Source organism: Gordonia sp. OPL2 (genome assembly GCF_003797825.1).
GTDB lineage: Bacteria > Actinomycetota > Actinomycetes > Mycobacteriales > Mycobacteriaceae > Gordonia.
Genome location: NZ_RKME01000029.1, coordinates 1 through 57,671, shown reverse-complemented (window position 1 = coordinate 57,671; position 57,671 = coordinate 1). Strand labels below are relative to the sequence as shown.

The 57,671-nt window shown below is 66.7% G+C and carries 50 protein-coding genes (1 of these 50 running past the window's edge); 32 read left to right on the top strand and 18 right to left on the bottom strand.

The genetic code is table 11. From position 1 onward, the window contains the following. Positions 1-2,609, top strand: partial view of a DNA-directed RNA polymerase subunit beta gene (locus EEB19_RS21795; protein WP_187589411.1) — the 3' portion only. It extends 880 nt beyond the left edge of the window; only the last 2,609 of its 3,489 coding nucleotides appear in the window; the start codon falls outside the window, past its left edge; its stop codon occupies positions 2,607-2,609. A 45-nt stretch (positions 2,610-2,654) separates the two neighbouring features. Beyond that, the gene (locus EEB19_RS21790; protein WP_187589410.1) at positions 2,655-6,611 is read left to right on the top strand and encodes a DNA-directed RNA polymerase subunit beta'; all 3,957 of its coding nucleotides are present in this window, start codon (positions 2,655-2,657) and stop codon (positions 6,609-6,611) included. Positions 6,612-6,737: 126 nt separating this feature from the next. Here the strand turns inward: EEB19_RS21790 and EEB19_RS21785 are convergent, their stop codons facing one another. Genes EEB19_RS21785 through EEB19_RS21770 form a run of 4 tightly spaced genes read right to left on the bottom strand, consistent with a single transcriptional unit; the run spans position 6,738 to position 11,519 of the window. Continuing rightward, complete coding sequence (locus EEB19_RS21785) at positions 6,738-8,288, bottom strand: acyl-CoA synthetase (RefSeq protein WP_187589409.1); 1,551 nt, start codon at positions 8,286-8,288, stop codon at positions 6,738-6,740. Positions 8,289-8,323: 35 nt separating this feature from the next. After that, on the bottom strand, positions 8,324-9,160 hold the full coding sequence (locus EEB19_RS21780) for an SDR family oxidoreductase (RefSeq protein ID WP_187589408.1): 837 nt from the start codon (positions 9,158-9,160) through the stop codon (positions 8,324-8,326). A gap of 52 nt (positions 9,161-9,212) precedes the next feature. Then, positions 9,213-10,010 (bottom strand): maleylpyruvate isomerase N-terminal domain-containing protein, encoded by a 798-nt coding sequence (locus tag EEB19_RS21775; protein ID WP_187589407.1) that lies wholly within the window; start codon positions 10,008-10,010, stop codon positions 9,213-9,215. Positions 10,011-10,064: 54 nt separating this feature from the next. Continuing rightward, positions 10,065-11,519: an aldehyde dehydrogenase gene (locus tag EEB19_RS21770; protein ID WP_187589406.1), complete on the bottom strand. Its 1,455-nt coding sequence runs from the start codon at positions 11,517-11,519 to the stop codon at positions 10,065-10,067. 117 nt (positions 11,520-11,636) lie between these two features. Between EEB19_RS21770 and EEB19_RS21765 the strand changes: the two genes are divergently transcribed. Continuing rightward, entirely contained in the window at positions 11,637-12,641 is a 1,005-nt protein-coding gene (locus tag EEB19_RS21765) for an AraC family transcriptional regulator (protein ID WP_187589405.1), read from the top strand. A gap of 190 nt (positions 12,642-12,831) precedes the next feature. Here EEB19_RS21765 and EEB19_RS21760 read toward each other — a convergent pair whose 3' ends face one another. The 4 genes from EEB19_RS21760 to EEB19_RS21745 all read right to left on the bottom strand — a co-directional run bounded on the left by EEB19_RS21760 (position 12,832) and on the right by EEB19_RS21745 (position 16,874). Continuing rightward, positions 12,832-13,857, bottom strand: a complete 1,026-nt coding sequence (locus EEB19_RS21760) for a methionine synthase (RefSeq protein WP_187589404.1) — start codon at positions 13,855-13,857, stop codon at positions 12,832-12,834. A 26-nt stretch (positions 13,858-13,883) separates the two neighbouring features. Further along, entirely contained in the window at positions 13,884-14,855 is a 972-nt protein-coding gene (locus EEB19_RS21755) for a putative oxygenase MesX (RefSeq protein WP_187589403.1), read from the bottom strand. A gap of 230 nt (positions 14,856-15,085) precedes the next feature. Then, on the bottom strand, positions 15,086-16,039 hold the full coding sequence (locus tag EEB19_RS21750; protein ID WP_187589402.1) for a LysR family transcriptional regulator: 954 nt from the start codon (positions 16,037-16,039) through the stop codon (positions 15,086-15,088). Positions 16,040-16,160: 121 nt separating this feature from the next. Further along, a complete protein-coding gene (locus EEB19_RS21745; protein ID WP_187589401.1) occupies positions 16,161-16,874 on the bottom strand; it encodes a TetR/AcrR family transcriptional regulator in 714 nt (237 codons plus the stop codon). A gap of 112 nt (positions 16,875-16,986) precedes the next feature. Here EEB19_RS21745 and EEB19_RS21740 point away from each other — a divergent pair, with 112 nt between their 5' ends. Then, the gene (locus tag EEB19_RS21740) at positions 16,987-18,432 is read left to right on the top strand and encodes an MFS transporter (protein WP_187589400.1); all 1,446 of its coding nucleotides are present in this window, start codon (positions 16,987-16,989) and stop codon (positions 18,430-18,432) included. Positions 18,433-18,493: 61 nt separating this feature from the next. On the opposite strand, the gene EEB19_RS21735 is transcribed toward EEB19_RS21740, so the two are convergent. Then, the gene (locus EEB19_RS21735) at positions 18,494-19,393 is read right to left on the bottom strand and encodes an ATP-binding protein (protein ID WP_187589399.1); all 900 of its coding nucleotides are present in this window, start codon (positions 19,391-19,393) and stop codon (positions 18,494-18,496) included. Between the two features lie 165 nt (positions 19,394-19,558). Next, a complete protein-coding gene (locus EEB19_RS21730) occupies positions 19,559-19,933 on the bottom strand; it encodes a VOC family protein (protein ID WP_187589398.1) in 375 nt (124 codons plus the stop codon). Positions 19,934-20,091: 158 nt separating this feature from the next. Between EEB19_RS21730 and EEB19_RS21725 the strand changes: the two genes are divergently transcribed. The 5 genes from EEB19_RS21725 (at position 20,092) to EEB19_RS21705 (ending at position 26,084) form a co-directional block, all read left to right on the top strand. Then, positions 20,092-21,753 (top strand): NAD(P)/FAD-dependent oxidoreductase, encoded by a 1,662-nt coding sequence (locus tag EEB19_RS21725; RefSeq protein WP_187589397.1) that lies wholly within the window; start codon positions 20,092-20,094, stop codon positions 21,751-21,753. Between the two features lie 6 nt (positions 21,754-21,759). After that, positions 21,760-22,566: a carbon-nitrogen hydrolase family protein gene (locus EEB19_RS21720; RefSeq protein ID WP_187589396.1), complete on the top strand. Its 807-nt coding sequence runs from the start codon at positions 21,760-21,762 to the stop codon at positions 22,564-22,566. 315 nt (positions 22,567-22,881) lie between these two features. Further along, positions 22,882-23,613: a hypothetical protein gene (locus EEB19_RS21715; RefSeq protein WP_187589395.1), complete on the top strand. Its 732-nt coding sequence runs from the start codon at positions 22,882-22,884 to the stop codon at positions 23,611-23,613. A 345-nt stretch (positions 23,614-23,958) separates the two neighbouring features. Next, on the top strand, positions 23,959-25,119 hold the full coding sequence (locus EEB19_RS21710; RefSeq protein ID WP_187589394.1) for a DNA polymerase IV: 1,161 nt from the start codon (positions 23,959-23,961) through the stop codon (positions 25,117-25,119). Beyond that, positions 25,119-26,084, top strand: coding sequence for a triacylglycerol lipase (locus tag EEB19_RS21705; protein ID WP_187589393.1), 966 nt, complete (start codon positions 25,119-25,121; stop codon positions 26,082-26,084). The genes EEB19_RS21710 and EEB19_RS21705 overlap by 1 nt, the downstream gene beginning before the upstream one ends. A 45-nt stretch (positions 26,085-26,129) precedes the next feature. Here the strand turns inward: EEB19_RS21705 and EEB19_RS21700 are convergent, their stop codons facing one another. Both EEB19_RS21700 and EEB19_RS21695 read right to left on the bottom strand, forming a co-directional pair. Continuing rightward, entirely contained in the window at positions 26,130-26,594 is a 465-nt protein-coding gene (locus EEB19_RS21700) for a histidine phosphatase family protein (RefSeq protein WP_187589415.1), read from the bottom strand. Between the two features lie 17 nt (positions 26,595-26,611). Further along, on the bottom strand, positions 26,612-26,917 hold the full coding sequence (locus EEB19_RS21695; protein ID WP_187589392.1) for a hypothetical protein: 306 nt from the start codon (positions 26,915-26,917) through the stop codon (positions 26,612-26,614). A 119-nt stretch (positions 26,918-27,036) separates the two neighbouring features. On the opposite strand from EEB19_RS21695, the gene EEB19_RS21690 reads away from it, so the two are divergent. After that, positions 27,037-27,903 (top strand): DMT family transporter, encoded by an 867-nt coding sequence (locus EEB19_RS21690; protein ID WP_187589391.1) that lies wholly within the window; start codon positions 27,037-27,039, stop codon positions 27,901-27,903. Between the two features lie 38 nt (positions 27,904-27,941). Here the strand turns inward: EEB19_RS21690 and EEB19_RS21685 are convergent, their stop codons facing one another. Beyond that, a complete protein-coding gene (locus tag EEB19_RS21685) occupies positions 27,942-28,403 on the bottom strand; it encodes a flavodoxin family protein (protein ID WP_187589390.1) in 462 nt (153 codons plus the stop codon). Positions 28,404-28,612: 209 nt separating this feature from the next. Between EEB19_RS21685 and EEB19_RS21680 the strand changes: the two genes are divergently transcribed. The 3 genes from EEB19_RS21680 to mmsB all read left to right on the top strand — a co-directional run bounded on the left by EEB19_RS21680 (position 28,613) and on the right by mmsB (position 32,312). Continuing rightward, positions 28,613-30,148: a CoA-acylating methylmalonate-semialdehyde dehydrogenase gene (locus EEB19_RS21680; RefSeq protein WP_187589389.1), complete on the top strand. Its 1,536-nt coding sequence runs from the start codon at positions 28,613-28,615 to the stop codon at positions 30,146-30,148. Between the two features lie 49 nt (positions 30,149-30,197). Then, positions 30,198-31,364 carry an acyl-CoA dehydrogenase family protein gene (locus tag EEB19_RS21675; RefSeq protein ID WP_187589388.1) on the top strand — a complete coding sequence of 389 codons (1,167 nt, stop codon included), beginning with the start codon at positions 30,198-30,200 and terminating at the stop codon, positions 31,362-31,364. 78 nt (positions 31,365-31,442) lie between these two features. Further along, entirely contained in the window at positions 31,443-32,312 is an 870-nt protein-coding gene (gene mmsB, locus EEB19_RS21670) for a 3-hydroxyisobutyrate dehydrogenase (protein WP_187589387.1), read from the top strand. Here mmsB and EEB19_RS21665 read toward each other — a convergent pair. Together EEB19_RS21665 and EEB19_RS21660 are read right to left on the bottom strand one after the other, a co-directional pair. Then, positions 32,296-32,841 carry a MarR family transcriptional regulator gene (locus tag EEB19_RS21665; protein WP_187589386.1) on the bottom strand — a complete coding sequence of 182 codons (546 nt, stop codon included), beginning with the start codon at positions 32,839-32,841 and terminating at the stop codon, positions 32,296-32,298. The genes mmsB and EEB19_RS21665 overlap by 17 nt on opposite strands. A gap of 13 nt (positions 32,842-32,854) precedes the next feature. After that, positions 32,855-33,436 carry a TetR/AcrR family transcriptional regulator gene (locus tag EEB19_RS21660; RefSeq protein WP_316245481.1) on the bottom strand — a complete coding sequence of 194 codons (582 nt, stop codon included), beginning with the start codon at positions 33,434-33,436 and terminating at the stop codon, positions 32,855-32,857. Positions 33,437-33,503: 67 nt separating this feature from the next. On the opposite strand from EEB19_RS21660, the gene EEB19_RS21655 reads away from it, so the two are divergent. Then, positions 33,504-34,007: a DUF4188 domain-containing protein gene (locus EEB19_RS21655; protein ID WP_187589385.1), complete on the top strand. Its 504-nt coding sequence runs from the start codon at positions 33,504-33,506 to the stop codon at positions 34,005-34,007. 233 nt (positions 34,008-34,240) lie between these two features. Further along, on the top strand, positions 34,241-34,933 hold the full coding sequence (locus EEB19_RS21650; protein ID WP_187589384.1) for a hypothetical protein: 693 nt from the start codon (positions 34,241-34,243) through the stop codon (positions 34,931-34,933). A gap of 40 nt (positions 34,934-34,973) precedes the next feature. On the opposite strand, the gene EEB19_RS21645 is transcribed toward EEB19_RS21650, so the two are convergent. Beyond that, positions 34,974-35,681 carry a TetR/AcrR family transcriptional regulator gene (locus EEB19_RS21645; RefSeq protein WP_187589383.1) on the bottom strand — a complete coding sequence of 236 codons (708 nt, stop codon included), beginning with the start codon at positions 35,679-35,681 and terminating at the stop codon, positions 34,974-34,976. Between the two features lie 286 nt (positions 35,682-35,967). Between EEB19_RS21645 and EEB19_RS21640 the strand changes: the two genes are divergently transcribed. The 9 genes from EEB19_RS21640 to EEB19_RS21600 all read left to right on the top strand — a co-directional run bounded on the left by EEB19_RS21640 (position 35,968) and on the right by EEB19_RS21600 (position 46,833). Next, positions 35,968-37,524, top strand: a complete 1,557-nt coding sequence (locus tag EEB19_RS21640) for an amino acid permease (RefSeq protein WP_187589382.1) — start codon at positions 35,968-35,970, stop codon at positions 37,522-37,524. 199 nt (positions 37,525-37,723) lie between these two features. Further along, positions 37,724-38,560, top strand: a complete 837-nt coding sequence (locus EEB19_RS21635) for an urea amidolyase associated protein UAAP1 (protein WP_187589381.1) — start codon at positions 37,724-37,726, stop codon at positions 38,558-38,560. Between the two features lie 24 nt (positions 38,561-38,584). Continuing rightward, positions 38,585-39,277 carry an urea amidolyase associated protein UAAP2 gene (locus EEB19_RS21630; RefSeq protein WP_187589380.1) on the top strand — a complete coding sequence of 231 codons (693 nt, stop codon included), beginning with the start codon at positions 38,585-38,587 and terminating at the stop codon, positions 39,275-39,277. A gap of 52 nt (positions 39,278-39,329) precedes the next feature. Next, on the top strand, positions 39,330-41,378 hold the full coding sequence (locus EEB19_RS21625; RefSeq protein ID WP_187589379.1) for a 5-oxoprolinase/urea amidolyase family protein: 2,049 nt from the start codon (positions 39,330-39,332) through the stop codon (positions 41,376-41,378). Further along, positions 41,375-43,036, top strand: a complete 1,662-nt coding sequence (gene atzF / locus EEB19_RS21620) for an allophanate hydrolase (protein WP_187589378.1) — start codon at positions 41,375-41,377, stop codon at positions 43,034-43,036. Before EEB19_RS21625 ends, atzF begins: the two co-directional genes overlap by 4 nt. Positions 43,037-43,165: 129 nt before the next feature. Next, on the top strand, positions 43,166-44,893 hold the full coding sequence (locus EEB19_RS21615; RefSeq protein ID WP_262365843.1) for a hypothetical protein: 1,728 nt from the start codon (positions 43,166-43,168) through the stop codon (positions 44,891-44,893). Positions 44,894-45,095: 202 nt separating this feature from the next. Beyond that, on the top strand, positions 45,096-45,290 hold the full coding sequence (locus EEB19_RS21610) for a hypothetical protein (RefSeq protein WP_187589377.1): 195 nt from the start codon (positions 45,096-45,098) through the stop codon (positions 45,288-45,290). A 101-nt stretch (positions 45,291-45,391) separates the two neighbouring features. Continuing rightward, positions 45,392-46,288, top strand: a complete 897-nt coding sequence (locus tag EEB19_RS21605) for a DUF3558 family protein (protein ID WP_187589376.1) — start codon at positions 45,392-45,394, stop codon at positions 46,286-46,288. Next, positions 46,285-46,833, top strand: coding sequence for a DUF3558 domain-containing protein (locus EEB19_RS21600; RefSeq protein ID WP_187589375.1), 549 nt, complete (start codon positions 46,285-46,287; stop codon positions 46,831-46,833). Before EEB19_RS21605 ends, EEB19_RS21600 begins: the two co-directional genes overlap by 4 nt. Before the next feature lie 79 nt (positions 46,834-46,912). Here EEB19_RS21600 and EEB19_RS21595 read toward each other — a convergent pair whose 3' ends face one another. Beyond that, a complete protein-coding gene (locus tag EEB19_RS21595) occupies positions 46,913-47,740 on the bottom strand; it encodes an acyl-[acyl-carrier-protein] thioesterase (RefSeq protein ID WP_262365842.1) in 828 nt (275 codons plus the stop codon). A 99-nt stretch (positions 47,741-47,839) separates the two neighbouring features. On the opposite strand from EEB19_RS21595, the gene EEB19_RS21590 reads away from it, so the two are divergent. From EEB19_RS21590 to EEB19_RS21570, 5 genes are all read left to right on the top strand, one after another. Then, entirely contained in the window at positions 47,840-49,519 is a 1,680-nt protein-coding gene (locus tag EEB19_RS21590; RefSeq protein WP_187589373.1) for an FAD-dependent oxidoreductase, read from the top strand. A gap of 2 nt (positions 49,520-49,521) precedes the next feature. Further along, a complete protein-coding gene (locus EEB19_RS21585; RefSeq protein WP_187589372.1) occupies positions 49,522-50,796 on the top strand; it encodes a glycosyltransferase family 4 protein in 1,275 nt (424 codons plus the stop codon). A gap of 35 nt (positions 50,797-50,831) precedes the next feature. Further along, a complete protein-coding gene (locus EEB19_RS21580) occupies positions 50,832-51,590 on the top strand; it encodes a class I SAM-dependent methyltransferase (RefSeq protein ID WP_187589371.1) in 759 nt (252 codons plus the stop codon). After that, positions 51,587-52,624 carry a prenyltransferase gene (locus EEB19_RS21575; protein WP_187589370.1) on the top strand — a complete coding sequence of 346 codons (1,038 nt, stop codon included), beginning with the start codon at positions 51,587-51,589 and terminating at the stop codon, positions 52,622-52,624. The genes EEB19_RS21580 and EEB19_RS21575 overlap by 4 nt, the downstream gene beginning before the upstream one ends. A gap of 76 nt (positions 52,625-52,700) precedes the next feature. Further along, positions 52,701-53,558, top strand: coding sequence for an LLM class F420-dependent oxidoreductase (locus tag EEB19_RS21570; RefSeq protein WP_187589369.1), 858 nt, complete (start codon positions 52,701-52,703; stop codon positions 53,556-53,558). A 280-nt stretch (positions 53,559-53,838) separates the two neighbouring features. On the opposite strand, the gene EEB19_RS21565 is transcribed toward EEB19_RS21570, so the two are convergent. Beyond that, positions 53,839-54,450 carry a TetR/AcrR family transcriptional regulator gene (locus tag EEB19_RS21565; RefSeq protein ID WP_187589368.1) on the bottom strand — a complete coding sequence of 204 codons (612 nt, stop codon included), beginning with the start codon at positions 54,448-54,450 and terminating at the stop codon, positions 53,839-53,841. A gap of 123 nt (positions 54,451-54,573) precedes the next feature. On the opposite strand from EEB19_RS21565, the gene EEB19_RS21560 reads away from it, so the two are divergent. Genes EEB19_RS21560 through EEB19_RS21550 form a run of 3 tightly spaced genes read left to right on the top strand, consistent with a single transcriptional unit; the run spans position 54,574 to position 57,664 of the window. Then, positions 54,574-55,962 carry an NAD(P)/FAD-dependent oxidoreductase gene (locus EEB19_RS21560; protein ID WP_187589367.1) on the top strand — a complete coding sequence of 463 codons (1,389 nt, stop codon included), beginning with the start codon at positions 54,574-54,576 and terminating at the stop codon, positions 55,960-55,962. Then, entirely contained in the window at positions 55,959-56,909 is a 951-nt protein-coding gene (locus EEB19_RS21555) for an alpha/beta hydrolase (RefSeq protein WP_187589366.1), read from the top strand. The genes EEB19_RS21560 and EEB19_RS21555 overlap by 4 nt, the downstream gene beginning before the upstream one ends. Continuing rightward, the gene (locus tag EEB19_RS21550) at positions 56,906-57,664 is read left to right on the top strand and encodes an SDR family NAD(P)-dependent oxidoreductase (RefSeq protein ID WP_187589365.1); all 759 of its coding nucleotides are present in this window, start codon (positions 56,906-56,908) and stop codon (positions 57,662-57,664) included. Before EEB19_RS21555 ends, EEB19_RS21550 begins: the two co-directional genes overlap by 4 nt. Positions 57,665-57,671: the final 7 nt, after the last annotated feature.

Here is a 57,671-nt window from a genome sequence, read left to right as displayed (position 1 = left end):
AGGTCAACAAGAAGCTCGGCCTGACCGACAACCCGATGGTCGGCGAGGGCGTCCTCACGCGTGAGGACATCGTCGCGACCGTCGAGTACCTGGTCCGCCTGCACGAGGCCGATCCGCACACCACCACCTACATGACCGTCCCCGGCGGCGTGGAGGTCCCGGTCGAGGTCGACGACATCGACCACTTCGGCAACCGTCGCCTGCGTACCGTCGGCGAGCTGATCCAGAACCAGATCCGCGTGGGCCTCTCGCGCATGGAGCGTGTCGTGCGTGAGCGCATGACCACCCAGGACGTCGAGGCGATCACCCCGCAGACCCTGATCAACATCCGTCCCGTCGTGGCGGCGATCAAGGAGTTCTTCGGCACCAGCCAGCTGTCGCAGTTCATGGATCAGAACAACCCGCTGTCGGGTCTGACCCACAAGCGTCGTCTGTCGGCGCTGGGCCCCGGTGGTCTGTCGCGTGAGCGCGCCGGCCTCGAGGTCCGCGACGTCCACCCGTCGCACTACGGCCGCATGTGCCCGATCGAGACCCCCGAGGGTCCGAACATCGGTCTGATCGGTTCACTCTCGGTGTACGCGCGGGTCAACCCGTTCGGCTTCATCGAGACCCCGTACCGCAAGGTCGAGAACGGTGTCGTCACCGACGACGTCAAGTACCTGACCGCAGACGAGGAGGACCGCTACCTCGTCGGCCAGGCCAACACGAACTACGCCCTCGACGGCCGCATCACCGATGAGCGCGTCCTGGTCCGCAAGAAGGGCTCGGAGGTCGAGTTCGTCGGCGCGAACGAGGTCGACTACCTCGACGTCTCGCCGCGACAGATGGTGTCGGTCGCGACCGCGATGATCCCGTTCCTCGAGCACGACGACGCGAACCGCGCCCTGATGGGTGCGAACATGCAGCGTCAGGCCGTGCCGCTGGTCCGCAACGAGTCGCCGCTGGTCGGTACCGGCATGGAGCTGCGTGCCGCGGTCGACGCGGGCGACGTGGTCGTCTCCACCAAGACCGGTGTGGTCGAGGAGGTCTCCGCCGACTACATCACCGTCATGGCCGACGACGGCAGCCGCGACACCTACCGGATGCGCAAGTTCGCACGCTCGAACCACGGCACCTGCGCCAACCAGCGTCCGATCGTGGACGAGGGTCAGCGCGTCGAGACCGGTCAGGTCCTCGCCGACGGTCCGTGCACCGAGAACGGTGAGATGGCGCTGGGCAAGAACCTGCTCGTCGCGATCATGCCGTGGGAGGGCCACAACTACGAGGACGCCATCATCCTGAGCCAGCGGCTCGTGGAGGAGGACGTGCTCACCTCGATCCACATCGAGGAGCACGAGATCGACGCCCGCGACACCAAGCTCGGTGCCGAGGAGATCACCCGGGACATCCCGAACGTCTCCGACGAGGTCCTCGCGGATCTCGACGAGCGCGGCATCGTGCGCATCGGTGCGGAGGTCCGCGACGGCGACATCCTGGTCGGCAAGGTCACCCCGAAGGGTGAGACCGAGCTGACCCCGGAGGAGCGTCTGCTCCGCGCGATCTTCGGTGAGAAGGCGCGCGAGGTCCGCGACACGTCGCTCAAGGTGCCTCACGGCGAGACCGGCAAGGTCATCGGCGTCCGCGTCTTCAGCCGCGACGACGACGACGATCTGGCCCCCGGCGTGAACGAGCTCGTGCGTGTGTACGTCGCTCAGAAGCGCAAGATCCAGGACGGCGACAAGCTGGCCGGCCGCCACGGCAACAAGGGCGTCATCGGCAAGATCCTCCCGCAGGAGGACATGCCGTTCCTGCCCGACGGCACCCCAGTCGACATCATCCTGAACACCCACGGTGTGCCCCGTCGTATGAACATCGGCCAGATCCTGGAGACCCACCTCGGATGGGTCGCCAAGGCCGGCTGGAACATCGACGTGGCGAGCGGCGTGCCCGACTGGGCATCGAAGCTGCCCGAGGAGATGTACTCGGCGGAGCCCGACACCAACACTGCCACCCCAGTGTTCGACGGTGCTCGCGAGGAGGAGCTGACCGGACTGCTGTCCTCGACGCTGCCGAACCGCGACGGCGAGGTCATGGTCAACGGCGACGGCAAGGCGACGCTGTTCGACGGTCGCTCCGGCGAGCCGTTCCCGTACCCGGTGTCGGTCGGCTACATGTACATCATCAAGCTGCACCACCTGGTCGACGACAAGATCCACGCGCGTTCGACCGGTCCGTACTCGATGATCACGCAGCAGCCGCTCGGTGGTAAGGCGCAGTTCGGTGGTCAGCGCTTCGGTGAGATGGAGTGCTGGGCCATGCAGGCCTACGGCGCCGCCTACACCCTGCAGGAGCTGCTCACCATCAAGTCGGACGACGTCGTCGGCCGCGTGAAGGTGTACGAGGCGATCGTCAAGGGCGAGAACATCCCTGAGCCGGGCATCCCCGAGTCGTTCAAGGTGCTCCTCAAGGAGCTCCAGTCGCTGTGCCTCAACGTCGAGGTGCTCAGCAGCGACGGTGCGGCCATCGAGATGCGCGACACCGACGACGAGGATCTCGAGCGCGCTGCGGCGAACCTGGGAATCAACCTGTCGCGCAACGAGTCCGCGACGGTCGACGACCTGGCGAACTGACCATCACCGACCAGCAACATCTGACAGAGCCACGAAAGGTAAATAGTGCTCGACGTCAATTACTTCGATGAACTGAAGATCGGTCTCGCCACGGCCGACGACATCCACAACTGGTCCTACGGTGAGGTCAAGAAGCCGGAGACGATCAACTACCGCACGCTCAAGCCCGAGAAGGACGGCCTGTTCTGCGAGAAGATCTTCGGACCGACTCGCGACTGGGAGTGCTACTGCGGCAAGTACAAGCGCGTGCGCTTCAAGGGCATCATCTGTGAGCGCTGCGGCGTCGAGGTGACCCGTGCCAAGGTGCGTCGTGAGCGGATGGGCCACATCGAGCTGGCCGCCCCGGTCACCCACATCTGGTACTTCAAGGGTGTGCCCAGCCGTCTGGGCTACCTGCTGGACCTGGCGCCGAAGGATCTCGAGAAGATCATCTACTTCGCCGCCTACGTGATCACCTCCGTCGACGACGAGCTGCGCCACGCGGAGCTCTCGACCCGTGAGGCCGAGATCGAGGTCGAGAAGAAGGCCCTCACCGATCAGCGTGACGTAGACCTGAACGAGCGTCAGCAGAAGCTCGAGCAGGACCTCGCCGAGCTCGAGGCCGAAGGTGCCAAGGCCGATGTGCGCCGCAAGGTGCGCGACGGTGCCGAGCGCGAGATGCGTCGTATGCGTGATCAGGCGCAGCGTCAGCTCGACGAGCTCGAGGAGATCTGGGATCGCTTCGTGAAGCTGAGCCCGGGCGAGCTGATCATCGACGAGAAGCTCTACCGTCAGCTCGACGAGCGCTTCGGCGAGTACTTCGCCGGTGCGATGGGTGCCGAGGCGATCAAGAAGCTCCTGGAGAACTTCGACATCGACGCCGAGGCCGATTCGCTGCGCGAGACCATCCGCAGCGGCAAGGGTCAGAAGAAGCTGCGTGCGCTGAAGCGACTGAAGGTCGTCGCGGCGTTCCAGCAGTCCGGCAACTCGCCGCTGGGCATGGTGCTCGACGCCGTGCCGGTGATCCCGCCGGAGCTCCGCCCGATGGTGCAGCTCGACGGTGGCCGCTTCGCGACCTCCGACCTCAACGACCTGTACCGCCGTGTCATCAACCGCAACAACCGCCTCAAGCGACTGATCGATCTCGGTGCACCCGAGATCATCGTCAACAACGAGAAGCGGATGCTGCAGGAGTCGGTCGACGCACTGTTCGACAACGGTCGTCGCGGCCGTCCGGTCACCGGACCGGGTAACCGCCCGCTGAAGTCGCTGAGCGATCTGCTCAAGGGCAAGCAGGGACGTTTCCGTCAGAACCTGCTCGGCAAGCGCGTCGACTACTCGGGCCGTTCGGTCATCGTCGTCGGCCCGCAGCTGAAGCTGCACCAGTGCGGTCTGCCGAAGCTGATGGCCCTCGAGCTGTTCAAGCCGTTCGTGATGAAGCGTCTCGTCGATCTGAACCAGGCGCAGAACATCAAGTCGGCCAAGCGCATGGTCGAGCGTCAGCGTCCCGCGGTGTGGGATGTCCTCGAAGAGGTCATCGCCGAGCACCCCGTGCTGCTGAACCGTGCTCCGACGCTGCACCGCCTCGGCATCCAGGCCTTCGAGCCGCAGCTGGTGGAGGGCAAGGCCATCCAGCTGCACCCGCTGGTCTGTGAGGCGTTCAACGCCGACTTCGACGGTGACCAGATGGCCGTGCACCTCCCGCTGTCCGCGGAGGCGCAGGCCGAGGCACGCATCCTGATGCTGTCGTCGAACAACATCCTGTCGCCGGCGTCGGGCCGCCCGCTCGCCATGCCGCGTCTGGACATGGTCACCGGCCTGTACTACCTGACCACCCTCAAAGAGGGTGCGGCAGGCGAGTACGCGCCGGCGAGCTCCGACGACGTCGAGCGCGGTGTCTACTCGACCCCGGCCGAGGCCATCATGGCCGTCGACCGTGGTGCGCTCACCGTGCAGTCGCGCATCAAGGTGCGGCTGACCGATCAGCGTCCGCCTGCCGACATCGAGGCCGAGCAGTTCCCGGACGGCTGGACCTACGGTCAGCCGTGGGACATCGAGTCGACGCTGGGTCGCGTGCTGTTCAACGAGCTCCTGCCGGTCGAGTACCCGTTCGTCAACGAGCAGATGCCGAAGAAGCGTCAGGCCGTCATCATCAACGACCTGGCCGAGCGGTATCCGATGATCGTGGTCGCGCAGACCGTCGACAAGCTCAAGGATGTCGGCTTCTACTGGGCCACCCGTTCGGGTGTCACCGTGTCGATGGCCGACGTGCTCGTGCCGCCGGCGAAGAAGGAGATCCTCGACAAGTACGAGGAGCGGGCCGACGGTCTGGAGCGCAAGTTCCAGCGCGGTGCCCTCACCCCGGAAGAGCGTCGTGACGCCCTCGTGGAGATCTGGAAGCAGGCCACCGAAGAGGTCGGTACGGCGATGGAAGCCCACTACCCGGACGACAACCCGATCCCGATGATCGTGAAGTCGGGTGCGGCGGGCAACATGACCCAGATCCGCTCGCTCGCGGGCATGAAGGGTCTGGTGACCAACCCGAAGGGTGAGTTCATCCCGCGTCCGATCAAGTCCTCGTTCCGCGAGGGCCTGACCGTGGCCGAGTACTTCATCAACACGCACGGTGCACGTAAGGGTCTGGCCGACACCGCTCTTCGTACCGCCGACTCGGGTTACCTGACCCGTCGTCTGGTGGACGTGAGCCAGGACGTCATCGTTCGCGAGACCGACTGCAACACCGAGCGCGGCATCATGACCACCATCGCCGAGAAGCAGGCCGACGGCACGCTGATCCGCGATGCACACGTGGAGACCTCCACCTACGCCCGCACGCTGGCCGCCGACGCGGTCGACGAGAACGGCACGGTGATCGTCGAGCGTGGTCATGATCTGGGCGATCCGGCGATCGAGGCTCTCCTCGGCGCGGGCATCACCGAGGTCAAGGTGCGGTCGGTGCTCACCTGTGCGACCGGCACCGGCGTCTGCGCCATGTGCTACGGCCGTTCGATGGCCACCGGCAAGCTCGTCGACATCGGCGAGGCCGTCGGTATCATCGCGGCCCAGTCGATCGGTGAGCCCGGTACCCAGCTGACGATGCGTACGTTCCACCAGGGTGGTGTCGGTGACGACATCACCGGTGGTCTGCCGCGTGTCCAGGAGCTGTTCGAGGCCCGTGTGCCGAAGGGCAAGGCGCCCATCGCCGAGGTGTCCGGTCGGGTGCGACTCGAGGACGACGATCGTTTCTACAAGATCACCATCGTCCCCGACGACGGTTCCGAAGAGGTGGTCTACGACAAGATCTCCAAGCGCCAGCGTCTGCGTGTCTTCAAGCACGACGACGGCAGCGAGCGTCTGCTCGCCGACGGCGACCACGTGGATGTCGGTCAGCAGCTCATGGAAGGTGCTGCCGATCCCCACGAGGTGCTGCGCGTGATGGGTCCCCGTCAGGTGCAGGTGCATCTGGTCAACGAGGTCCAGGAGGTCTACCGCAGCCAGGGTGTGTCGATCCACGACAAGCACATCGAGACGATCGTCCGTCAGATGCTGCGTCGCGTGACGATCATCGACTCCGGTGCCACCGAGTTCCTGCCCGGTTCGCTCACCGAGCGTTCCGAGTTCGAGTCGGAGAACCGTCGCGTCGTGCAGGAAGGTGGCGAGCCCGCCGCCGGCCGTCCGGTGCTCATGGGTATCACCAAGGCATCGCTGGCCACCGAGTCGTGGCTGTCGGCGGCGTCGTTCCAGGAGACCACGCGTGTCCTGACCGATGCGGCCATCAACAGCCGCAGCGACAAGCTGATCGGTCTCAAGGAGAACGTGATCATCGGTAAGCTGATCCCGGCCGGTACCGGCATCAACCGGTACCGCAACATCCAGGTCCAGCCGACCGAGGAGGCGCGTGCCGCGGCCTACGCGGTGCCGTCCTACGACGACACCTACTACAGCCCGGACGGCACCTTCGGTGCTCCCGCCGGTGCTGCGGTGCCGCTGGACGACTACGGGTTCTCCAACGACTACCGCTGACCCGATTCCGTAGTACGAACACGCGTGCAGCGCGGGTATCTACTACGAAATCGACAGCAACACAACGGCCCCCGCACTCTCAGAGTGCGGGGGCCGTTGTGTTGCGGAGGGCGCGTCACGAAGGGGTCAGAGATTGCGCTTGACCAGCTTGCCGGTCGGCGTGCGCGGCAACGTGTCCCGGAAGATCACCTCGCGCGGCACCTTGAACTTCGCGATCCGCGGACGCAGGTGCTCCAGCAATGCGTCGGCGAGAACGTCGTCGCCCGTCTGCCCCTCGACGGGTTGCACGACTGCGGTCACCCGCTCGCCGAGATCGGGATCGGGCAGACCCACGACCGCGGCGTCGAGAACCGACGGGTGGGCGAGGAGCGCGTCTTCGATCTCCCGCGGGTAGATGTTCACCCCGCCCGAGATGATCAGGAACGACTCCCGGTCAGTGAGGAAGAGGTGTCCCTCGTCGTCGACGTAGCCGACGTCGCCCGTGGTCGTCCAGGTCGGGTGGTCGGGATGCTGTGCCGCCCGGGTCTTCTCGGGATCGTTGTGATACTCGAAGGGCAACGAGTCCCGCTCGAAGTAGATCGTGCCGATGGTGCCGGTCGGAACCTCGGCCCCCGACGAGTCGCAGACCCGGATCGTGCCCAGCACTGCACGCCCCACAGTCCCCGGATGTTCCAGCCATTCCGGCGTGTCAACGATGGTCAGGCCATTGAGCTCGGTGGACGAGTAGTACTCGGAGAGGATGGGGCCCCACCAGTCGATCATGGCCCGTTTGACGTCGATGGGACACGGCGCCGCGGCGTGCACCGCGACTTTCATACTCGAGGTGTCGTACCCGGCGCGCACCTCCTCGGGAAGACGCAGCATGCGCACGAACATCGTCGGCACCCACTGGCTGTAGGTGACGCGGTGCTCTTCGATGAGGGCAAGCGCGCCTTCGGCGTCGAATCGGTCCATCACCACCACCGTGCCGCCGAGCGCCTGCACGGAAGCGCACGTCCGAAGCGGCGCAGCGTGATACAGCGGAGCAGGCGACAGGTACACCGTGTCGGGACCGACGCCCCACACCGACGAGTTCATCGCCGTCATGGTGTCGCCGGGCTCGTCGATCTGCCGGTTCGGCAATTCCGGTTTGATGCCCTTGGGCCGTCCGGTGGTGCCGGAGGAGTAGAGCATGTCCGCACCGCGCGGCTGATCCGCGGGTGGGTCGACCGGTTGCACCGACGCGGCGGCGTCGAGGTCGTCGTGACCGTCGATCGCTCCGGAGTAGGCGAAGCGGGTCTCGACGCCGGCGGTGAGTGGGATCAGCTCGGCACCGACGTCGGCGAGAGCGGCGTCGACGATCAGTGCCTTTGCGCCGCAATCGGTCACGATGTAGGCGCTCTCCGCGGCGGTGAGGTGCCAGTTCACCATGGTCAGGTAGAGCCCTGAACGCATTGCCGCCCAGTAGATGTCGAAGACCCGCGCGGTGTTGGTGGCGAGCACCGCGAGGTGGTCACCCGGGCGCAGGCCGCGGTCGGCCAGGGCCCGGGCGACCTGGACGGACCTGGTTTCCAGCTGCGTGAACGTGACCGTTTCGCTCCCGTCGGCGCCGGGAGCGGAGCGAGCGGGCCGATCGGACACGGCCATGATGACCGCGGGATCGTGCGGACGGGTGGAGAGGTGGGCTCCGGGGTACATCAGGACACTCCTGGTCGATCGGTGGGCGAGTCGGTCTAGTACAGGTAGTCCTCGCCGCTGGCGCGCACCGTGACGTCGGAAAGGCTGATGCCCCAGGGCTGGTCGATGACGTGGACGACGGCGTCGGCGAGGTCGTCGGGCTTGATCAGCCAGTACTTGATCGAGTCGACGTCGGTGAGCTCGGCGGGCAGGTCGTCGTTCATGAGGGCGGTGACGTGCTCGCCGTAGGAGGCGGCGCGCTGCCCGACGAGGCCCATGATCGCGGTGTCGTTGACGATCCAGCTGGCGAGATTGGTGCCGGTGATGCCGGTCGGCTTGACGGTCGTGACCTTGATCTTGCCCTTGGCCTCGATGCGCAGGGAGTCCGAGATCGTGGTGACGGCAGCCTTGGTGGCGCTGTACACACCTGATCCCTCGATGCCCGCGTTGCCGTAGATCGACGAGATGTTGACGACCTGGCCGCGCCCCTGGGCGATCATCTGGTCGTAGACCGCCGAGATGCCGTTGACGACACCCTTGATGTTGATGTCGATGGCGGCGTGCCACTTCTGCCAGGCCCGGGCGTGATCGGCGAAGTACGCCAGCGGCATGACGCCCGCGTTGTTGACGAGGACGTCGATGGCGCCGAACTGCTCGACCGTGGCCGTCGCGGCGGCGGCGACCTGCTCCATGTCGGTGACGTCGGCGACCTGGGCGAGGGCCGAACCGCCGGCCGAGCGGATGCCGTCGACAACGGCGTTGACGTTCTCGGCGTTGACATCGACTCCGACGACATGCGCGCCGGCGGCCGCGGTCTTCTCCGCGATGAGCTTGCCGAAGCCGCTGCCGGCGCCGGTGATGATGATGACCTTGTCCTTCAGGTACTCGGACATGGGTGTACTCCGTTCTCGTTGTGGTGGAAGCGATTCGACGATGGGTCGGCGGTCAGACGATGTCGACGGAGTCGAGGACGGCGGCGACGTGCCCGCGGTCGCCGCTGACGGTGACCGCCGACCGCCAGGCGCTGCGGGTGGTGCCCCAGCGGAGGAAGTCGGTGGCCGATGAGGTGGCGACATCGGCCGGTAGGTCGGCCGTCTCGCGCACGGTGACGATCGTGCCCGCGGTGTCCCGGTCGAGGACGAACGCGCGGTCCGTAGCGCCGGTGAGGTGCAGGCCGACGGGCTGTTCGAGTGCGGGGTACAGTGCGGCGCCGTTCATCTGCGGCAGACCGGCGATCATCCAGTCGATGGCCGGGTCGATGGCCGCGCTCACCGACACCTCGGCGGAATCCAACGGCCCGAACGGCTGCAGGAGATCGCTGGTCAGGTGCACCAGGTGGTCGAAGGCGACGGCGTCACTGAGTTGACTCAGCCGGTAGGTGCCCAGGTCGAGCATGTCCAGCGGCTGGTCCCGCAGGTCCTCGCCCTGCAGCGCCGCCAGGGTGGCGAGACCGGCCTCGGACTGCGCGCGGTAGTACTCGATCGCCTGTTCCGACGTCCAGTCGGCGCGCTCGCGCACCGCGGCGTCGTTGAGCCGCTCGGACTTTCCGCTCGGATTGTCGGGGAAGATGAGGTCGGGGTCGGCGATGAAGTTGAAGAAGAACCCCATGTGGGTGACGACGTCGTGGACGCGCCATCCGTGGCACGCGCTGTCGGCCGCCCAGTCGGCGGGTGTGAGCCGGTCGAGCAGGGCGAGGGTGTCGTTCACCAGTGCCTTGGCAGCGGTGACTCCGGCATCGGACATGGCCGATCGCCTCCTAGAGATGTGTTGTGAGCGGGTGTGTGGGAAGGGGAGTGCTCAGGCGGGCAAGAAGATCGACTTGAGGTTCTGGTACGCGGCGAGGCCCTCGGGTCCGAGTTCGCGGCCGATGCCGCTGGCCTTGACGCCACCGAACGGCGATCCCCAGTCGAGGTTGAAGTAGTTGACGCCGAACGATCCGGTCTCGACGCGGCGGGCGACCTCGACGCCGCGATCGGGGTCCGACGTCCACACCGTCCCGCCGAGCCCGTACGACGAATCGTTGGCGAGTGCGATGGCGTCGTCGACATCGTCGTAGCGCAGGACGGTCAGGACGGGGCCGAAGACCTCTTCGCGGGCGATGGTCGCCGAGTTGTCGACCCCAGCGAAAACGGTCGGCTCGACAAAGAACCCGCGGTCGACACCCGACGGCGTCCCGCCGCCGGTGGTGATCATGCCGCCCTCGCTGCGACCGCGGTCGATCAGGGACAGGACCCGATCCCGGTGCCGCCCGCTGGCAAGCGGGCCGACCGCCACGTTCTCGTCCATCGGGTCGCCGACGGGCAGCGACGAGCACATCGCGCTGATGGCGTCGAGATACTCGTCATAGCGGCTGCCCGGAACCAGGATTCGGGTCGACATGTAGCAGGTCTGACCGGTGTTGAGCAGGGAGGCGGTGGCGAGTCCGCCGACGGTCTGCTCGAGGTCGGCGTCGTCGAGGACCAGCGCTGCGGACTTGCCGCCGAGTTCGAGGGTCACCGGACGGATGAGTTCGCCGCAGACCCGGCCGATCTCGCGACCTGCGGCGGTCGAGCCGGTGAAGGCGACCTTGTCGACGTGCGGGTGTGACACGAGATGGCGCCCGATCTCGCTGCCGCCGTTGACGATGTTGAGGACGCCGGCGGGCAGTTCGGCGGCGATGGCAGCCTCGGCCAGGACGTAGGCGTCGAGACTCGTCTCCGGCGACGGTTTGAGGACGACGGTGCAACCGGCCGCCAGCGCGGGTGCGATCTTGAACATGGAGAGCACCGCCGGGAAGTTCCACGGTGCGATGGCCCCGACGACACCGATGGCCTCGCGGCGCACGATCGTCGATCCCGGCAGCGGCTGGCTGGTCCGGGTCTCTTCAACCGGGGTGGACTCGACGAGATCGGCGTAGTACCGCAGCAGCTGGACCGGCGCGGAGCCCTCGGCGAAGCGTGCCAGCGCGATGGGCATGCCGTTCTCGGAGGTCACCGCCGATGCGCGGTCCTCAGCACGCTTGTCGAGCTCGTCGGCGAACCGGCGCAGGTACGCGGCGCGGTCGGCGGGCGTGAGGTCACGCCAGCCCGCCGACCGGAAAGCGTTGCGCGCGGCCGTGACTGCCGCGTCGACGTCGTCGGTGGTCGCCTCCGGTACCGAACCGAACTGCTCCTCGGTCAGCGGCGAGATGACCGGGATCGTCGCCGAGCCGGACGGAGCGCGCCAACCGCCGTCGATGAAGAAACTCGTGCGAACGGTGTCGATGGTGGTCATCGAGGTACTCCTTGCTGCTGTGTCGGCCGTCGAGCGTCGGGCCGTGTGTGTCCATCATCACTCCGACAGCCAGGCCATTTCTTGACATCTGATGACGACTATTTGACAGTTGATGCCATGGCTGACCTGATCTGCGCGTCGTCACTCAGTCAGCTACCCGAGCTGATCGAAGAGCACGACGGCGACGCCCGCGCGATGCTGGCCCGTGTCGGCGTCGACCCGGCCGTGGTCGGTGCCTACGACCGGTTCGTCCCGTTCACCGCACTGTCCACGATCATCGGCCTGTGCGCGATCGAGTTCGGCGTGCCCGACTTCGGGCTTCGTCTGGCCGCCCGGCAGGACCCGGACATCCTCGGCCCGGTCGCGATCGCGGCCCGCAACGCCGAGACCATCGGCGACTCCTTTCGGCAGGTCACCGAGTTCGCGCATGTGTACAGCCCGGCCATCACCGCGCAGTTGCACTACGGCGAACGCGAGGTGGCCTACGAGTTCGACACGGTGCTGAAGCGGGTGCCCTACCGTCCGCACGTCGTCGAACTCGCGATGGGCGTCACCCGGTCGACCTTCCAGATGACGCTGGGACGGGACTTTCGGGCCAACCGGATCACGCTGGCGCACACCGCGATGTCTGATCCGCGCGTCTACACCGAGTACTTCGGTTGCCCCGTGGAATTCGAGGCCCCGGCCAACTTGGTGGTGTTCCCGCGCGGGGTCATGCAGCAGACGCTACGGCGGGTCGATGCGCTGGCCTACGACATGGCCATCCGGTTCATGACCGGGCACGACCGGGAGACGGCGTTCGTCGACGCGGTCTGGGCGCTGATCGTGCGGTCTCTCCCCGCAGGCGCCGCGACGCTCGACGCGGTGTCGACGCTGCTCATGATGCATCCGCGCGCGGTGCAACGGAGTCTGGCCGAGGACGGCGCGACCTTCGAGCAACTCGTCGACGACGCGCGCCGCGACCTCGCGGTCTCCCTGCTCGCGAATCGGGGTGTCCCGCTGTCCGCGGTGGCGCGACAGATCGGGTACTCCGAGCAGAGCACGCTGACCCGCAGTTGCCGACGATGGTTCGGGATGCCGCCGCTGGCGAAGCGACGCGAGCTCGCCGCGGCGAGAGGATAAGTCGTGCGTGCGGTGCCGGCGACGGGATCTCGATCGACGTGATCGTCGCGGTTCCCCGGGGCGTTGGTGGCGCCGAGTTCAATGGGACCGTCCGGCCTCGAGGCGGAATCCATCGGGGAGCAACTCGAGTCCGGCACGGAACCGGTCGATGTCCTCATGACCGTCGAACTCGTCGACGTGCAACCTCGGTCTAGGAGAGCTCTGCGCGAAGAAGCTCAGCTCCGGCAGCGAGCGCGACCATCTTCTCCCGTGCCACGCTGCGAGCGAGTGGCGCCATCCCACAGTTCCCGCTGGCGTAGAGCTTGTCGTCGTCGACGAAGGGGAGTGCGTTGCGCAGCGTCGCGGCAACTTCTTCGGGCGTCTCGATGGTCTCGCTGGCCACGTCGATCGCTCCGAGCATGACCGTCTTGCCGCGTAGCAGTTCGATCACCTCGACGGGTACTCGCGAATTGTGACTCTCCAGCGACACGATGTCGATCGATGACTGTTGCAGCAGTGGGAATGACTCCTCGTACTGGCGCCACTCGGCGCCCAGCGTCGCCTTCCAGTCGGTGTTCGCCTTGATGCCGTAGCCGTAACAGATGTGGACGGCGGTCGTGCACTTCAGTCCCTGGGTCGCACGCTCAAGCGCCGCGACACCCCAGTCCTTCAGTTCGTCGAAGAACACGTTGAACGCGGGTTCGTCGATCTGGATGATGTCGACACCGGCCGCTTCCAGGTCCTTCGCTTCTTGGTTCAGGATTGTCGCGAACTCCCATGCCAGCTTCTCGCGACTCCGGTAATGGGCGTCGTAGAGCGTGTCGATCATCGTCATGGGGCCGGGCAGCGCCCATTTGATCGGCTGGTCGGTAGCTGCGCGGAGATGCGCTGCGTCCGTTGCGAACACCGGCTTCTCGCGACTCACCGCGCCGACGACGGTCGGGACGCTCGCGTCGTAGCGATCACGGATGCGTACGGTTTCGCGTCGCTCGAAGTCGACGCCACTGAGGTGCTCGATGAACGTGGTCACGAAATGTTGGCGCGTCTGTTCCCCGTCGCTGATGATGTCGAGCCCGGCACGGGACTGCTCGTGTGCCGCTAGCGTCTGGGCGTCGAGTTTCCCTTCGCGCAGTTCGTCATCGTGCAGCTTCCACGGTGACCAGAGCTTCTCCGGCTCCGAGAGCCACGAGGGCTTGGGCAGGCTGCCGACGATCGTGGTGGGCAGGAGTGTGTGCATCTCGTATACCTCTCGATCTCGCACGGTCAGGCGGATTGCTTGGTAGCCCACTTTTCGAGAACGGCGCCATACGGTTTCATGAGATTCACCTCCGTGAACCTTCCCTGCGTGGTCGCGAGCTGGGTGCGCTCGACGCGGTCGTAGCTGACCTGCGGAAGTGAGTAGTTGCCGTTGTCGAGGCTCGGTCGGTAGACCTCCGACGCCGAGGTGTTCGCGTTGTAGATCTCGGGACGATAGATCTTCTGGAACGTCTCCATCGTCGCGATCGTTCCGGCGAGTGCGAGAAACGAATAGTCGTTGAGCAAGTCACCGCGGTGGTAGAAAGCCAACGGGGCGACCGATCCCTGAGGCATGAAGTAGCGAACGCTCAGGCCCATCTTCCCGAAATACTGGTCGGTGAGCGACTTCTCGTCGACCACATACTCGACCCCGAGTATCGGGTGGAAGTTCGTGAGCCGGCGGTATGTCCGCGACGTCGACACGCTGATGCAGATGACGGGCGGCTGCGAGAACCGTCGGCGATACTCGTCTGATTCCACGAATCGCTGAAAGACCTGCCCGTGGAGATCGCCGAAGTCGTTGGGAATTCCCGTCTCCTGGTGCCCCGGGAGCCGAACACTGAAATCGTAGTCGCGTATGTACGACGAGAAATTGTTTCCGACGATGCCCTCGGTGCGGGTGCCCGTGGTGGTGTCGAGGATGTCGACGTCGAGAACTTCGATCACGGGGAACGCGGCGTCATCCCCGACCGACGCGAGATGCAGATCGACGGAGACGATGTCGAGTTCGAGTTCGTAACGGTCGCCACGCGGATTGTCCCAATGCACCAACTCGTTGGTCCGGGTGTTCATCATTGTCACCGCATTGCGCAGATTCTGTCGACGATCCTCGCCGCGGGCGAGATTCGCAAAGTTTGTCGTGCTGCGCGAGTTAGTCGCCGGGGTGTAGTCCTCGTCGAAGCGTGTCGTGCCGATGCTGAAGACACATTCGTTCGTCATTCTGATCGTTGCCCCAATCACTTGTGCTGCGTGAAGCGACGAGCGCGCCACCGCACAGCTTCTCCGCCTGAGTTTCGCCGGCGCTTCGATCCGGACTCCCCCGGTCGAGGACCGATTTCGGGCCCACGACACCCGACGAGCCAGCGGCGCGAGGCGGCGTGGGTGTCAGTGTATTGAGGCGTGTTGCCATAGCCTAATTACTTCAGGCGATGGCTGGACATAGGAATTTACTATGTCAGTAGATCGACGCCGAATTCCGAGACGACGTCGCGCATCTCGGCCACGAAGCGCTGCGCCTGGGCGGTCAGGGAGACCGCGGTATGTCCGATCCAACCGATCTCGATGCGCTCGTCGACGTCGAGCGGAACAGCGACGATCGACGGATCCAGATCATCGGAGATGATGCCGGTCGAGATGGTGTACCCGCCGAGCCCGATCATGAGGTTGAAGATGGTGGCGCGATCGCTCACGCGGATGTCCTGCTTGGATGAACGTGTGGAGAGGATCTCTTCGGCCAGATAGAACGAGTTGTTCACGCCCTGGTCGAACGTGAGCCGGGGCACGTCCTCGAGATCGGTCAGCGTCACACGCTGTTTCAAGGCGAGGGGGTTCGTGCGAGCGATGAAGATGTGCGGCGACGCCAGGAACAGAGGCGTGAAGACCAGCCCGGCTTCGCGGATCAGCTTGTTGATCACGTTGGCGTTGAACTCGTTGCGGAAGAGCACGCCGAGTTCACTCCGCAGTGTGCGAACGTCCTCGATGATGTCCCAGGTGCGGGTCTCGCGAAGACTGAACGCATATTCGGCGGCCTCGGACGCTTTCACCATGCGGGCGAAGGCGTCGACGACGAACGAGTAGTGCTGAGTCGAGACGGCCAGGAGTCGGCGCGAGGGACCGCGTCCGAGATAGCGCTGTTCCAGGAGTTCTGATTGCTCGACCACCTGGCGCGCGTAGCCGAGGAACTCCGCCCCGTCGTCGGTGAGGGTTACTCCCCGAGTCGACCGAACGAGGAGCGTACGCCCCACGCGACTTTCGAGGTCCTTCAGCGCGGCGGACAGCGTCGGTTGCGCCACATAGAGAAGGTCGGCCGCGGCACTGATCGACCCCTCCGCCGCTACCTCCACGAAGTAGCGCAACTGCTGCAAGGTGATTCCTCGCACCGTTCCGCCGACCTGCCGTGCCATGGGCAGAGCCTATCGTGATCTGACCCTGGGTCGGCCCCTCGATCCGCGGCAAGGTCTCACCGGCCGATCGACTCCGGCAGTACCGACGATCGGCGCAGCATCCTGCTCACAGCAGGGCGTCTCAGGACGAACCTCGGCACCCGTTGGCCTCGAGCCGAATCCCCTCCAGCAATAGTTCCAGTCCGGCACGGAACTGGTCGATGTCCTCATGACCGTCGAACTCGTCGACGATGAAATGCATGAACGGGTACTCATCCCGGTCGAGCGCGCGCCACTCGTCGGCGATGCCGTGTAGATAGTCCTCTGCGGCGACCTCGCCGTCGACGACCTCTTTCGGGGGTTCCTGACCGAGGTCCGCGGCGACCCCGATGACGTATCCGAGAACGGCCGACACTGCGTGAAAGGTCTTGCGCGGGGACAGTTTCAACCGCATCATCTGTTCCCCGAGGCGCTCGTAGAAGACGAGCCCGTTGGCCTGGATGGTCGTGTTCCGCATGAAATATGCGGCGAGCCAGGGTCGTTCGGCGACTGTCGTGAACAGAGACAGCGCCAGGGTGCGGACGTTGTCGAGTGGATCGGCATCGGCGTCGGCGGCGAGATCGGCGGTGTCCTCCAGGACCGCGGCGATGACCCGGTCCGTCGCGAGGTTGAGCAGTTCGTCTTTGTTCGACACGTACCAGTAGATGCTACCGACGCCGCCGCCGAGCCGGGCCGCCAGGGCGCGGAAGGTCAGTGCCGGCTCGCCCGCCTCGTCGAGCAACTCGACCGCTGCCTCGACGACGGCCTCGAGGGAATGCGAGACGCGCCGTCGGGTGCCGCGTCGTTCAGGTGCCATGCCGTCTATCCCATCACATCGCGATCAGCGGCCTTGCGCCCTACCGAACGGCGTTCTATTCTCGAACCATGTTCGATAGATCGAACAACGTTCGATGAAAGGAGATGCTGCGATGACCTCGATGACTCAACCGATCCCGGGCCGGACCTACGGGTCCCTGCGCGCCGCGTGGATCCCGCTCGCCGCACTGTGCTTGGCCTTCTTCGTGGAGATGGTCGACAACACGCTGCTCACGATCGCCCTGCCGACGATCGGCCGTGACCTCGGCAGCGGCACGACCGGCCTGCAGTGGGTGACCGGCGCCTACTCGCTGACCTTCGGCGGACTGCTGCTCACCGCGGGTTCAGCCGCCGACCGGCTGGGCCGACGCCGGGTCCTGCTCGTCGGTCTCGCGGTCTTCGGCCTGATCAGCTTGCTGGTGGTGTTCGTCCAGTCCGCAGGCGAACTGATCGCCCTGCGCGCGGCCCTCGGTGTCGCCGCCGCGGCGATGGCGCCGATCACGAACTCGCTGGTGTTCCGCCTTTTCGATGCGGAGGACCTACGCATGCGCGCGATGACCCTGATGATCGTCGTCGGTATGAGCGGATTCATCCTCGGTCCCCTGCTCGGTGGTACCGCGCTGGCCCACGTCCGGTGGGAGTGGTTGTTGGTCGTCAACGCGCCGATCGCGCTCATCGCGTGGATCGGGGTGCGGAAGGGGGTGGCGGCCGACCGTCCAGAGGATCTGACGGGCGACCGGCTCGACCTACCGGGCGCGGTCCTCAGCATCGCGACGATCGGTTTGGCGTGCTACACGCTGACCAGCGGTGTCGAGCACGGCTGGGCCTCGATCGTCACGGTGGGCTGTGCGCTCGGTGCCGTCCTCGCGCTCGCCGCGTTCGTCTGGCACGAACGTCGTACCGCGCAACCGATGCTCGACCTGACCGTCTTCACCTCCGGTACGGTGCGTGGCGCGGCGATCGCCCAGATCGGGACCTCGATCGCGATGGCCGGGGTGATGTTCGGCCTGATCCTGCACTTCCAGTACGCCTACGGGTGGAGTCCGGTGAAGGCCGGACTCGCGAACCTGCCGATGATCATCACGATGATCGCCGCGACGCCGATCTCCGAAGGCCTGGCAAAGAAGTTCGGTCATCGGATCGCGTGCCTCGTCGGCGCGCTGCTCCTGGCCGGCTCGTTGGCGGGCCTGGCCTGGGGTGTCGATCACGGCTACCTGGCCATCGCACTGTTCATGGTCACGCTGACCATCGGCCTGCGGACGGTCATGACGATCTGTGCGGTCGCACTCGTCGATGCGATGCCCGAGAACCGGACGTCGATCGGCACCGCGCTCAACGACACCGCGCAGGAGGTCGGGACGAGCGTCGGCACAGCCGTCGTCGGAACCCTCATCGCCGCGCTGGTGACCGTCAGTCTGCCGACCGGTGTCTGGAGCAGCGACCTCGTCACGTCGTTCTTCCACGGCGAGCGGATCACGTATGCCGCACTCGCGGTGGTCGTCGGGCTGATCGCCGGCTGGGGCGCGCTGACCCTGACCGATTCGCACTCGGCGGAGTAAACCCCGATTCGGTAGTACGAACCCGCCTCGGGCGCGTGTTCGTACTACCGAATACCGGGCCTCAGCGTTCGACCGAGAACCGCACGGCCGCACGGAATTGCGCTGCCGCCGCCGCGCCCGCCCCGAGCGGCCAGCGATTCATCACATAGTCGGCGGCCTGGTCGACGGTGAGTTGTCGCGTCGAGTTCCCGCTCCGCACCCAGAACTCGGGCGCCGAGCTCTTGCCCGTACGGAGATAGACCGGTCGCGGAGACGGCGCGCAGGTGAGCCGACAGACCGGTCGTGCCGGGCCGTCGTCGACCTCGACGTCCTCGATCGCGACGCCGACGGCGGCAGCCGCGTTCGCTCCGAGCGACGTGGTCAGCAGATCTCGCAGCCACAATTCGAACCGGTCTGCGTCCGGCACCTTGAGCGTCGCGTAGTCGCGGTCGAGGCCCAACGGGGTGCCGTCGTCGTCGACGCCGACGATCAGCGTCCCGCCGCTCGCATTGAGGAACGCCGACACGGTCTTGGCGATCACCTGCTCCATCCGCGAATCCTTCTCGCCCGTACGCATGTTCACGCGCGCCGTCGATTTGAACTCGACCCGGTCGGACTCGCCGGCGGCGAGCAGCGCGGACACCGGCACGTGTTGTTGTCGCTGGAAGCGTGCCGCGACAGCGCCGTAGATCGCGATGGTGATGATCGAACTCACCAGTGTCACCGCGACGGTGAGGACACTCCAGAGCCGCAGTTCGCGGTCGATCGCGCCGGCGACGAACAGTCCGACGGCCGACCCCAGGATCGAGAGCACGATGCACGTGGTGATGTCGAGCCGGGCGTATCGGCGCAGCAGCCACCGCGACACCGCGCCGAAGAGCAACGCGATGAGCAGTATCACGACCAGCGCAGCGGCCGTGGCCCAGACCGGGACTCCGAACTCGTAGTTGCCGACGTCGACATGTGATCCGTCTTCTCGCACCCGGATAGTATGGCGGCCTGCGGTCGGCGGTTGTCCTCGAGTCGCCACCAGCACCACCACCCGATCCCTCGGCAGCACCAGAGAGCGGCCGCGACAACAGTTGTCGCGGCCGCCCTCTCGGACTGCTCTCGTGCTCGCCGTCCCGCGAGCCCGGGTCAGCTGCCGTCAGCTCTGATACCGATACGGCAGATACTGCACGTTCCAGTGGTTGCCGTCGGGATCGTCGAAGTAGACGAAGTGCCCCCACGCCTGCTCGTCGACCTCACTGGCCTCGACGCCGGCGTCGAGGAGATGCTTGCGCGCGACGTTGATGTCGGAGACACAGAGCATGAGCGTGCCCGGATTCGGCGGGCCGCCGTCGACGATGCCCTTGCCGAAGGCGATCGAGCAGTTCGATCCCGGGGGAGTCATCTGCACGAACCGGATGTCGTCGGTGGGCGACTGATCGTGATCGGGGTTGAAGCCGATCCGCGTGTAGAACTCCTTTGCCCGATCGACGTCGCTGACGGGGAGAAACGCGACCTCGAGTGTCCAGTCCATGATGCTGCCTCTCTGCGATGGGTGGTGTTTCGATCTCTCGACAGAACACAGTGTGCCCGATAATGCGGACGATTTCGGTCCTCAATGAACGGCCGACGACAATTCGCCACGCTGCCCAAGTCCGGGCGGCGCCGATCGATCGGCAATACGCTGAACGCGTGCACCCTGACCGGCCGGTGACCATCTTCGGTCCCGACTTCCCGTTTCCCTACGACGACTGGATCACGCACCCGGCCGGGATCGGTTCGGTTCCATCGGATGCGCTGGGCACCGAGGTCGCCGTGATCGGCGCGGGTATGGCCGGGATGGTCGCCGCGTACGAGTTGATGAAGATCGGGTTGCGGCCGGTCGTCTACGAACCCGAGCGCATCGGCGGCCGACTGCGTTCCGAGCATTTCGTCCCCGGTGAACCGGAGGTCGCCGAACTCGGCGGGATGCGCTTCCCGGCGTCGTCGTCGACGTTCTTCCACTACGTCGACAGCTTCGGGCTCCGCACCAGACCGTTCCCGAATCCGCTCACCGAGGCAGCCGGCAGCACGGTCATCGATCTGGGCGGTGAGACGCTCTACGCCCGGACGCTCGACGACCTGCCCCCCATCTACACCGAGATCGAAACTGCCTGGGACAGTGCGCTCGAGCGGGTCGCGGGGTTCTCGGCTCTGCAGGACGCGATCCGTGAGCGCGACACCGCGACGCTCAAGGCGCTGTGGAACCGGCTGGTGGTCGACTGGGACGACCGCAGCTTCTACGACTTCCTGGCCACCTCCGACGAGTTCGGATCATTGTCGTTCCGGCATCGAGAACTGTTCGGGCAGGTCGGATTCGGTACCGGGGGATGGGATTCGGACTTCGCCAACTCGATGCTGGAGATCCTGCGCGTGGTCGTCACCAACTGCGACACCGATCAGCACCTCGTCGTCGGCGGCGCCGAGCAGGTGCCGCGCAGACTGTGGTCCGATTCGCCGGCCACCATCCGGCACTGGCCGGTCGGGACCAGCCTGTCATCGCTGCACAGCGGGGTGCCCCGTGCCGGAGTGGCGTCGCTGCGGCGCCTCGGACCGGACCGCATCGAGGTCGTGGATCGATGGGGCGACTCCCGTGTGTTCCCCGCGGTCGTCGCGACATGCCAGGCCTGGCTGCTGTCGACCGAGATCGAGTGCGACGAGAGCCTTTTCAGTCAGGATCTGTGGATGGCCCTCGACCGCACCCGCTACATGCAGTCGTCGAAGACCTTCATCATGGTCGACCGCCCGTTCTGGACCGACCGTGATCCCGTCACCGGCCGCGACGTCCTCAGCATGACGCTGACCGACCGGCTCACCCGCGGGACGTATCTGTTCGACAACGGTCCCGACCGTCCCGGGGTGATCTGCCTCAGCTACACCTGGATGAGCGACGCGCTCAAGGTGTTGCCGCACCCCGTCGAGAAGCGGGTGTCGTTGGCGCTGGACGCCTTACGCAAGATCTATCCCGGCGTCGACATCGCCGAGCACATCGTGGGGCGCCCACTGACCGTGTCCTGGGAGGCCGAACCCCACTTCCTCGGCGCGTTCAAGGGTGCACTGCCGGGGCATTACCGCTACAACACGCGGATGTACGGGCACTTCCACGGCCAGGGGCGGCTGCCCCCGGAGGAGCAGGGGATCTTCATCGCGGGCGACGATGTCTCGTTCATGCCCGCCTGGGTCGAGGGAGCGGTACAGACCGCACTCAACGCGGTGTGGGGCGTCATGCATCACGTCGGGGGTGCATCGCATCCCGACAACCCCGGACCCGGCGACCGGTACGCCGAACTCGGCCCCATCGACATCGGTCTGTGAGACACGATGACGACGGAACGCGGAGAACTACGGATCGCCCTCTGGCAGTGTGAACCTCGCCCAGCCGTTCCCGAGACGAACCTCGACCGGCTCGATGCGGCGGCCGCCGACGCCGCCCGACGCGGAGCCGACCTGATCGTCACGCCGGAGATGGTGATCCCCGGTTACGACATCGGCGCCGGCCGGGCGCGAGAACTGGCCGACCCACCCGATGGGCCGATCGCGCGGCGCGTCGGGGTGATCGCCGGCCGGCATCGCATTGCCATCCTCTACGGCTGCGCCGAGCTCGCCTCCGACGGCTCGGTCTACAACGCCATCCGCCTCGTCGACGCGGCGGGCACCGCGACGGCAACCCACCACAAGACGCATCTCTTCGGCCAACTCGACCGCCGGATGTTCGCTCCCGGATCTGCGAGGCCGCCGGTGGTCGACTGTGCCGGATGGCGATTGGGCCTTCTCACGTGCTACGAGGTCGAGTTCCCGGAACTCGTCCGGTCTCTCTCGGTGCGGGGAGCCGACGTCGTCTGCGTTCCCACCGCCAACATGATCGAGTACGACATCGTCCAGGACGTACTCGTCCGTGCACGCGCCGTCGAAAGCCAGGTCTTCGTGGCGTATGCGAACCACTGCGGGTCCGAGAACGACCTGGTCTACGGTGGACGCAGCGAAATCGTCTCTCCCGGTGGAGCTGTCGTTGCGTCCGCGGGTCGTTCACCGGATCTCGTCATCGCCGACCTGAGCCGTGCCGCCCTCGACGACTCGCGACGCCGGTTCCCCTATCTCGACGACCGGCGACCTGACCTTTACACGTGAGTCAACCTGCGCCGCAAACGATCCTTCGCCGACATTAGTCATCGCGAGCCGAGCGGATCTCTGGACAGCGACGACAAGTTACTCTACGGTAGCGATACGCATCACAACTTACTCGCGAGTAGGGGGGATGCCGGGGGTCGGCGATGGCGCCGACAGCGGAAACGCCTGTTGTCAGATCACGTGTCCGGCAACAGGTTCGGTTCCGGTTACGGTTTGGCCGCCGACGGCGGTCGACCGGATCGTCAATCGTCATGCGCACGTGTCGGGGGCGCTGGTCATGACGTCACATCTTCAGACGTCGAACGAGGGGGACTCATGCCCGACACACTCACGCGCCGTCCACGCGCCCGCGTCGACGACGGGCTCCGCCGCCCGATGGCCCTGCTCGAGGCCATCGAGGTGGAGGAGCTGGTCGTCATCCCGGGCCTCGATGCATTGCTCGACGCGCCGCACGAATTCGCGCTGACCTTCGATGCCTCGATCTCACTGTCCGGGATGTTGCGCAAACACAGCCAGCGCATCGGCATCCTCTCGCAGATGCTCGTCGAGGATCTGCACGAGAGACGCTGCGGTCCAGCCATTCTCCAGCGCGTGCCGGCGGCGCTGCCGGTGCGGGCCGTTCGGTTCATCGCCGGTCAGGCGCGATGGTCGAGCGACCCACGCGGTCTGGATCTGGTCCGGATCGCCTTTGCGTTCGTCGCCGTCCACGCGCTCACCGACCCGACCAATTGTGGAACTGCTTCGCGTGCACTGCATCTGCGCCCAAGACCGTTGCACGACGACCGGGCGTTGCTCCGGCGTGTCCTCGCCGATGCGCGCTCGGCACTCGACCCGGGGATGCGCGACCTGCTCTCGATCTACATCAGCAAGGCGAGCGCCTTCTTCGCCGATCCCGATGCCCTGCGGTGGTCACGATTGTTCGGCGCCGACGCGCATGACGCCGGAATGACCTCGTCATTGCTCGCCTACAACCCGGACGCACTGCGCGAGGCATGTCGCGCGATCGGTCTCGACAGCGCCACGCTGCGGATCGCCGCGCGGCACTGACCTGCCTGGCGGGGCTCATCGGTAGTGCCGCAGGCCACTGACGATAACGAATATGACCTGCACCACTGGACAGCTCGCAGTTTCTACTCTAGCGTAGCTTACGCGCCGGTAACCTACCGTATGGTAACCAGCGAATCGGGAGTTATCGGGGCACGTCAGAGGGGGTTTCGGCGGTGTCTGACGGCAGTGGCTCGCAGCACTTCCACGTCGACGCAGGGGAGGGCGTCGCTCGCGGGGTCGGGTCGGGCCGGTCGGCTGTTTCGGCAGTGCGATCGGTCCGACCCGAATATTCGGCCGGCGCTCGCGTCGCCGCAGCGCACAGGGTCGACGCAGTACGCTTGACCGGTGGCCGACACACCACGACGCTACCGATGGCTGATCCACGTCGACCTGGATCAGTTCCAGGTCTCCGTGGAGAGACTGCGCAGTCCGGAACTCGTGGGCGTCCCGGTGATCGTCGGGGGCAACGGCGATCCCACCGAGGCGCGCAAGGTCGTCACCTGTGCGTCGTACGAGGCGCGGGATGTCGGCGTCCGCGCCGGTATGCCGTTGCGGGCCGCGTACCGCAAGATGCCCGAGGCCGTCTACCTGCCGCTCGACGTCCCCGCCTACGATGTGGCCTCGGCCGATGTGATGAATGCGTTGCGGCAGTTCGGACATCCGGTCGAGGTGTGGGGGTGGGATGAGGCGTACGTGGGTGTGCAACCGCTCGACGACGTAGGCACCGACGAGGGGGACGACACGCAGTCTGCGTCCGCCGAGACCTACGATCGCGTCACGATCGGCTCTCTCGCCGAACGGATTCGGGCCGAGGTGTTCGACCGCACCGGATTGCACTGCTCGATCGGCATCTCGGACAACAAACAACGCGCCAAGATGGCGACCGGCTTCGCGAAGAAGCCCGACCCGGAATCGGTGACCCTGGCTCCGTTCCGGATCGAGAAGGTCTTCGAACTCGACGAGCAGAACTGGTTGCCGCTCATGGGCGATCGCCCCTGCCGCGACCTATGGAGCGTCGGACCGAAAACCGCGGCCAAACTCACAGCTCGTGGTGTCGACACCGTCCACCAGCTGATCGCGACCCCGCGCGAGGACCTGATCGAGGTCTTCGGTCCGCACCAGGGCAACTGGCTGTACGTGTTGTGTCGCGGGGGCGGCGATTCGACGATCACACCGGAGCCGTGGCTCGCCCGGTCGCACTCGAAGTCGCGCACCTACCCGGTCGACATGACCGATCTCGATGAGATGCTCTCTGCTGCGCGGGAACTCACCGCGGAACTCGTCGATCAGGTCCTCGCAGAGAATCGCGAGGTGTTCCGGGTGGCCGTGACCGTTCGCACCACGACGTTCTACACGCGAACGAAGTCCAGGAAGCTGGCAGCACCGACGACGCGTTCTGACGACATCGTCCCGGTCATCGCCGACCTGCTCGGAGACTTCGAGATCGACCGTCCGGTGCGGCTTCTCGGGGTCCGATGTGATCTCGTGACACCGGAGGACGAGTGATGCGGCTGCGCGGCACCCTGACCATCGTGACGACGCTCCTCACCGTCGCCATCGTCGTCGTGTTCGGCCATGGCGCCGCCGGCGCGACGCCGACACGTCCGCTGCCCGTGCCCTATGACTTCACCGCGGGCATCCGCGCCGAACTCGAGCACCCGGGCGGATCGCTGCCGGGCACCAACGACTGGCGTTGTCGGCCGTCGGCGCAGCATCCGCGTCCGGTGATCCTCGTGCACGGCAGCGGTGGTGGACGACAGACGAACTGGGCCACCCTCGCGCCGGTGCTCGCCAACGCGGGCTACTGCGTCTTCACGCCGACCTACGGTGCACTGTCGACGGTGTGGCCGGCGTCCGCGCTCGGCGGCCTCGGCCCGAAGCTCGACAGCGCGTGGCAGATCGCGGCATTCGCCGATCGCGTGAGGACGACCACACGCGCACGGCAGGTCGACATCGTCGGTCACTCGCTGGGCACCGAGATCCCCACCTACTGGATGAAGTACCTCGGCGGACGCGGCAAGGTCGCCCACTATGTATCACTGGCGCCGTACTGGCGGCAGGGTCCCGATTCCGACGACGACCGGGGTGAGGCCATCGAGAACGTCCGGCACGCCCTCGGGATCGAGGACACGCCACGACCACCGTGCCCGGACTGCGTCGCGCCTCCACGTGACATCTCGTTCAATCAGGCGGTCCGACAACCCTCTCCGTACCTTCCCGGGGTCGCGTACACGAACATCGTCACCCGCGACGACGAGATCGTCACGCCGTATTCCAGCGGAATCCTCGCCGGTCCGCCCGGCACCGATGTGCGCAACATCGTGGTGCAGGACGGCTGCCCGGTCGACAGGTCCGACCACGCCTCGATCACATCCAATCGACGGAGTGCGGCGTTGGTGCTCGGTGCACTCGATCCCGCACACGCGCCGCCGGTACCGTGCGTTGCGGTGCCACCCTTTACAGGTGCCTGACCGAATTCGGAGTCTGTTCGCCGACAGGTCAACCGCGCGTAGCGGTCACTCGCGCGGAATCCGCGTCCCGACCAACCGGGCGTCCGGATCGACGTCGAGGCCGAGTCGATTCCACGGGGCGCCGACGGTCACGACGGCATAGGCCGACGTCGGGAAGCGCTCGATGTATCCGTCGGAATCGAGGGTCAGCGCGGTCGTCGGCATACCCGGCGAGTGACCGACGACCAAGAGGGTGTCGGCTTCGGCGGGAGCGTGGAGACGGATCGCCTCGAGGATCTCATGGGGCGCGCCGCCGTAGATGTCGCCGACATAGGTGGTCGGGGCGGCGACACCGGTTCGCTCCAGGGTCTGGCGGGTGCGGGTCGCGGTGGAGCAGAGCACGGCGTCGATCGCCAGGCCCTCGTCTACCATCCACTGCCCGGCGAGGGCGGCCTCGCGGCGGCCGCGATCGGCCAGCGGGCGGTCGTGGTCGTCGGTGCCGGGCGGATAGCCGGACTTGCCGTGCCGCATCAGCACCAGGGTGCGACTCACGCGACGCCTCGCCCACGGAGCGGGTCGGCATCGTCGTCGAGGCGCGTGCCCGGATTCTCCTCGCGGGCCAGCATCCGCAGCACCGCGGCGGTGGCCCGCCAGGCGGCCGCCTCCTGGCGGCAGTATGCGGCGTGGTCGTCGGACCCGGACACGAGATGCTCGTCGGCGAGCTCGTCGAACTCGATGCATTCGTCCACGGCCTGATCGATCAGCTCGACGACGGCACCCGGCGACGAGCACACCCGCACGATCGTCTCGGCGTCGAGGGTCGTGAGTCGTTCGAGTTCGGACTGGTACCGCATGAACCCAACCTACGACGACGAACCGACAGGGTGGGGGATCCACACCGTGCCCGGGTCGATCGGATCACCGGGGTTGCGATCGGCTTGAAGCGTGACGGGCAACAGATAGCCTGGGGCGTGTGCATTCCTGGGTACCCGCGCTGCTGTCGGTGCTGGCCGCGATCTTGATCGCCGCCGGCACGGTGATGCGGCAGCGCGCATCCCACGCCAGCGGGGCGATAGCCCGGGGATGGTGGATCGGCGCGGTGATCGCCCTGTGTGGTTTCGCCTCGCAGGTGGCGGCGCTGGGACTGGGGTCGATCCTGCTGGTCCAGCCGCTGGTGGTCCTCGCGATCCTGTTCGCGCTGCCGATGGAGGCGTGGGCCGATCATCGCCGGCCGCTACGCAAGGAATGGGCGTGGGGTGCGGTGCTGGTCGCGTGCGTGACGATCTTCCTGGCCGTGTCCCGGCCGGAACCGTCGCCCCGCCGACCGGAGGATCTGCTGATGGTGGCGACCATCGGAGGGGTCATCATCGCGTTGCTGATCTGCGTCATCGCCGCCGAGAGATCCAACCGGCATTACAAGGCGCTTCTCTACGGCGTGACCGGCGGCGCGTTGTTCGGCATGTCGGCCTTGCTGGTCAAGACGGTCGCCTATCAGCTCCTGCACGACTTCGCGGGGACATTCCTCCAGCCCGAGCTGTATCTGTTCCTCGTCGTGGCCAGCGGCGCGATCGTCGCGCAACAGCGCGCCTTCGGTGCCGGTGAGCTGCAGACATCGTTCCCGGCGCTCACCGTCGTCGAGCTGGCGGTGTCGATGGCGCTCGGCGTCGTCGTGCTGGGGGAGAACCTCAACGTCTCCGTGCCGACAGCGGTGTTCCTGGGAATCGTGCTGGCGCTGATGGTGCGTGCCGTGCTCGAACTGGCGAAGCTGGCCGCGATCCGGGCCGAGGAGATCTCCCGACACGCCCGACAGCCGCATCCGGGTCAGGTCGCCGCCCGCTGATCGAGTTCGCGGCCTGGCAGCGCGCCCGGCGACGGACGTCAGTGTGCGTTGACGGGGTCGATGACCCCGACGATGCCCTCGGCCCACTCGGTGGCGAACTTCGCCGGCTTGATCGGTGAGGAGTTGTCGTGGCGTGCGTGCTCGCCGACCTGGGTCGCTCCGCGCTTGGTCAACATCTCGGCCATGATCTCGCCGCCGCGGTTGAAGGTCTCGCCGTAGACGGTGTCGCCCAGACCGAAGACGGCGAACCGCAGGCCCGTCAGGTCGGGATCGACGGCGTCGAGTTCCTCGGCGAACGGCTCCGCGCCAGTCGGGAGCTCGCCCTCGCCGTAGGTCGAGCAGATCACCACGAGGAAGTCGGCCGGGTCGAGATCCTCGACGGCGAACTCGCTCATGTCGTAGATCGAGGGATCGTGATCGACAGCGAGGACATCCGAGATCGCGTCCGCGACCAACTCGCTGTTCCCGGTTTCCGTGCCGTAGAGGATGACGACGGACATGGAGGTACCCCTTTCGACGTCGTGCTCCGCGTCCGGGCACGACAACGCCTGACATTGTGCTACGAGAAAGGGTAACCTAACCAGCCGTTTCGAGCGAAATTCGCTGCTGGGAGGTGGTGGCGCCAATTACTTGGATGTCCTACTATATGGAGACGGAAGCCACAGTCACACAGCGTCTGTCCCGACTCACGAATCCAGGTGATCTCCTCGTGTCCACAACCGATTCTGTCCGCACCATCCCGCATTTCCTGAACGGATCCGCGGTGACCGCCACCGAGGGTCGGTTCGCCGACGTGTTCAATCCGAGCACCGGTGCCGTCGCCGCCAAGGTCCCCCTGGCCTCGACCACCGAGGTCGACGCCGCGGTCGCCACCGCCGTCGAGGCGCAGCGCGAATGGGCCGCATGGAATCCGCAACGCCGGGCCCGGGTGCTCATGCGCTTCGTCGATCTGGTCAACCAGAACGCCGACGAGCTCGCGACCCTGCTGTCGCTGGAGCACGGCAAGACCCACGCCGACGCGAAGGGTGACATCCAGCGCGGCATCGAGGTCATCGAGTTCGCCATCGGTATCCCGCACCTGTTGAAGGGTGAGTTCACCGAGGGCGCCGGCGGCGGCATCGATGTGCACTCCGTCCGTCAGCCGCTCGGTGTCGTCGCCGGCATCACCCCGTTCAACTTCCCCGCGATGATCCCGCTGTGGAAGGCGGGGCCGGCGCTCGCGTGCGGCAACGCATTCATCCTCAAGCCCAGCGAACGCGATCCCTCGGTGCCGGTCCGGCTCGCCGAACTGTTCAGCCAGGCCGGTCTGCCCGACGGCGTCTTCCAGGTCGTGCACGGGGACAAGGAGTCGGTCGATGCTCTGCTGAACAACCCCGACGTGCAGGCGTTCGGCTTCGTCGGCAGCTCCGACATCGCGCAGTACATCTACTCGACCGCGGCCGCCAACGGCAAGCGTTCACAGTGCTTCGGCGGCGCCAAGAACCACATGATCATCATGCCCGACGCCAACCTCGATCAGGCCGCTGACGCGCTCATCGGCGCGGGCTACGGGAGCGCCGGCGAGCGATGCATGGCGATCAGCGTCGCCGTCCCGGTGGGGGAGCAGACCGCAGAACGCCTGCGCGCCAAGCTCGTCGACAAGGTCAACGCGCTGCGCGTCGGCCACAGCCTCGACCCGAAGGCCGACTACGGACCACTGGTGACCGCAGCGGCGCTCGAGCGGGTGAAGGGCTACATCGCCAAGGGTGTCGAGGAAGGTGCCGAACTGGTCATCGACGGTCGCGAGCGCACCAGCGACGAGCAGTCCTATGGCGACGAGGACATCTCCGGCGGATTCTTCATCGGGCCGACGCTGTTCGATCACGTCACCAAGGGCATGACCTCCTACACGGACGAGATCTTCGGCCCGGTGCTGCAGATCGTGCGCGCCGCCGACTACGAGGAGGCACTCGCACTGGCGTCGGATCACCAGTACGGCAACGGTGTGGCGATCTTCACCCAGGACGGCGACGCCGCTCGCGACTTCACCTCCCGGGTCAACGTCGGCATGGTCGGCGTGAACGTCCCGATCCCGGTTCCGGTGGCCTACTACACCTTTGGCGGCTGGAAGCGCTCCGGCTTCGGCGATCTCAATCAGCACGGGCCCGCCTCGATCCAGTTCTACACCAAGACCAAGACGATCACGTCTCGCTGGCCGTCGGGGATCAAGGACGGTGCTGAGTTCGTCATCCCCACGATGGACTGACCGAGCCGGACCGACGGCCGGGATCGACGAGCCAGGAGACACCACGATCATGACCACCATCACCGACAGCGGTCTCGACGCCGACGAGCGCGTCATCGTCGAGACCGCGGCCGGGTTCGCCGCCAAGAGATTGGCCCCGTTCGCCTTGGAATGGGATGAGAGCCACCACTTCCCGGTCGACGAACTCCGTGAGGCGGCCGAACTCGGCATGGCCGCCATCTACTGCTCCGACGAGGTCGGTGGCAGTGGTCTGCGACGGCTCGACGGTGTGCGCATCTTCGAGCAACTCGCCTATGCCGATCCGGCCGTCGCCGCCTTCCTCTCCATCCACAACATGTGCACCTGGATGGTGGACAGCTACGGCACCCCCGCGCAGCGGGAGCTGTGGGTACCGCGGATGGCGTCGATGGACGCCGTGGCCAGCTACTGCCTGACCGAGCCGGGGGCCGGGTCGGACGCCGCCGCCTTGTCCACGCGAGCCGTCCGTTCCGGCGACGACTACGTACTGACCGGGGTCAAGCAGTTCATCTCCGGTGCGGGCGCGAGCGACGTGTACGTCCTCATGGCCCGCACCGGTGACAACGGTTCCCGCGGGATCTCGACCTTCCTGGTCGAGAAGGGCACTCCCGGACTGAGTTTCGGTGCGCAGGAACGCAAGATGGGCTGGCATGCCCAGCCGACGGCACAGGTGATCCTCGACGAGGTGCGGGTGCCGGCGGATCATCTGCTCGGCGGGCAGGAGGGCATCGGCTTTGCGATCGCGATGAACGGCCTGAACGGCGGGCGTCTCAACATCGCGGCCTCGTCGCTGGGCGGTGCGCAGTCGGCGTTCGACCGGGCGGCATCGTACGTGGCCTCCCGCAAGGCCTTCGGCGGAGCCCTGATCGACGAGCCGACGATCCGCTTCACCCTTGCCGACATGGCCACCTCGCTGCAGGCATCCCGGCTGATGCTCTGGCAGGCCGCCGCGGCACTCGACGCCGATGCGCCGGACAAGGTCGAACAGTGTGCGATGGCCAAGCGCTTCGTCACCGACAGCTGCTACACCGTCGCCGATCAGGCGCTGCAGTTGCACGGCGGCTATGGATATCTGAACGAATACGGTCTGGAGAAGATCGTCCGCGATCTCCGTGTGCACCGGATACTGGAGGGCACGAACGAGATCATGCGGGTGGTGGTGGGGCGGTCGATCGCCTCGCGTCATCGCGAGGGCTGACCGCCGGCGGAATCGGTATCGCCGACGACCACAACGGTTCGGCGAGCAAGTGAACTCACGACATCAGGAGATTGGACAATGACGACGATCGCCTTTCTGGGCCTGGGCAACATGGGCGGCCCGATGGCCGCGAACCTCGTGAAGGCCGGGCACACCGTCCACGGCTTCGATCCGGTTCCCGACGCGGTGGAGCAGGCCAAACTCAGTGGCATCGAGACCTTCCCGACCGCCGTCGAGGCGGTCGCCGCCGCCGAGGTCGTGATCACGATGCTGCCGAGCGGGGCCATCGTGAAGGACCTCTACGCCGACATCCTGCCCGCCACACCGACGGGCGCCCTGTTCATCGACAGCTCGACGATCTCGGTCGACGACGCCCGCGCCGTCCACGAGCAGGCCGCCGAACACGGCTTCGCGCAGCTCGACGCGCCGGTCTCCGGTGGCGTGAAGGGTGCCGCAGCAGGCACGCTGGCCTTCATGGTCGGCGGCGACGACGATGCTTTCGTGGCGGCTCGAACCACCCTGGAACCCATGGCGGGCAAGATCATCCACTGCGGCTCGGCGGGAGCGGGCCAGGCCGCCAAGGTCTGCAACAACATGGTGCTCGCCGTCCAGCAGATCGCGGTGGGCGAGGCGTTCGTCCTCGCCGAGAAGCTCGGTCTGTCCGATCAGGCGCTCTACGACGTGATCACCGGCGCGACCGGCAACTGCTGGGCGGTGCAGACCAACTGCCCGGTGCCCGGTCCGGTCCCGACGTCCCCGGCCAACAACGAGTTCAAGCCGGGCTTCGCGACCGCGCTGATGAACAAGGATCTGGGCCTGGCGATGGATGCGGTGGCCAGTACCGGATCTCGGGCACCGCTGGGAACCCATGCCGCCCAGCTCTACAAGTCCTTCGCCGAGCAGCATGCCGGCCTGGACTTCAGCGCGATCATCACCTCGCTCCACTAGAACCGCGGGTGTCGGCCCCGGTACTGGAGAAGTCTCCGGCGTCCCGCCGGAGTGACTGGATCGCCTTCACCATCGAGGCCATCTCGTCGTCGCTCATCCCGACCGCACCGAACACCTCGCGGTTGAGGGTGGCGGTGGCGTCCTCGACCGTCGAGCGTCCCAGGTCGGTGATCTCCACCAGCGTCGTGCGACCGTCGGTCGGGTGGGGGACACGGCGGACCAGGTGGGCCTCCTCGAGGCGGCGGATGGCGTGCGTGACACTCGTGACGTGTACCTGCAACCGGTCGCTGGCCTTGGTGATCGGCAGCGCCCCCTGACGCGAGAACGCCAGTAGCCGAAGCAATTCGAAGCGCGAGAAGCTCAGGTCGTAGGGGCGCAGAGCGGACTCGACGCGCGCCAGAAGGATCTGGTGCGCCCGCATCACCGACGTCACCGCCACCATGCCGTCGGCGACGTCACCCCAGCCCGCGTCGGCCCAGTTCTGACGTGCTTCGGCGATCGGGTCGAAACTCATGCTGCGGCCGGCCATGAGATCACCTTAGTCAGATTCGCCGTCGCCATCCGTCGATGACGGCGGTCGCGGCGGCAACCGGGTCGGCCCCGGCCGGGAACCGACCCGACGACAGCAGCATGGCCATCCCGTGGACCTGCGACCAGAGCGAGGCGACGATCGTGTCGACGTCGGCGCGACGGAACAGGCCCGACTCGATCGCCGACCGGACGCCCTGACGCAGTGGAGCGATGGCCCGGGCCGACGCGGCCTCGGTCTCCTGGCTGGACGCGATGCCGGCGAGCGTCTCGCCGAACATCAGCTCGTAGAGCCGCGGATGCTCGAGAGCCCAAGCGACGTAGCGCACCCCAAGTCCGGACAGGTTCGCCGCGACGTCCTCGGATGGATCGGCCTCCTGCGCGGCCGCGAACGAGTCGAAGGCAGCCACGAGCACCCCGCGGATGAGGCCCTCTTTGTTGCCGAACAGCGAGTACACCGCGGAGGTCGATGTGCCCGCGGCACGTGCGACGTCGCGAACGGACAGCGCCGACACACCCCTCTCGCCGACGATGTGGACGGCCTCTTCCAGTAGCCGTTCGCTCAGCTCATCGGTGTGCACCTTGGGTCTTGCCACGAGGTCGATTGTTCCATAACGTTGTTTTGTAACAACGTTACGAAATCAGTGGACCATGGAGGGCGCCATGACCAAGCCGGACTCGCGTCGGATCACCAATGTCCCACCGCCTGCGGGCACGACGCTGTTCCTCATCGGGATGCGGGTGACGCACCCGCTCCGGATATGGGCGTGGCTGTCGGTCCTCGTCGCCATGCCGCGCATGTTGGTGCACCTGAGACGGCACGCCGAAGCGGGCATGTTGTCCTACCGTCTCTACCTCGGCGCCTCGTTGATGGTCGTCTCGTACTGGCGTTCGCCGGAGGATCTCCGACGCTTCGCCGCCGACGGCGACGGGCCGCATCTGCCCGCCTGGCGATGGTTCAATCGTCGCCTGGCCGACACCGGTTCGGTGGGGATCTGGCATGAGACCTATGTGGTCGGAGAGCATGAGACCATCAGCAGCGGGATGCCGCCCTGGGGCCTTGCCGAGGCGGTCGGCGCGCAACCGATCGGAGTCGGACAGGCCACGGCCGCAGCACGATTGGCGCACAACGGCTGTCCGGTCGCGCACACGGTGGAATCGCACTGACGACGGCGGGCGTCCTCTGTGGCGGGTTCGCGATCATGAAGTTCGCCCTACGATCGTTAATGTCACCGTCGTGCCGTCGGACGCGCGTTAAGCTGCGGACATCGCAGGTGGTCGATGTCGTCATGGTTTGGTCAAGCGGGTCGGGTGATAGCTCGGGGCTCACCGTTCAGGTGCCGCATGGGGGATTGCGTCTGGCCGACGCTCACCTATTCAGACCGAACATCGGAGTTGCCATGCGTATCTGTCCCCGACGTCTGCTCGTCGCCGCATGTGGGGCCGCACTCGCGTTCGTACCAGGCGCAGCCGCCGGTGCCTCGCCGAACGGAAGCCTCGATCCAGTCCTGCCACCCGGCTTTCCGTGTATCCACACGAACGTGTATCCGGTCGCGACGTGGGGGTGGGTTCCGTTGAGCGCGCATGCTCCGCGATTCGTCACCGGGCCCGCCGGTGCGTCGGGAAACGGTTCGCTGGATCTGTTGAACCCGCGGGGCGCGGTCAACTACTTCCATCTGGGGATCAACACCCCGCTGAACCAACTCGCGTCGCAGCGATATGCCCTGGGATTCCAACACCAGGGGCGTTATGTCTCCTACCAGCTGAGGGTTCGTGGGGCCGACCGAACCGATCGCGCTGCTTCCGGATTCAGCACCCTCGTGTGGGAACCGAGGTTCAACGGTGGGATCGGCAACGATCGGATGGTGACCTCACGCGACCTCGCCCGCGGGCGGTGGTGGAGCACGTCGCCCATCGCGGGACTGCCCACTCGCGACCAGGCGATCCCGTTGACCGAGATCGCCCGCCTCAACACTCGGGCCTTCGTGACCGAATACGGCGTTCAGAACACGTCGTCGGAGGCGGCGTTCGTGGACAACCTGGTCTACGGATGTGCGAAGTGGGACTTCCAGCCGATGCCCGCGGGGTCGTGAGCCCGGCGACCACCCGCGCCCAGGAGCCGGGCGCGACCATTCAGCTGCTGGGCCGATGCGTCATCAGCATCTCGATCGCGCCGACGATGGTGTCGACCAGCCCGGTCACCGTGTGGTCGCCGAGCTCGCCACGGGTCTCGTCCGAACGCATCATGATCACCGACTCGACGAGCCGGAACGGCAGGATCGAGCGCGTGTCGGACGCGACGCCGACGGCAGCGGTCGCCAGAGCCTCGTAGGCTGCGGCCAATTCCAGACGGGCCGTGCGGAACTCGGCGAAACGGTTGTCGGCGAGCTCGGGCAGGAGATAGAGGGCCCCGAGATTCCAGCGCGCGGCGGCGAGTTGGGTGACGTCGTAGCGGGCGAGGTCGAGCAGTCGCCGGAGTGGGTCGCCGTCTGCGGCGAGGAGGTCCCGGGCCCGCTCGAGCGACGGATCGACCGTCGTCGCGAGCAGTGCGGCCAGGATGTCGTCCTTCGTCTTGAAGTAGTGATACAGGGACGCCTGCCGGACGCCGACGGCGTCGGCGATCATCCGTGTCGACGTCCCCGTGTAGCCGTGGCGTGTGAACAGCTCCGCGGAGGCGTCGAGGATCTCGTCGCGCGCGGTGTCGCCGCGTCGTCTGGGCTTGACGAGTCGCGGACGGCCGCGGACCGGAGCGCCCGGAGTGTCGTTCTCGGTGCCGGTGCCGGTGCCGGTGCTGTCGCCATCGTCCGCCGTCGAGCGCGATGAACCCGGCCGCGTCGCCATCTCGCTCCGATCTGCTCGTACTTCGGCGGTCGCCCGGGATCGCCGTTCGGGTGTTCCTCGTGGTCCGGCATGACGTGTCGTCGTGCCCGGACGACTCACCCTAGCCCAGGATGCGGACGGTGGCGGGGCGCTGACCTGCGTCGTGTAACACACTCGTAGCGCTGGTTTTCCGCCTCGAAACATTTCTGTCATTCGATAGAAATAGCAGGACGGTTATCTATCACTCGACAGGTAAGCGGCTCATCGTGGAGCCCGTGACGCACCTCATCGACAGAGATGGACCACAATGACCTCCACTGCCATGAAGCCACCCGCCGAACCACCCAACTCCCCCGACGGGCACACCGCGGGAGGCGACGCGCACGACCTCAGCGAGTTCGGATATGACCAGCAATTGCACCGGTCGCTCGGCAAGTTCGCGTCGTTCGCGGCCGGGTTCTCCTTCGTCTCGATCCTGACGACGATCTTCCAGCTGTTCGGCCTCGGCTTCGGATTCGGCGGGCCGGCATTCTTCTGGACCTGGCCGATCGTCTACGCCGGACAATTCCTCGTCGCACTCTGCTTCGCCGAGATCGCGGCGCGATACCCGATCTCCGGAGCCATCTACCAGTGGTCGCGTCGCATGGGCGGCGAGGTGATCGGCTGGTTCGGCGGATGGTTCATGATCATCGCGCAGATCGTCACCGCGTCCGCCGCGGCGATCGCCCTGCAGGTCGTCCTTCCGTCGGTGTGGAGCGGATTCCAGATCATCGGCGACGACCCGACCCTCACGAGCACGAGCGGGGCAGCGAACGCGGTGTTGCTCGGCTCGATCCTGCTGGTGATCGTCACGGCCATCAACTGCGTCGGCATCCGCTGGATGAGCCGGATCAACAACATCGGCGTCACCTGTGAACTCGTTGGCGTGACCGCCGTCGTGCTGGCCTTGTTCACCCATGCCCAGCGCGGCCCGGACGTCGTGTTCGACACCGGGATTCCCGGACAGCAGCCCGGCTACATCTGGGCGTTCATCGTCTCGGGTCTGATGGCTGCGTACGTGATGGTCGGGTTCGGCTCGGCTGGTGAACTCGCCGAGGAGACCCGCAACCCGCGCCGCGTCGCACCGCGAACGATCCGGCTCGCGTTGACCGTGTCCGCGATCGGCGGCGGTCTGATGCTGCTCGGTGCGCTGATGGCGGCACCGACGCTCGACGACCAGCTCGCCGCCGGCGGCCTGCCCTACGTCCTCGACTCGGTGCTGGGCAGCTTCTGGGGCAAGGTCCTGCTGTGCGACGTCGCCGTCGCGATCTTCATCTGCACCCTGGCGATCCAGACGGCGTGCTCGCGGCTGATGTTCTCGATGGCTCGCGACGGCCGGCTGCCGTTCTCCTCGACGCTGTCGCATGTCAACCGCCGCACCGGGACCCCGATCGCGCCATCGATCCTCATCGGCGTGCTGTGCGTGGGAATCCTGCTCGTCAACGTCGGCAACTCGGCGATCTTCGCCACCCTCGCCAGCGTCTGCATCATCCTCATCTACCTTGCCTATCTCGCGGTGACCGCCCCCATGCTCTACCGACGGCTGCAGGGGTGGCCGAAGGGCGGCGTCGCCGTCGACAGCGAGGGCAAGAAACTGTTCTCGATGGGCCGGATCGGCATCGTCGTGAACGTGCTGGCCGTCCTGTACGGCGCGCTGATGGTCGTCAATCTCGCCTGGCCGCGTGCCGAGGTGTTCGACCCGTCCGGCGAGATGCCGATCCTGCAGTGGGCCGGCCCGATCTGCATCGCCGTGACAGTTCTCGTCGGCATCGCCTGCTTCCCCCGAGGCAAGGAACATCCCAAACCGGTCGAGGTCGGCGCGTAACCCTTCGTGGCTCGCTTCGCTCGCACCTCAGGGACCGGGCGCCGAGAGACGCTCGCCCTTCCCGGTTCCTGTGGAGCGGGCTGCGAGATCCCCGGTCCCTGAGTAGCGGGGCTGCGAGATTCCGGTCCCTGAGGAGCGAGCGCAGCGAGCGTCTCGAAGGGCCGACCACAAACCCATCCTCACAAGGAGTTTCACCATCATGACCACCACCGCGAACACCGCAGGCGCGCGCGAGCATGCGCGGGCCCAGGCGGGCACCATCACCGACTCGATGCCCGTCGTACCCGCGACCCGCTGGCCAAATTCGCCGGCCGGGATCGATGCCGCCGCACTCACCTGGGCCGAAACCGTTCCCGGCGGCCGGTACGCCGTCAAGGTGCTGGCCCGCGGAACGCGTCTGCGTCTGCGCGACATCACCGGGACGGCCTGTGCACACCTGATGCTCTGGCGCGCCGACGCCTCGTGGGAGCGACTCAACGTCGCCGACACCGTGAAGGTGCCGTGGCAGGCGTATCTCGGTGAGGGACATCCGCTTCTGAGCGATCAGGGTCGTGTCCTGGCGACCGTCGTCGCCGACGACTCGGGACATCACGATGCCCTGTGCGGGACCACCACGCTCGCCGGAAATGTGGCCAAGTACGGTCACGGACAGGTCCATTCGGACTCTCCGGCCGGTCGCGAGATGTTGACGCTCGCGGCGGCCAAACACGGACTGACGCCCACCGACGTCGCGCCGTCGGTCTCCTTCTTCCACGGTGTCGTCGTCGAGGCGGACGGCACCCTCACCTCCAAGGGATCTGCCGGCCTCGACAAGTCGGTCGAGCTGATCCTGCACCTGCCGTGCATCGTGGCCATCGCCAATACGGCACACCCGCTCGATCCGTCACCGACATTCGACACCGGCCCGCTCGAGGTCCTCGCCTGGCGGGCGCCCGCCGACCTCGACACCCTGATCCGCGATGCGGGCGACCGCGATCCCGAATACCAACGCGCCGTGGCGAACAGCGAGGACGCGTTCGGCGCCGCCGCACTCTGACGAGTGTTCCGACAAGGAGAAGCCATGAGCACCATCACCACCGACCAGCCCAGCCGGATCACCCTCGAGACGGCCCCCGCCGACGAACTCGCCCTCGTTCCCGGCACCGTCGTCGTCGACGAGATCGTCGGCGATCGCGCCCCGTGGTCGGGCGTCGTCGAGACGGGCGACGTGCTGACGATCGTCGATCTCTACGGCAACCAGGCCGTCGACACCCTCTTCTACGGCGCCGGCGATCACACCATCCGCTACTCGGCCCAGGCCACGATCGCGGCCCAGGGGACCATCTTCCTCACCACCGGTTCGGTCATCCGCGACCAGGAGTCGGTGCCGATGATGACCATCGTCGGCGACGAGGTCGGCAACCACGACACCCTCGGTGGCGCATGCTCGCAGGAGTCGAACACCCTGCGATACGGACACCACACGAAACACCAGCACGCGTGTGTCGAGAACTTCCTCATCGGCGGAGCCCGACACGGAATCGGCAAGCGCGACATCGTCGGCAACGTCAACTTCTTCATGAACGTCCCCGTCGACCCCGACGGATCACTCGGCATCGTCGACGGCTTGTCCGCGCCGGGGAAGCGTCTGGCCCTGCGCGCGGAGATGGACACCCTCGTGCTCATCTCGAACTGCCCGCAGATCAACAACCCCTGCAACGGATTCGACCCGACCGCCGTGCGGGTCATCGTCACCCGGCCGGCCGCGTCCTAGCCGCACCCGCCGCCACCCGCCGCACCTGATCACTACGAGGAGCTCTCGATCCATGGCCACCATCACCGTCCTCCGCGCGGGGCCGCTCACGACCATCCAGGACTGGCCGGGCCGCGTCGGCTACTGGAAAGTCGGTGTCCCGCCGTCCGGACCGATGGACGACCTGTCCTTTCGCCTGGCGAACGCGGCGGTGGGCAACCCGGCCGAGGCGGCGGGTCTCGAGGCGACCATGATCGGACCGTCGCTCCGGTTCGACGAAGCTACCGTCGTGGCGGTGACCGGAGCGCCCGCGACGGTCACGATCGCGGGACGGCAGGTCTCGCAATGGGTTCCACATCCGGTCGAGGCCGGAGACGTCCTCGACGTCGGCGCGGCCACCGACCTCGGGATGCGGATCTACGTGGCTGTCGCCGGTGGCATCGACGCCGACGATCTCCTGGGCAGCAAGTCGACCTTCACCATGGGGCGCTTCGGCGGTCACCACGGGCGCAAGCTCGCCGACGGAGACCAGATCGCGAAGGAGGGCCTACCCGCCGGAGTGACGCGTCGAATCCTGACCGACGAGCAACCCGCGTTCACCCATTCGTGGCAACTCGGTGTGACCATCGGTCCGCACAGCGCCCCCGAGTTCTTCACCGAGGAGGACATCGAGGATCTGCTCGCCACCGACTACGAGGTGCACTTCAATTCCGATCGCACCGGAATCCGCTTGATCGGGCCCCAGCCGCGGTGGGCGAGGGGCGACGGTGGGGAAGCCGGGCTGCATCCGTCGAACATCCACGACAACGCATACTCGGTCGGCGCACTCGACTTCACCGGCGACACACCGATCCTGCTCGGACCCGACGGACCGAGCCTCGGGGGCTTCGTCTGCCCGGTCACCTCGACCACGGCCGAACGATGGAAGTTGGGCCAGCTGAAGCCCGGCGACACCGTCCGCTTCGTCCCGGTGCGCAGCGAGCAGGCGGCCTCGCCGGCGGAGACCGGGCTGGCCCGGCGTGCCTGTCGGGTCGACGTGTTGTCGACCGGCGGGAACGCCGACCACGGGATACTCGGTCGTACCACGACCGCCGACGGCACGACCGAGGTCACCTACCGACGCAGCGGCGACGACAACATCCTCGTCGAATACGGCGACATGCGACTCGATCTCGCGCTGCGGGCGCGCGTACACGCCCTGAGTGAGCGGATCGACGCCGAACGACCGGCCGGTCTCATCGACCTCACCCCCGGAATACGGTCGCTGCAGGTCAAGGCCGACCCCGACGTGTGGTCGCAGCAGACGATGCTCGGCTGGCTCACCGAGTGCGAGAGTCAGCTCCCGGCGGCGGAGGACCTGGTCGTGCCGAGCCGGACCGTCAGTCTGCCGCTGTCGTGGGACGATCCGGCGACCCGCGAGGCCATCGAGCGCTACATGCTCGGAGTGAGGTCCGACGCACCCTGGTGCCCGTGGAACATCGAGTTCATCCGGCGGATGAACGGGCTGGGATCGGTCGACGACGTCCACCGCATCGTGTTCGACGCGAATTACCTCGTGCTCGGCCTCGGCGACGTGTATCTCGGTGCACCGGTGGCTGTTCCGCTCGACCCCCGTCATCGGCTCGTCACCACCAAGTACAACCCGGCGCGGACCTGGACACCGGAGAACGCGGTCGGCATCGGCGGTGCGTACATGTGCATCTACGGGATGGAAGGGCCGGGCGGGTATCAGTTCGTCGGCCGTACCACCCAGGTGTGGAATCACCGTCATCCCTTGCCCGCACCGGGTTTCGACCCGGAGCACCCGTGGCTGCTCCGCTTCTTCGACCAGATCCGGTGGTATCCGGTCAGCGCCGAGGAACTGCTGGACATGCGTGCCGACGTCGCCGCCGGACGCGGGGACAGTGTCCGGATCACCGACGGCAGCTTCTCGCTCGCCGAACATCAACGGTTCCTCGACGCCAACGCCGACGACATCGCCGCGGCCCGTACGTCGATGGAGCAGGCGCGCGCCGAAGAGCGCGAACGGTGGTCGCGGTCAGGAGAGTTCGCGGCCACCGTTCACTTGGGTGACGACATGGGGGCCGACGATCAGATGGTGGAGCAAGGGAGAGTCGCATGAGCAGGATCGCCGAGATCTACCAGCGGATCGCCGAGGCCGATCGGCCGGAGGTGTTCATCACGCTGCGGCCACAGGCCGACGTCGAGGAAGACCATCGCGAGTCACTCGCCGCGGCGGGCCCACTCGCTGGGGTGGTGCTCGCGGTCAAGGACAACGTCGACGTCGCGGGCCTGTCCACCACAGCCGCATGCCCGGGGTACGCCCGGATGGCCGAGCGCGATGCGGCGGCGGTCGTCGCGTTGCGGGCCGCCGGAGCCGTCGTGATCGGCAAGACCAATCTCGACCAGTTCGCGACCGGCCTCGTCGGCACCCGCAGTCCGTATGGGGCGGTCCGTGATTCACGTCGACCCGATCGCATCTCGGGTGGCTCCAGCTCCGGTTCCGCGGTCGCGGTCGCACTCGGCTTCGCCGACATCGCGATCGGCACCGACACCGCGGGATCGGGCCGGATACCCGCCGGACTGCAGGGGATCGTCGGGATCAAACCCACACTCGGCGTCGTCTCGACCGACGGCGTCGTGCCCGCCTGCGCGAGCTACGACGCGGTCACGATCTTCGCCGGAACCCTCGAACTGGCCGATCGCGCCATGGCTGCGATGGCTGCCGCGCGTGGTCCCCGACCGTTCGGTTCCGACGCCGCGCTCGCCGCCCCGGAGCAGCCGACGATCGCGATTCCCGCCGAACTGCCCGAACTCGACCCCGACTGGCGTGCAGCCTTCGACGCCGCGGTCGCCCACGCGGAGGCGGCCGGACTACGGATCAAACCGATCGATCTCTCGGCATTCCTCGCGGCCGCGAGACTGCTCTACGACGACGCGCTGGTCGCCGAGCGGTACGACGCCGTCGGACATCATGTCGACGGCTTCGGTTCCGGCTCGGGACTCGACCCGGTGGTGTCCACGATCATCCGCAGCGCAGGCGATGTCACCGCGGTCGAGCTCTTGCGGGCGCGGCGACGGCTGTCGGAGCTACGGGCGGAGGCGATGGCCGAGCTGGGCGACGCGGACGCGCTGCTCGTCCCGACGGCCCCGTTCCATCCGCGTCTCGCCGACGTGGCGGCGGATCCTGTGGGGGTCAATTCCCGCATGGGCACCTACACGAACTTCTGTAATCTGTTCGATCTGAGTGCGGTGGCGATCCCCGCCGGCGAGATCGACGAATCCGATGGCACGCGTGCACAATTCGGTGTCACGCTGTTGGGTCGAGCGCACGACGACGCGGCGCTGGTGGATCTCGCCCGACGATTCGCCGGGCAGGTGGAGTCGTCGCCCGCGGCGTGGCCCGAGATCGCCGGGGCCCCGACGGTCGAGCTCGCGGTGTTCGGAGCGCACATGCGGGGAGGTCCGCTCACCCACGAACTCTCCGACCGCGGAGCCCGGTGGGTGGGCGAGGTGGCGACCACCGCGAACTACCGACTCGTGGCACTCGACACCACCCCGCCGAAGCCGGGACTCGTGCGGGACCCGGCGTCGGGAGGAGTCGTCGAGGGGGAGTCGTGGCGGCTGTCGCCGCAAGCGCTCGGCGAGTTCCTCGCGGCGCTCCCGTCGCCGATGATGCTCGGTCGTGTCGAACTCTCCGACGGCCGGTGGGTGGTCGGCTTCGGCTGTGCGGCCGACGCTGCCGAGCGCGGCGAGCGTCTCGACCGAACACGGTGGTGAGGGGCGTTCACGTCTGGACAACTGTCCCGCGATTCGACTTTGTTGACCATTTCTTTGAAATCGCACACACCGGCTCGGCGCCGTGATTCAATGAGCGCGCTTGATCGGGTGGACAGGGGAGTGGGACACATGACCGACTTGGGGCGCAACGCAATTCGGCGATCACGGAAGGATGAGCGGCGCCGGAATCGCAAGCGGAAGCGCGCCGGCGTCGCGGTGGGTGTCGCCGCCATGGCCACCGTCGCCGCCGTCGGGGCGGGCCAGGCGATAGGGCCGGGACAGGCGCAGGCCGCTCCGACGATCGACGACGTGATCTCCGACGTCGTCTCCGGCGCACTCGGCGGCAGCGACGGTCTGGATCAGCTGGGAGATCTGAAAGACGGTCTGATGGCCGTCGTCAACGGCGGTGGCTCGAACATCGCCGAGCAATGGCGAATCCAGTTGTGCGGCTCCGGAGGTGAGAACGGCGGCGCCGATTGCACACGGTCCACCGGGGTCGGCCTGGCGATCGTGGCTCCTGGCCGGATCGAGCTCGTACCCACCGGCCTGTGGCCCGCCGCCTCAGGGGTCTACAACTTTCTCGATTCGATCGACATCCTCAATGTCATCCCGCCCCTGGTGAATCCGGAACAGCCCACCGGAAACGCCGCCATCATCGGCAGCGGATTCCAGTTCGCCTTCGCCACCACCGGCGGAAACGCCACCGCCGTCTCGTATCTCCCGGTCAGCCTCGCCACCGCAGGTGCCAGTGATGGCCGGACGGCCTACGCGTTCGCGCTGGTCGGCATGGCCAACGCGTGGACCACCGATGAGGTCACCACCTCCCTCGTCGGGATCGAGCTGCCGATCAGCTTGCCCGGCATCGAGCACGTCAGTTGTTACGGAGGCCTCACCGGCGCGTATGCCGAGGGTGTCGGTGCGTGCGCAAATGTGCTGGGCACGTTCGACTTCCGGTGGAAGGCGCCCAACAACGAGGTGCAGTTCGGTCTGACCGACCCGACGGGGATACTCTTCGATCCGGAGACGGTACTCGGGAACGTGATCACCGCGGTGATCACCAACGTCACCGGGGACGGAGATCTGCCGATCACCCTCAGCAAGGACTTCGGCCGCCTCAGCTTCGGCGGCGACTACGAACTCGGCAGCGGGAACTTCGTGCGCTGGACGAGCGACTATGGCACGCAGGCGCCGACGACCGTCGAATGGCTCGGGCAGAAGGTCACCTTCAACCCGTGGGTGACCGTCAACGGGGTGCAGAGGCCGAATCACATCGGTGCCCCGGTGATCGAGTTCGGTGCACTCGACACCGGCGAGATCGTCCCGGTCATCCATTTCCCGGACGTGGAACTGCCTTTCGGCCTACCGGGCCCGAGCGCGGCATCGGCGACCAATTCGACGACGACTCTCCGCGCCGCGTCGACCGTTCCCGAGATCTCAGACCCCGCCGCCGCGACGACCGACGCCCCGTCGTCGTACATCCCCGACGCGGCCGCCGGTGACACGACCTCCGGTGACACGACCTCCGACAGCGCGACCGACTCCGCCGGATACGTCGGCAAGCACCGTGCCACCGAGTCGGCGGTGGAGTACATGGGCAAGCACCGCAGCGCAGACTCCGATGGGGCAACGGAGGACGCGGCGGGCTCGACGGACAGCAGCGCGACGGACAGCAGCGCGACGGACAGCAGCTCGACGGACAGCAGCTCCGGCGACAGCGGAAGTAGTGCCACGGGCTCTGACACCGGCGGCGGTGACGCCGGCTCGTCGACCACCGACAGCTCCGAATCGGGCTCGGGCGCCGACGCGTCGGACTCGACGTCGTCTGGTTCCTCGTCCTCGGAGTCCGGTACCGACTGACCTCACCGAACCGCGCCCCGCGTGACGCCGCTCCCACCTCGCGTCGCGCGGGGCGCTTCCCTTCCCCGACCGAGGACGCAGTTCGCTGCAGACATAGCCAATATCGTCGCCCACCGACGGTTTCCGCTACGTCTGCGAGCCGGGCAGTGGGGGTTCCTTGGCTACAGTGGAATCACAACTCGCCTCGGCCAAGGAGGAAGTCATGGCGGTCGATCCGGCCAAACGTCAAGCGGTCACCGATGTCGTCCGGCAGCATCCCGGGATGAGTCTCGTCGCGGTGTCGCCCGGCATCGTCGTGTTCGGACTGCTGTGGTGGCTCACGAACCCCTTCCTGGCGATCGTCTTCGGGATCGTCGCGGTCGCCGGCGGGTATTACCTGCTGACCCGCAGGAGCTGACACGACCTACAGTGGGCACCGAACGAGTCCGGAGGGAGACCGCATGGTGGTGGCTGGGCGCCGGGAGGCCCGGTGCGTGACGGACCGGATCGGCTTCTGACGTGGCCACTCGCGTCGACAGCTGGATCTGGGCGATCCGGCTCACCAAGACCCGATCCGCAGCCGGCGCAGCCTGCCGCGGGGGACACGTCCGCGTCAACGGTGTGACCGCCAAACCCGCGCAACCGGTGTCTGTCGGCGACGAGGTGCGCGTGCGTCTGCACGGTGCCGAACGGGTCGTCGAGGTCACCAAGCTGATCAGCAAGCGGGTGTCCGCGCCGGCCGCCGCCGAGTGCTACATCGACAACAGTCCGCCACCGCTACCCACAGAGGTCCGCGCGAGTCAGCCGCGGCGCGACCCCGGCGCAGGTCGTCCGACGAAGCGTGAACGCCGCGACCTCGACCGTCTGCGGATGCGCAGCGGATTCCTCGTCGCCCTGATCGCCGTGCTCGGTCTGGTGCTCGCCGGTTGCTCCTCCGACGACTCCGACGACCCCGGTGCACCCAAGACCCCGGAGGCACCGGGAAACGCGGGTGCAGGTCCGTTCTTCGGCGCGTGCGGTGGGCTGAGTACCGACGAGGTCATCCGGATCACCAAGTTCGCCGGCCTCTCCAACACGGTGAACAACGCGTCGGTGTGTGAGTGGGACGGCAGCAACGACCGCACCGGACCGGTGGCCTCCTTCAACTGGTACCGCGGCTCACCGATCGGACGTGAACGCGCCACCGAGCAACTGTCACGCGAGTCGACGAAGGACATCGACATCAACGGGCACCAGGGATTCATCGCCTCCGACGTGGGGATCTGTGAGATCGGCATCGCGTTCGGTGCCGACTTCTTCGAATGGTCGGTCAGCGCCGGGACGCAGGCCCTGATGGGGGAGCAGCCGCCGCCGACCGAGCAGATCTGCGATGCCACCCGCGAACTGTCGCGGTTGTCGATCGAGCGTGCGTCATGAGGCGGACACTCTCGCTCGTCGCAGTCCTCATCATGCTCGTCGGCCTCGGGTCGGCCTGTGCCCGGAGCGTCGACGGCGAACCGGTCGCGGTCGGTGCCGCCGACAACGAGCAGGAGGGCCACGTCGACACCGACCAGTTCGACAAGCTCCTGCTCGAGTGCGAAGTGCTCTCGCCGGCGAAGATCGCCGAGGTGGTCGGGGGACAGGTCGCGCGCGGCACCTTCAACGGCGCGATCTGCCGGTGGATCGTCGAGGGCTCGGTGACGGCGAGCGTCACGTTCAACTGGTTCGAATGGGGTAACCCGACGGCCGAGAAGGACACCGCGAAGAAACTCGGTTACGACACCGAGAACATCAAGGTCGCCAGCCAGGCGGCGTTCACCCAGCGCGACCCCAAACGGCCCGCGGTGTGCGGCGTGACCGCCCGGGCGCCGAGTCGCGGGGTCTACACCTGGTGGGTCGAGCCGCGCACCAGCGCCGTGCCCGCCGATCCGTGCGCCGCTCCGACCAAACTCATGGAGTTGTTGCTCAGCGGAGGTCAGTGAGGCCCCGGCCGCGGAGCGCACAGTCGTCACAAGCCGGATCGCCTGCACTGACCTCGGGCGGCAGCAGAATGCGGCCCGGTCAGGTCGGCAGCTTCGACACCGACACCGTCGCCGCGACGACCTGGTCGCCGGCGTCATCGGGGATGAGCATCCACACCAGGAGACGGTCGGCCTCGCGCACCCTGCGCAGGGTGATCGACACGCCGGGCACGATCGGCCTGAGGTACTCGATGACCGCGCGATGCGGTCCCTCGACGAGATCCGGCTGATCGATCAATTCATCCTCGATCGCTTCCAGATAGGCCGCGTTGTTGAGGTGTTTGAACGGGTCGAAGTCGGTGCTGCGCAGCACGTGCTGGCGGTCGGGCAGTTCGACCGACGACGCGTCGGGCGCCTTGTCGGGGTTCATCGACCTCCACCGCAGCCGATGTTCGTCGGTCATCTGCGACAACATGTCGAGCATGCCGTCGGTGATGCGCGACGGCATCCCCTGATCGTTGACGTTGATCCAGAACGCCTCGGTCTCGATCAGACCCGGCTCGCGCTCATCCGGGTTGAAGCGGTTGGTCTCGTGGTCGGCGGTGAGCCGCACCCGCATGTTGGTCCAGCGCGTCGACAGCGCACCGCACCAGCGCTGTGCGGTCACCCCCGCCGGCCACGAGAACGGCCGGATCACGTCGATCACCGTCCGCCGGACGATCCAGAACGGATCGCTCGCCCCGTAGTCGGTCGCCTCGATGTTGTCGTTGGCGATGTCCTGCAGATAGCGCGCGACCGCATCGAGTCGCACGCGCATCTGCTGATCGACGTCGCCGGTGCGCACGCGATACGCGGCTTCGAAGTATCGCGCTCCGTCCTTGCGATCCTGCAATGGTTCGACATCCGTCCCACTGGGTGAGGCGCTCACTCGGTCCCTACTTTCGGCCGCCGGTATCTTTGCAGTTAAGATACTCAGGACGGAAAAACTAGAACACGTTCCACGTGTCGAATCCCAAGGAAACAGCAGATGGCGCATGTGATCACCAGACCATGTTGCAACGATGCCAGTTGCGTCAGCGTGTGTCCGGTCAACTGCATACATCCCACTCCGGACGAGCCGGAGTTCTTCACGGCGGAGATGCTGTTCATCGATCCGGAGACCTGTATCGACTGCGGTGCCTGCATCGACGAGTGCCCCGTCGAGGCGATCCTTCCCGACGATCAGCTCGAAGAACGCGACGAGCCCTATCTGCAGATCAACGCGGACTACTACAAGGATCACGATGTCGAGGGCGGGCTCGTGCCGCCGAAGAAGGCGCCGCAGCTCCCGGAGGGCGAACTGCACGTGGCGGTCATCGGCGCCGGACCGGCCGCGTTCTACGCGGCCGAGGAACTGGTTCGCAAACAGCAGGTCAAGGTCGACATGTTCGACCGGCTGCCGACGCCCTACGGACTCGTGCGCGCCGGCGTGGCCCCCGATCACGCCCCGACGAAGGGCGTGGAGAAGACCTTCGCGTCGACGGCGGCCAAGCGGAACTTCTCGTACTTCCTGAACGTCGAGGTCGGCAAGCACATCACGCATGCCGAACTCATCGACCGGTACCACGCGGTGATCTACGCCGTGGGTGCCGCGACGGACAAACGCCTGGGCATCGAAGGTGAGGATCTGGCCGGGTCGATCCCGGCCACCGAGTTCGTGGCCTGGTACAACGGCCATCCCGATTACGCCGACCTCGAGGTCGACCTCTCGGGCGAGCGCGCGGTGGTGATCGGCAACGGCAACGTCGCACTCGACGTCGCCCGCATCCTCGTCAGCGATCCGGACGAGCTTGCCAAGACCGACATCGCCGACCACGCGCTCGCAGCGCTCCGCGAGTCCAACGTCACCGAGGTCGTACTGCTGGCCCGGCGCGGTGTCGCACAGGCGGCCTACACCAACAGTGAGTTCCTCGCGCTCGGTGACGTCGACGGCGTCGACGTCGTGATCGATCCGGAGGAACTCGCTCTCGACCCGGCCACGGAGTCGGCTCTCGACGACGACACCCTCGATTCCACGATCGCCACCAAGATCCGGCTCGCCCGCGAGTTCGCCGAACGCCCGACCACCGACGGGAACCGCCGCATCGTCTTCCGCTTCTTGGTGTCACCCGTGGAGGCCACCGGCGACGGCGCCATCGAACGACTCACGGTCGTGCGCAACGCCTATGCCGACGGCACCGAACGTGTCGCGGTGACCCCGACGGACGAGCGCTTCGACCTCGAGACAGGACTGGTCCTGCGGGCGATCGGTTACCGTGGTGTGCCGGTCATCGATCTGCCGTTCGACGCGGTCAAAGGCGTCGTGCCGAACACCGACGGGCGGGTGCAGGCCTCGGCCGACGGTGACGTGGTCGCTGGACTGTATGTGACGGGATGGATCAAACGGGGTGCGACGGGGGGAATCGGGATGAACCGGATATGTGGACAGCAGACCGCCGAGGCGGTGCTGAGGGATCACGTCGACGGAGTCCTCGCGGCGCCACAGACGAGCCGTGACGACGTCGCCGACCTCGTCGCCGACCGGGGTGCTCGGCGGATCGATCTCGATGGCTGGAAGGCGATCGACGCGGCGGAGAAGTCTGCAGGCAAGAGCGATGGTCGACGACGGGTCAAGTTCGTCTCGATCACCGAGTTCGAGACCGCGGCCGGCATGGAACCGGTGCAATAGGGATGCGCGTCGCACTGCTGTCCTATCGCAGCAAGCCGCACTGTGGCGGCCAGGGGGTCTACGTCCGGCATCTGTCGCGCGAACTCGCGTTGCTCGGACACGAGGTCGAGATCTTCTCCGGCCAGCCCTATCCCGAACTCGACCAGGTTGCCGTCGACGCAGGGGTCAAGCTCACCAAGGTGCCGAGCATGGCGCTCTACGACGAGCCGGATCCGTTCCGCACACCGCGGCCGGGCGAGTACCGCGACTGGATCGACCTCCTCGAGGTCGGGTCGATGTGGACCGCGAGTTTCGGTGAGCCGCTGACCTTCAGCCTGCGGGTCGCACGAATCCTCAAGGAACGCCGAGACGATTTCGACATCGTCCATGACAACCAGTGTCTCGGTTATGGATTGCTCGACATCCAGAAGGCGGGCTTTCCGCTCATCGCGACCATCCATCACCCGATCACCCGGGACCGGACGCTGGCGGTGAAGGCGGCCAAGGGATGGCGCAAGATCACGGCGTGGCGTTGGCATTCGTTCTTGCGCATGCAGGGCCGGGTGTCGCGCCGCATCCCCGAGCTGCTCACCGTGTCACGCAGCAGCGAGGTCGACATCCGCAAGGCATTCGACATCCCTTCCGGCCGGATCACCACGATCCCGCTGGGCGTCGACACCGAGGTGTTCCGCCCCGGTGTGGAGCGTGTGCCCGGTCGGATCGTGTGTGTGGCCAGCGCCGACGCACCGCTCAAAGGTGTGTCGTACCTGCTCGAGGCGGTGGCCAAGCTCAGCGCCGAGCGACCGGTGGAGCTGGTGCTCGTCTCCAAGCTCGATCCGAACGGTCCGTCGGCGGCGATGATCGAGGACCTGGCCATCGGCGACAAGGTCCGCGTGGTGTCCGGTCTCGAGGACGAGGAGATGGCCGAGCTGCTCGCGTCGGCCGAGGTCGCCTGTGTCCCATCGCTGTACGAGGGTTTCTCGCTTCCCGCCGTGGAGGCGATGAGCTGTGCGACGCCGCTGGTCGCCACGCGCGCCGGGGCGATCCCCGAGGTGGTCGGGACCGGCGAGGAGGCGGCTGTGCTCGTCCCGCCGAGCGACTCGGGGAAGCTGGCCCAGGCGATTGGACGATTGCTCGATGACGAAGACCTGCGTCGCCGTCTCGGCGACGGTGGCCGTCGGCGGGTCGAGGACCGCTACAGCTGGGCGGCCGTCGCGGCGACGACCGCGGCCCACTACGAGACCGTGCTCGAACGGGTGGCGCGCGATGCGGCCCCGTCCGAGCCGGCGACTCGCTGATCTCGGCAGTACAGGATGAACGAAGGGAAGATCACGTGCTGACAGTGGATTTCGACCGCCTGGGGGTGGGTCCGCAGACCAAGGCGATCGACATCGGGGCGGGACAGGGCAGGCACTCGTTCGAGATGTTCCGTCGAGGCGCGGACGTCATCGCCTTCGATCAGTCCGAGAAGGACATGGGCGAGGTCGCCGAGATGTTCGACGCGATGATGGCCGAGGGGCATGTTCCCGCCGCCGCGAAGGCACGGGCCGAGGTCGGTGACGCCCTTCGTCTTCCGTACGCCGACAACAGTTTCGACGTCGTGCTCATGTCCGAGATCCTCGAGCACATCCCGAGCGACGAGGCTGCGATCGCCGAGATGGTCCGGATTCTGAAGCCCGGGGGCGTCGCCGCCGTCACCGTCCCGCGGTACTGGCCGGAGAAGGTCTGCTGGGCTCTGTCGGACGAGTACCACGAGGTCGAGGGCGGTCACGTCCGCATCTACAAGGCCTCGGAGCTGGCCGGAAAACTCACCACCGCCGGTCTCGAGGTCACCGGAACCGATCACGCCCATGCTCTCCACGCGCCGTACTGGTGGCTCAAGTGTGCTGTGGGAGTGGAGAACAACGACAACGTCCTGGTGAAGGGCTACCACCAGTTGTTGGTGTGGGACATGATGAGCAAGCCCGCGCTCACCCGCGTGGGCGAGCAGGTGCTCAATCCGTTCATCGGCAAGTCGGTCGCACTGTATCTGCGTAAGCCCGCCGCTGACACACGGCCCGAGCGCTCCGCTTCCGGCGCCGACGCGCCGTGATACCGACTCCCGCGATCGCGGGAGTCCTGACCGCACAGCAGGTCGACGCCACCGGCGCGGCCATCGCTGCGATGCAGGAGGATTCGGGGGCGCTGCCCTGGTTCCCGGGTGGCCAGACCGACCCGTGGGATCACGTGGAGTCGGCGATGGCCCTGTCGGTCACCGGCCGGTTCGCCGAGGCGGAGGCCGCCTACGACTGGTCGCGGCGGCATCAGCGTGCGGATGGGTCGTGGCCCATCCGGATGCTCGTCGGGCGGGTCGAGGATCCGAACGTCGACAGCAACTTCTGTGCGTACATCGCCGTCGGCGTGTGGCATCACTTCCTGATCACCGGCGACGACGGGTTCCTGGAGCGTCTGTGGCCGACGGTGTGGTCGGCGATCGACCTCGTCGTGAAGTTCCAGCGACCCGACGGTGCCTTCCGGTGGGGTGGGGATCACCTCACCGGCGCGATGTTCGATCAGGCCCAGATCACCGGCAACGCAAGCATTTTCCAGGCCCTGGACTGTGCGATCCGGATCGCCGACATCGTCGGACAGCCCGAGGAGGACTGGATTCGGGCGCACGGTGCGCTCGGTGAGGCCCTTCGGGAGCGGCCGGAGATCTTCGAGCCGCCGTCCGATCACTCGATGGACTGGTATTACCCGATACTCGGGGGCGCGGTACGCGGTCGGGCCGGGCAAGAGGTCATCGCCGAGCGCTGGGACGAATTCGTCGTCGCGGGCAAGGGGATTCGTTGTGTCGATCACCGCCCGTGGGTGACCGGTGCCGAGACCTGCGAGCTCGCCCTCGCCGTGGACGCCCTCGGTGACACCGACGACGCGATCGCACTGGTGGATTCGATCCAGCACCTGCGTGACCCGGACGGATCGTATTGGACCGGGCTGGTGTTCTCCGACGGCAAGCGATGGCCGGTCGAGAAGAGCTGCTGGACGTCGGCCGCTGTCGTCCTGGCGGCTGACGCGATCAGTCGGTCCACTCCGGGCCACGGAATCTTCCGCGACGTCCGGCAATCCCTGGCCGTGGGCGGCTGAATCAACTAGACTGGTGTCCAGTCAGTCGTCCAGGGTTGTGGGCGACCCGTTTTCGCGATGCGGCGTTGGAGGGTTCATGGAGTTCGGAATCGTGCAGTTCACCAGCGATCGGGGGCTCAAGCCTCATGTCCTGGCGCCGCTGATCGAGGACGCCGGGTTCGCGTCGTACTTCGTGCCTGAACACGGCCACATCCCCACCCGCCGCGACGCTGCCCATCCGCAGACGGGGGATTCGTCGCTGCCCGACGATCGGTACATGCGCACGCTCGATCCGTGGACGTCGCTCGCCGCGGCGGCCGCGGTCACGGAACGGATCCGACTCGCGACCGCGGTTGCGCTACCGGTGCAGTCCGACCCGATCACCTTGGCCAAGACGCTGGCCACGCTCGATCACATCTCGGCGGGACGGGTCACGCTCGGCGTCGGATTCGGTTGGAATCTGGACGAATTGGCGGACCACAAGGTTCCGCCGAAGCGTCGTCGGACGATGCTCCGCGAGTACCTCGAGGCGATGCGCGCGTTGTGGACCGAGGAGGAGGCCGAGTACCACGGCGAGTTCGTCGATTTCGGCCCGAGCTGGGCGTGGCCGAAGTCGACGCAGTCCGCGATCCCCGTCCTCGTCGGCGCAGCCGGCAACGAGAAGAACTTCACATGGATCGCCCGCAGTGCCGACGGCTGGATCACGACTCCCGGCGAGGAGGACATCGAAGGGTCGGTGTCGCTGCTCAAGCAGATCTGGGCCGATGCCGGACGTGAAGGTTCGCCCGAGATCGTCGTCCTCGACTTCAAGCCCGTCGCCGAGAAACTCGACAAGTGGCGCGAGATCGGCGTGACCCAGGTGCTCTACGGCCTGCCCGACGACAGCGTCGAGCGGGCGAGCGGCTATCTCGCCAAACTGGCCGGCAAGCTCGGACTCGCACCTGCCGCGGTCTGAGCCCGGGAGACTCGCACCTTCGCCGACTGGGCGCTATCCCGGTCCCTGAGGAGCGAGCTTGCGAGCGTCACGAAGGGCCGCCGCTCACGGCGCCGGCCGGGTCCAGTTTCTCGTCGACCGGGTCCAGTTTCGCGTCGATCGTGTCCAGAATTTCACCGACTGTGCCCACGGCGGGATGCTTCGGTAGCGGGATGGCGGGCGGTGGGCACAGTCGGTGAAATTCTGGACCCGATCGACCTCCGTGCTGGTGGCGTCGGGGGGTCGGGCGAGTGCGCCGGGGTTACGGTTCAGCGCGCAACCCCGGCATCAGGTACCGCCGAATATGCCGCAACACGGCGAGCGGGTCATCCGGATCGATCGTCTCCGACGGCACCGTGCCGAGGCTGATCAGCACGCGTGCAACCCATTCCGCGACCTCGCCGAGGTCGTGGCCCGGATGGATCTCGCCGCGTCCGGCGGCCGCATCGACGTATGGACGCCAGAACAGGGCCAGATCGGGCACGAGTCCCGACACACCCGCGCCCGCACACGCCGCGAACTCGTCGGGTTCCTCCGTCCGCAGTCGCAGCAGGAGGGTGCCTGGATCGTCGTACGCGCCGCGTCCGATCCGCACTCCTGCCGCGATCTGACGATCGAAGCCGTCGATGGCTTCCAATTCACCCCGGGCGTCGTTCCAGAAGGCCTCGTTGAGTCGGACGATCGCCGCGCCGATGAGAGTCGACTTGTCCGGGAAGTGTCGATAGAGCCACGCGCGTGACACGCCGGCCGTTTCCGCGACCTCCTGCATTGTCGTCGAGCGGATGCCCTTGTCGGCGAGCAGCTTCTCCGTCGCGTCCAGGAGGCGGGCGCTGATGCCGGTCGTCGGTCGCTGATCCGCCGGTGCCTCACTCACGATCGAACCCTAGCAGTTCCGTAGACATATCCCGGATTCTGTTCACTTCCACGGCGAAATGCGGTAGACAGAATGCACAATCTGTCTACTTGCCCGGGGTGCGGGCCGTCTCCGTGAGGAATCATGAGCGCATATCTGCCGCGTACAGCGGTCATCGGGGCCGGGATCAGTGGCCTGACATCGGGCAAGATGCTCGCCGATTACGGCGTGCCGTACACGTGCTTCGAATCCTCGGACCGGATCGGCGGCAACTGGGCGTTCGGCAACCCCAACGGTCACAGCAGTGCCTATCGCTCGCTGCACATCGACACATCCAAACATCAACTGTCCTTCCGGGATTTCCCGATGCCGGAGGAGTACCCGGACTTCCCTCATCACACGCAGATCAAGTCGTATCTGGACTCCTACGCCGAGGCGTTCGGACTCCTCGACAACATCGAGTTCACCAACGGTGTCACCCATGCACGTCGCCTCGACGACGGCGGGTGGGAACTGGAGACCCAGCGCGGTGAACGCCGACTCTTCGATCTGCTCGTGGTCGCCAACGGACATCACTGGGATCCCCGATACCCGGACTTCCCGGGGCAGTTCGACGGCATCGAGATGCACGCGCATCACTACATCGACCCGAAGACCCCACATGACTTCTCGGGCAAGCGAATCCTCGTCGTCGGCCTGGGCAACAGTGCGGCCGACATCGCTGTCGAGCTGTCCTCGAAGTCGCTCGAGAACACACTGACGCTGTCGACGCGGTCCGGGGCGTGGATCGTGCCGAAATACTTCGCCGGCAAACCCGCCGACAAGTACTATCACACCTCGCCGTACATCCCGTTCTCGTGGCAGCGCAAGTTCATGCAGGTCATGCAGCCGATGACCGCCGGGCGCCCAGAGGATTTCGGGCTTCCGACCCCCAATCACAAGTTCTTCGAAGCACATCCGACCCAGTCGGTGGAGTTGCCGCTCCGGCTGGGGTCGGGGGATGTGCTGCCGAAACCGGACATCGAGCGTCTCGACGGCTCAACGGTTCATTTCGTGGACGGAACCTCGGGCGACTTCGACATCATCATCTACGCGACCGGGTACAACATCACGTTCCCGTTCTTCGACCCGGACTTCATCAGCGCGCCGGACAATCGCATCGACCTCTACAAGCGCATGTTCTACCCGGGAGTCGACGACCTGGTCTTCGCCGGCTTCGCCCAGGCGACGCCGACGCTGTTCCCGTTCGTCGAATGCCAGGCGCGGCTGATCGGCTCGTACGCCGTCGGCAGATACCGCCTGCCGTCGGAAGCGGAGATGCACGAGGTGATCGTGGCCGACCAGCAGTTCTTCACCGGGCACATGCTCGACCGCCCGCGACACACCCAACAGCTCGACCACTATCTGTACGAACACAACATCCGCACGAAGGAGATACCCGCGGGACGACGGCGCGCCGAATCGCACGGCGCACCCGCGTGGGCGCGCGTCGCCGACGTCACCGCGACGGCAGCAGCAGGAGGCCCGCGATGAACGCGGTACGACACGATCTGAGATTCACCTCGCACGGGACTGCGTGCGATGCCTGGTTCTTCCCCGGCGTCGACATATCGCCGTTCGACGGCCCGAGCGGGCGCCCCGTCGTCGTGATGGCGCACGGATTCGCCGGCACCAAGGATTCCGGCCTCGAGCCCTACGCGCGTCGATTCGCCGACGCCGGGCTCGCCGTGCTGGCGTTCGACTATCGAGGATTCGGATTGTCCGACGGCGAACCACGGCAACGGATCTCGATGTCCGGGCAGGCCGACGACTACCGCGCCGCCATCGATGCCGCCACGCAGCAGCCGGGCGTCGACGCGACTCGTGTGATCCTCTGGGGCATCTCACAGTCCGGAGGGCACAGCCTCATCGTCGGCGCCGACCGCGTCGACATCGCCGCGATCATCGCGATGGTGCCACTGGTCAACGGACTGTCCGCAGGCATCCACCACTACCCTCAGGTCGGAGCGGCGGCGATGGCACGCTCGACCGCCGTCGGCATCGGCAGCGCGATCGCGGGGCGGCTGGGACGTCCCCCGACTATGATGCCCGTCGTCGGACGGCCGGGAGAGAAGGCGGCACTGACATCGCCCGGTTTCTACGACGACTATCTCGCCATCGCGGGCCCGTCGTGGCGCAACGAGGTCGACGCGACCGTGGGTCTCGAACTGGGCAGCTTTCGCGCCGACAAGGACGCCGACCGTATCGATGCTCCGGTGCTGATGCAGATCGCCGACTTCGACCAAGGTGCGCCACCGCACGCGGCCGCGAAGGCGGGCTTCAAGGCGCGCGCCGAGGTCCGTCACTACCCGTGTGATCACTTCGACGTTTTCGAGGGCAAGGAGTGGTTCGAACCGGCTGTGGCACATCAACTGTCGTTCCTGAGGCGTCATCTGGTCGGCGAGCGTTCGGCCGCCTCGGTGGCCGGGGGTGTCCGGTGACGCGACGTGCTGTCGTCGTCGGCGGTGCGTCGGGCATCGGTCTGGCGACCGCTCGTGTGCTGGCCGCCGACGGTCATACGGTGACGATCGCCGACATCGACGGCGACAAGGCGCAGGCCATGGCCGTCGACATCGGTGGCGCCACGACGTCGGTCACGATGGACGTCACCGACGAGGAGTCGGTGGCAACAGGATTCGCCGACCTCGACGACCTGCACACGGTGGTGAGCTGCGCCGGCCTGACGATCCCGGGTGCGATCACCGACCTCGAACTCGATCAGTGGCGGACCACGATCGACGTCTGTCTGACAGGGACATTCCTGGTGCTCAAGTACGCGGGCCGACAGATCGTCGACGGCGGGGGCATCGTCGTGATCTCGTCGCTGAACGGTCGGCAGCCGGGAGCCGGGATGGGCGCCTACTGCGCGTCGAAGGCTGGGGTGACGATGCTGGTCGAGGTCGCCGCCCTGGAGCTGGCCCCGCGTCGCGTGCGGGTGAACGCGATCTCGCCCGGCGTCGTCGAGACCCCGCTCACCGAGGGGCTGGCCTTCGTCCCCGGCCTCACCGACGAGTACATCGAGAACACGCCGCTGGGTCGTGCCGGGCAACCCGAGGAGATCGCCGACATGGCAGCCTTTCTCGCCTCGGACAAGGCCGGATGGATCACCGGCGCCGCGTTCGACGTCAACGGTGGTGCGCACCTCCAGCGCTATCCGGATGTGCTCGGCAAGGTGCGCGCCATGATGGAGGCCTGACCGCCCC

Excerpts from the sequence above, each read along its gene's own strand:
- EEB19_RS21675 (WP_187589388.1), top strand. The coding sequence starts at position 30,198 with ATGACCACCATCACCGACAGCGGTCTCGACGCCGACGAGCGCGTCATC.
- EEB19_RS21695 (WP_187589392.1), bottom strand. The coding sequence starts at position 26,917 with ATGCGGTACCAGTCCGAACTCGAACGACTCACGACCCTCGACGCCGAG.
- EEB19_RS21560 (WP_187589367.1), top strand. The coding sequence starts at position 54,574 with ATGAGCGCATATCTGCCGCGTACAGCGGTCATCGGGGCCGGGATCAGT.
- EEB19_RS21780 (WP_187589408.1), bottom strand. The coding sequence starts at position 9,160 with ATGTCCGAGTACCTGAAGGACAAGGTCATCATCATCACCGGCGCCGGC.
- atzF (WP_187589378.1), top strand. The coding sequence starts at position 41,375 with ATGAGCAGGATCGCCGAGATCTACCAGCGGATCGCCGAGGCCGATCGG.
- EEB19_RS21635 (WP_187589381.1), top strand. The coding sequence starts at position 37,724 with ATGACCACCACCGCGAACACCGCAGGCGCGCGCGAGCATGCGCGGGCC.
- EEB19_RS21655 (WP_187589385.1), top strand. The coding sequence starts at position 33,504 with ATGACCAAGCCGGACTCGCGTCGGATCACCAATGTCCCACCGCCTGCG.
- mmsB (WP_187589387.1), top strand. The coding sequence starts at position 31,443 with ATGACGACGATCGCCTTTCTGGGCCTGGGCAACATGGGCGGCCCGATG.
- EEB19_RS21600 (WP_187589375.1), top strand. The coding sequence starts at position 46,285 with ATGAGGCGGACACTCTCGCTCGTCGCAGTCCTCATCATGCTCGTCGGC.
- EEB19_RS21745 (WP_187589401.1), bottom strand. The coding sequence starts at position 16,874 with ATGGCACCTGAACGACGCGGCACCCGACGGCGCGTCTCGCATTCCCTC.
- EEB19_RS21770 (WP_187589406.1), bottom strand. The coding sequence starts at position 11,519 with ATGACCACCATCGACACCGTTCGCACGAGTTTCTTCATCGACGGCGGT.
- EEB19_RS21665 (WP_187589386.1), bottom strand. The coding sequence starts at position 32,841 with ATGGCCGGCCGCAGCATGAGTTTCGACCCGATCGCCGAAGCACGTCAG.
- EEB19_RS21555 (WP_187589366.1), top strand. The coding sequence starts at position 55,959 with ATGAACGCGGTACGACACGATCTGAGATTCACCTCGCACGGGACTGCG.
- EEB19_RS21590 (WP_187589373.1), top strand. The coding sequence starts at position 47,840 with ATGGCGCATGTGATCACCAGACCATGTTGCAACGATGCCAGTTGCGTC.
- EEB19_RS21775 (WP_187589407.1), bottom strand. The coding sequence starts at position 10,010 with ATGTCCGATGCCGGAGTCACCGCTGCCAAGGCACTGGTGAACGACACC.
- EEB19_RS21720 (WP_187589396.1), top strand. The coding sequence starts at position 21,760 with ATGACGACGGAACGCGGAGAACTACGGATCGCCCTCTGGCAGTGTGAA.
- EEB19_RS21700 (WP_187589415.1), bottom strand. The coding sequence starts at position 26,594 with ATGCGGCACGGCAAGTCCGGCTATCCGCCCGGCACCGACGACCACGAC.
- EEB19_RS21765 (WP_187589405.1), top strand. The coding sequence starts at position 11,637 with ATGGCTGACCTGATCTGCGCGTCGTCACTCAGTCAGCTACCCGAGCTG.
- EEB19_RS21730 (WP_187589398.1), bottom strand. The coding sequence starts at position 19,933 with ATGGACTGGACACTCGAGGTCGCGTTTCTCCCCGTCAGCGACGTCGAT.
- EEB19_RS21610 (WP_187589377.1), top strand. The coding sequence starts at position 45,096 with ATGGCGGTCGATCCGGCCAAACGTCAAGCGGTCACCGATGTCGTCCGG.
- EEB19_RS21630 (WP_187589380.1), top strand. The coding sequence starts at position 38,585 with ATGAGCACCATCACCACCGACCAGCCCAGCCGGATCACCCTCGAGACG.
- EEB19_RS21685 (WP_187589390.1), bottom strand. The coding sequence starts at position 28,403 with ATGTCCGTCGTCATCCTCTACGGCACGGAAACCGGGAACAGCGAGTTG.
- EEB19_RS21650 (WP_187589384.1), top strand. The coding sequence starts at position 34,241 with ATGCGTATCTGTCCCCGACGTCTGCTCGTCGCCGCATGTGGGGCCGCA.
- EEB19_RS21750 (WP_187589402.1), bottom strand. The coding sequence starts at position 16,039 with ATGGCACGGCAGGTCGGCGGAACGGTGCGAGGAATCACCTTGCAGCAG.
- EEB19_RS21705 (WP_187589393.1), top strand. The coding sequence starts at position 25,119 with ATGCGGCTGCGCGGCACCCTGACCATCGTGACGACGCTCCTCACCGTC.
- EEB19_RS21585 (WP_187589372.1), top strand. The coding sequence starts at position 49,522 with ATGCGCGTCGCACTGCTGTCCTATCGCAGCAAGCCGCACTGTGGCGGC.
- EEB19_RS21625 (WP_187589379.1), top strand. The coding sequence starts at position 39,330 with ATGGCCACCATCACCGTCCTCCGCGCGGGGCCGCTCACGACCATCCAG.
- EEB19_RS21715 (WP_187589395.1), top strand. The coding sequence starts at position 22,882 with ATGCCCGACACACTCACGCGCCGTCCACGCGCCCGCGTCGACGACGGG.
- EEB19_RS21740 (WP_187589400.1), top strand. The coding sequence starts at position 16,987 with ATGACCTCGATGACTCAACCGATCCCGGGCCGGACCTACGGGTCCCTG.
- EEB19_RS21570 (WP_187589369.1), top strand. The coding sequence starts at position 52,701 with ATGGAGTTCGGAATCGTGCAGTTCACCAGCGATCGGGGGCTCAAGCCT.
- EEB19_RS21755 (WP_187589403.1), bottom strand. The coding sequence starts at position 14,855 with ATGACGAACGAATGTGTCTTCAGCATCGGCACGACACGCTTCGACGAG.
- EEB19_RS21785 (WP_187589409.1), bottom strand. The coding sequence starts at position 8,288 with ATGTACCCCGGAGCCCACCTCTCCACCCGTCCGCACGATCCCGCGGTC.
- EEB19_RS21615 (WP_262365843.1), top strand. The coding sequence starts at position 43,166 with ATGACCGACTTGGGGCGCAACGCAATTCGGCGATCACGGAAGGATGAG.
- EEB19_RS21760 (WP_187589404.1), bottom strand. The coding sequence starts at position 13,857 with ATGCACACACTCCTGCCCACCACGATCGTCGGCAGCCTGCCCAAGCCC.
- EEB19_RS21645 (WP_187589383.1), bottom strand. The coding sequence starts at position 35,681 with ATGGCGACGCGGCCGGGTTCATCGCGCTCGACGGCGGACGATGGCGAC.
- EEB19_RS21640 (WP_187589382.1), top strand. The coding sequence starts at position 35,968 with ATGACCTCCACTGCCATGAAGCCACCCGCCGAACCACCCAACTCCCCC.